We start from the raw sequence: 57,671 nt of genomic DNA on the forward strand, positions 1-57,671 counted from the left end.
TATTATAATCATGAAAGACCACATCAGGGAATTGATGGAAAAAAGCCAATTGAAATGATAAATCCGTTACCGAAATAAGTAACTTTTACAATTTCGACGCGAGGAGAAATAAAAATAGAAACTCGACAAAGATTAGCGACAATATAGAACGCGGATGACGCGGATTCGCTTTGCGAAAACACAGATTAAAACGGATTTCATCAACTCTATCTTGCCATTTCTGTAAATAACAAGATAGAGATTAAACCCTGGAATTTGGGTTTTATTCGTTAAAACTTCACTCAAAAACTATTTCTCAAAAGCATATACCAAAGTAAAATCCTGCCCTGAAGTATCTGATTTAATTTCTTTATAGTATACGTCAAAATCTACTACCAAATCATTAAAATGAAGACTGGCTTCGGTCTGATTTTTATCTACCGAAAAGGCATTTACGCTGATATGATCTTTAAAACTGATTCCTTTTTCGTTTCTTATTTTAAAAATTGCTTCTTTAGCTCCCCAGATTACTGTCAGTTCCCTGATATAATCTGGAGTATTTTGGGTATTTAAATAGCTGTTTTCGGTCTCTACAAATTTGTCGGCGATTCGAAGAATTTTTTCGCGTTGCAATTCCATGTCGATTCCGACTGTTACATCGCTGATGATAATCGCTGCAAAATCGTGAGAATGTGTGATTGAAATATGATTGTGACAATTAAAGTATGGTTTTCCAAATTCGTCGTAATGCAAATCATGATCCGTAAAACCCATTTCCTGAATCAACATGCGAACGCTCAAAAAGGCACGTTGGTGCATTTGAGATTTCATTCCATTCAACCTTAACTGTGTTTTTTCTTTTAAAACTACTTTGCTCACTAACTCCTCAAATGATTCGGTTATGTGCCAAACTAAGATTTTGGTCGTTTCGTTGAATTGTATGGTTTGAAATAAAGGCATTCTTTTTTAATTATGAGTTATGAGTTTTTAGTTATGAGTTGTTTTCGACTTGAAAACGAAATTTCTTATTTAACGTCTCGTCTTTTAGCCCTGATGGAAACGGCATCCTTTTGTGGCGGGATTCGCCACAAAAGATATAGTGGACAGCAGGATTAGCTTCTTATTTTGACTATGCTCAATAGGACAGCAACAGTAATCCACTAATATTCTAAAGATTAAGAAATTAAACATTTCACAAATCTGACAGAAAGTAGTCAAAATTAAAAACCTATTCCGTAAATTTGCAAAAATTTTACAATTACAAATATACTATAAATGAGTACTACAACTACGCCTTTTGTGGCTTTCAAAGTAAAAGACATCTCTCTAGCGGCTTGGGGAAGAAAAGAAATTGAATTAGCTGAAGCTGAAATGCCAGGTTTAATGGCACTTCGTGCTGAATATAAAGACGAACAACCTCTTAAAGGTGCTCGTATCGCTGGATGTTTGCACATGACGATTCAAACTGCTGTTTTGATCGAAACTTTAATCGCTCTTGGTGCAGAGGTTACTTGGTCTTCTTGTAACATTTTCTCTACTCAGGATCAGGCTGCTGCCGCTATTGCTGCTGCTGGAATTCAGGTTTATGCCTGGAAAGGTCTTGATGAGCAATCATTTGACTGGTGTATTGAGCAAACTTTATTCTTTGGTGAAGACAGAAAACCATTGAACATGATTCTTGATGATGGTGGAGATTTAACTAATATGGTTATTGACCGTTTCCCTGAATTGGTTCCTGGAATTAAAGGATTATCTGAAGAAACTACAACGGGTGTTCACAGACTTTACGAAAGAGTAAAAGCCGGAACTTTACCAATGCCTGCAATCAACATTAACGACTCTGTTACTAAATCTAAATTTGACAATAAATATGGTTGTAAAGAATCTGCAGTTGATGCTGTTCGTCGCGCAACTGACTTAATGTTAGCTGGAAAAAGAGTTATCGTTTGTGGATACGGTGATGTTGGAAAAGGAACTGCTGCTTCTTTTAGAGGTGCAGGATCTATCGTAACTGTTACTGAAATTGACCCAATTTGTGCTTTACAAGCTGCAATGGACGGTTATGAAGTTAAAAAATTAAACACTGTAATTGCTAATGCTGATATCATCATTACTACTACAGGAAATAAAGATATCGTTCTTGGAGAGCACTTCGAGCAAATGAAAGATAAAACTGTTGTTTGTAACATCGGACACTTTGATAACGAAATTGATATGGCTTGGTTGAACAAAAACCACGGTGCTTCTAAAATCGAAATCAAACCACAAGTTGACAAATATACTATCGCCGGAAAAGATATCATCATTCTTGCTGAAGGTCGTTTAGTAAACCTTGGTTGTGCTACAGGTCACCCAAGTTTTGTAATGAGTAATTCATTCACCAACCAAACTTTGGCTCAAATCGAATTATGGAACAATAGTGCTGCTTACAACAATGACGTTTACATGTTACCAAAACATTTAGATGAAAAAGTTGCTGCTTTACACTTAGCTAAATTAGGAGTTGAACTGGAAGTTCTTCGCGAAGATCAGGCTGCTTATATTGGTGTTGAAGTTCAAGGTCCATTCAAACCAGAATACTACAGATACTAAATAATATTAGATCAAAGATCTCTGATTTTAGATTTCTTCGATTATATCTTTCAAATCCGACCGGTTTTTAAAAACGGGTCGGATTTTGTTTTTAATGGCTTTTCAGAAATAAATGATGCTACTATTTCTAAAGAAAAAAAGTTTTCTATCAAAAAAAAGCTTTTTTCAGAATAACTTTTTAATTTTAAGAATTCAAATAGACTTTAAATAAGTCACTACTTCTCAACTACATAAATGCCGTGCTCTTGAAAAAAAAATCTCATTTATTGGTCTTCTTGTTTTTATTATGTCTTCCGTACATACTATTTTCTCAGGAAAAAAAACCTAAAGTCGTTTTAGTATTGAGCGGTGGTGGTGCAAAAGGAATTGCACATATTCCGCTTTTGCAAAAACTGGACTCTCTGCACATCGTTCCAGACCTTATCGTTGGAAACAGTATGGGCAGTATCATTGGCGGTTTATACGCCATGGGATATTCCGGCGATAGTATCGAAAAAATCACCAAGAATATTTATTGGGATAAACTCCTTGGGGGAGGTCAATCGTTACGATCTGTAAGTGCCGAAGAAAAAAGAGAATTTCAAAGATATTTAGTCGGAATAGGGGTTAAAGATGGAAAGCTCAATAGCGTTGGTTCTCTTTTAAATGATCAAAATCTTAGAGAATCTCTTTCTGAATTAACCTTTCCTGTCTATAATGTTAAAGATTTTGACAGTCTCCCGATACCTTTTAGAGCTATGGCTACTGACTTAGTTGAAGGCAAAGAAGTTATTTTAAGCAAAGGCAGTTTAGCTTATGCCATGCGAGCCAGCATGTCTTTACCTGCTATTTTCAAACCAGTGCCTTACGAAAAAACCATATTAGTAGATGGAGGAGTATTAAATAATTTTCCAACTGATGTGGCCAAAAAAATGGGTGCCGATATTATTATTGGCAGTGATGTAGGTGGAGGAATGCAGCCAATGGGGAAACTGAACAATATTATGATGATATTAATGCAAACCAGTATGTTTCCGAGTAATGTTAAAAACCCGGCAAACCGTGATCTGTGTACCATATTAGTCGATCACATGCCCAACCTGCGTTTCTCGACAGCTGACTTTGCAGCTAGTAACGAAATCTACAAAGACGGCAAAATAGCGGCAAATAAAAATCTTCCGGCTTTAATTGCTTTATCGGAAAAGTTAAAGGGATTTCCGCAACGAACGCACAAATTGCCCTATATGCCCAAAGAATTTATTCTTGACACCATAATTTATAAAAAAATAAGTCCTGAAAATCTCCCTCTGGTAGTTGGAAGAGCAAATCTTAAACCCCATGTAAAATATACCTCCAAAGATTTAATTTCAGGTATCAACAGGGCTATGGGCACCAATCTTTTTGATGAGATTGCATATAGCCACTTCATCAAAAACGGTGATAAATCAGGAATTACATTATTTGGATTTGAGCGTGCTAAAAATCAACTAAATACCTCTGTACACTATGATACTTATAGAGGTGTTGGTGTTATTTTTAACTACACCGCCAGAAACGTTCTTGCAGATGCCTCCCGTCTTTTGGTAACTGTCGATATTGCAGAACAGCCAAAAGCCAGAATCAATTTTCAGAAAAATTTTGGAGGACGCAGGGAATGGTGGTGGGGAACGGAGCTTTACGGAGCTTTCTTAAAACAGGAAATTTACCTCAATGGCAAAGCCTCAGATAATATCCTTTATAATACATTTGAATTTAACAATGAGGTAAACAGAAATTTAAATTCGCTGAAAAGCTATTTTGGTTTTGGTTTAAACTATCACTACACCTACTTCAAACCAAAATATGATCGGGAATACAATCCGAACGCAGTTTCACTAAACAACTACAGCTCTAATAATATCGAATTCAACATGCATTATTCCTATAATGATATGGATAAAGTTTTCTTTGCTACAAACGGAACCATTATAAAATCAAATATATCGCGATCACTCCTTAGCGATATCAACGCCTCAATTTCCGCCCCAGATGTCCTGCGTCTTTCCGGCTCAACAAATAATTACACGAAATTTGGTTTAAGCTTTGAAAAGAGGTTGCCTCTAAAAAAGAAAATTACAGGAATCGTAGGATTTGATGCTTGTTTTATTTTTCAAGATCAGCTCAAAAACAATCAAATTTCGTTTTTCGATTTTGGTTATGCAACGAGATATTTTCTTGGTGGTATTATCCCAAGTTCTGGCAGTAATCGCTTTTCATTCCCGGGTTTGCATGAAGACGAACTCAATGTTACACAATATATGGGGTTTAAACTCGCCTCGCAAATAAATATTACCGGAAAAATCTATCTGACCCCTCATGTTAATATTGCCTCTGTAGGTTTTGACAGTTTTGGCGATTTCATCGACCATGCATTTAAACCAAAAGGAAATTGGGATCATAATTTTGAAACCAGTCTTGTACTATCCGGAGGAGCTGCTATTTCTTATCAATCCATTTTAGGTCCAATTCATTTTGACACTTCATGGATCAATAATATCGATAAAGTCAGATTATTTTTTAGCGTCGGATTATCACTTAATCCATAAGGTACTAATAATCTCAAATAGCTTTCAAATCCGACAGTTTTTTAGAAACCTGCCGGATTTTGTTTTTAGTACTAAATCTTATTCATAGACAAAAATTCGCTCAACAAAATTCGCGTCTTGTTTCTCTGAACTCAAACCTCCTTCGAAAAACATTTCTGTCCAATTTTTTTGATTATCAATTTTAAGATACTGCCATCTTGTATCCAGCTCAATTTTACCATTCCTGCCCAATTGCGAATCTTTACTTGATTGTTCAATTTTTCTGTTATTAACATCATATTTACTAAAAATTACCAATTCATCTAAATAGCCTGAATCTTCTTTGTTCAATTTCGAATGTTCTTCTATAAGATTTCCTCTTTCATCATATACAAACACATCCTCAGACTCTGTAATTTGCGTTTCTCCTCCCTGATAGTCATAAGAAAAGTTCGTTTTTATAACTTGATTTTTATTATACTGATACTTCACCAAACTTCTTAAAGTATCATTATCCGAAAAATAATTTTTCTCTTCTGCTATTTTTTTATCTGGTCCGTAACTATAAATCGTTCTTCCAGTCACCTTTTCATCATCGTCATAACTTATAGATTCTGTCTTTTGCTTCAAATTATTATACTTGTTCTCCGGATAATCGGATTTTTTAGGAAACATATCATCTTTTACAAATTCTCCGTTTGCATTCTTTTTATAAGTGGTATAATTTTGCATTTTACCTTTTACATACTTGCCGTTCTTTTTTGTTGCATAGTAAAAGTTCTCTGTATATTCTTTAATATTTCCAAACAATTTCTCGTCCCAATTTGCAGATAATTGTGGGGCATTGTAATCTTCTGTCCTCATTTTTTTAGGCTCTGGCTCTTTCAGATTCGGAATCATCTCAAAAGTCCTGTCTATACCATAAACAGGTTCATAAAGAACAAAATCATTTTTAATAGGAGCAATAGTCTGAATAAAGATGTACGTCTTTTTTTCATTTATTATATCCTCTATTGTAAATGTTTTTTTAAATTCTTCAAAACTCATCGTGGGATTAGCTTTAAAAGCATCAAAAACACGTTTGCTTATATTACCTCTTATATCACCAAAACCAGCCCTTTCATCATTGATTTTTTTATTTTTCTTCTTTAGTTCTGCCATCTCCTTGTCACTGTATGTAACCAATAAATTCCCCAACTCATCGTAATTCACCAAGCGCATCTTGTTTTCCCGATCACTATTCTGATCAGCGGCCTCTATCAAAACTACATTGTTTATAACCTCTACCAAGTTGTACACGATGTTATTCAGCTTAAAAGTGCTTCCTATATCCTTTTGGGAAAGCTTTACCTGCGAATAATCTGTAATGAATTTAATATTATAAATTACACTTCCTTTGATTTCAGCAAGTTCATTGTTGTTTTTAAAATTTACAGCATTGTTGATCTGATCCTGCTTACGCAGCGTAGTAAAATTTAAATTAATCTCTTTTCCGTTCTTGTATTTATACAAAAGCTCGCTTCCAAAAGAAGTTCCACCAACATGCTGAATTTCGATCAACTCTTTTTTCAGATTAAACAGTTTGCTCGTTACAGGGTGAAAATCTACAATAGTAGGTTCATCATTTTCTTTAAAATAGGAAGGAAAGCGTGAATTGAACAACAGGTCGTATCCATAATTAGATTTCTCCAATTTCAAAACTCCTCTTGAAATAATCGTATCTATTGAAGAATTGATCACTTCAGCAGATTGAATTGTTTTCTTTTGAATTTCATCCATTTTTCTATTTACTTTTTTAAACGGGAAATTAGGAGCTTTAAAAATTTCTTTATTTACATTATACGTAACTTCATAAATCATGTCTTTCTCCTCTTTACTTGGTTGTTTTTTCTGGGAAAACACAGAAAGACTAAAGCTCATCAAAATCAATACAATTCTATTCATTATTTATTTTTGTTGAAAATTACATTTTTTTGTTCCAAAAAACCAATATCTTTTTTCAAAAACGTTATGCTTATATTTACTGGAAATTTCTTTTCATGAAACAATTCCTTTTTCTTTACTTGTTTTTCTTTACAAGCTCCACTATATCAGCACAAAGCAAAGACATCTGGGTTTCATTTTGGGATAAAGACACTACGCACATCGGATTTAAAGATGCAAACGGAGCTATCAAAATAACTCCAAAGTTTATGGGATTCACAACTGCTCGTCAATTCGATAAAATTATTGCCGTAACCGAAGATACTGGCGAAAGCTGGAAGAGTTATTATCTCACTAAATCCGGTAAAATCGTAGGACGCGACAGCCTCTATATTTTTGACAATGGACCGGATTGTGAAAATGAAGGTTACATCAGATTTACAGACCCAAAAACAGATAAAACCGGAATGTTTAATAGTGAAGGTAAAATTACAATTCCTGCCGATTATAGCGCCCTTACCAAAGTCAGGAACGGGATGATTATCGCCTTAAAAGGGGCCACTAAAGAGAAACTTGGTGACGAACATTTTAGCTGGTCCGGAGGAAAGGAATATCTTATTGACACCAATAATAAAATCCTAATTGAAAATTTCGGATATAATGACGCACTAAATTTTTATTCTTTACAAAAATCAAGATCCCCAGATAAAGATGAAACAAGAGAAAATTTCCTAGGTGTTGATGGTCAATATTATTCGTTCATCAATTATGAGAAAGAATTCAAGTTGTGGTTAAAAAACAATTTGCTTTCTGATCTATCAAAAAAGAATTTAATAAAACTCTCCTTTGATAAAATCACCTACTGGAAAGAGCCAACAGGATGGACAAGTGAGGCCAAAGCTGCTTTTATCGACCAGAATTATACTTACATAAAATTAAAACTTGAAGAGTTAAAAAATCCAAAAACGGACTATTTCGTATCAAATGACGGGCTCAACCCATTTATTTTTGAAACAGATGAATACGAGGTTTACTTCAACAATTGCAATGAACCTAAGGAATGGATATATCCCATTAAAAATATCGTCATTAACTCAAAAAACAAAGCCGACTTTAAGCAAGATCATTTTGAATTTTTAAGAACTGAAGATGGGTATAAATTGATCAGTGTTACAACAGCAAAAAATGATCTTAAATAATTTTTTTTCAAATCATTATTTTTATAAGATTAACTCCGTTACTTTCAAAAAAGTATTTAAAATATAAATCAAGGTAATACGACGGCTATACTTTTTATGGTAACGGACAGGGTTTGGAAAACAAGCTTATATAAAATTTAAATGGAAAAAAGATTTCCAGACTCTCTTATTACAATTAATTATGAAGAAAGAAGATTTCAAAATAAATTTAAAAAGAGCTCTAAATGGTCTTATTGATTTTACACAGGAAATGGTGATAAACCAGTTACCTCATGATTACAAATTCATAATCAAAACCAATTGTTCTTACGATGGAAATAAATTAGAAGATGATGAAGAAATTTATCCAGATGATAAAATCGATGAATCAAGTTCAATTAATCCTGCCACTGAAGCTACTGTAATTGAGTATCTATGGCGAAATAACAAAGTTCCGGAGTGGATTAATGTACAAGTTTACAGCTGTGACGATAGTTTTACTTATATACTTTTAGAATGTTGTGGAAGGTTTTCGGCTTCCTTATATCACAAAAATGGTCCTTTTCGTGGTTTAGGGCCTAGTATCCCATATCGTTATATTGATCCAATAACTGACAAACTTATTAAAAAAATTGATTTGAATGAGATCAAGAAATCTTAAGCTATTCTTCTACCCTGCTTTTCATAAAGTTACAATGTAAGCAGAATAAATTCTTCTACATCAACGCAAAAGTTAACTTTGCAAAAACTAATAATCATGAAAAACTTTCTCTTTTTAGGAATTGCCATTATATTCGAGATCATTGCCACTTCCGCTTTAAAAAAATCGGAAGAATTTACAAAACTGATCCCAAGCATTATAACCATTATTGGATACTGCGGTGCATTTTACTTTTTAAGTTTTGCCATCAGAACCATTCCGGTTGGAATTGCTTACGCTATTTGGTCTGGAGTAGGAATTGTACTGATCACCATTATCGGCGCTGTTTTCTTCAAACAAATCCCCGATTTACCAGCGATAATTGGATTAACATTGATTATGGCAGGTGTTATTGTCATTAATGTTTTTTCTAAAACTACAGCGCATTAAGGTATTTTAAATCAATCATTGATACTATCAAATGACATTATAAAAACACTCCTTACACTATAAATCAAAAATTTAATGAATTTCAGAAAAGCAACAATTTCAGACTTAGCGGAAATGCAGCAATTGTACACCGAAACTATACAATCAGTCTGTAAAAACGATTACGATCCAAAGCAAATTGAAGTATGGATTTCGGGTGTGCAAAATACCGAGCGTTGGTTAGACGTTATTCAAACACAATTTGTTTTGCTGGCCATCATTGAAACTAAAATAGTTGGTTTTGGCACTTTGAAGAACGGCAATTATATTGATTTCTTTTATATCCACAAAGACTATCAAAAACAGGGAATTGCCCATAAGCTTTTAAATGAATTGCTACTTGAAGCCCAAAAGCAACATCCAGAAACCATTACCTCCGACATTAGTATTACGGCCAGACCTTTTTTTGAAAAAAACGGTTTTGTTGTAAAAGCCGAGCAGGTAAACATTCGATCCGGTGTTGAGCTGATTAATTACAAAATGGAGAAAGAAATTAAATAATTGGTTTCAAGTTTCAGATTTGAGCAGAACGTGAAACTTGAAACTTGAAACAAAATCAACAAAAAGTTACTTCCGCAAGTTTCGGATTTTGTACCCGCAAAAACGTGTCGATATTTGTCTTATAAAATGAAACGAAAATGAACACACAGGAAAACATCAATTATAATCGAATTGCTGAAGCGATTGATTATATCAAAGCCAATTTTAAAGCGCAGCCTAATCTTGATGAAGTTGCCGAAAAAGTGCATTTAAGTCCTTTTCACTTTCAACGTTTGTTTACTGAATGGGCAGGCACAAGTCCAAAGAAGTTTTTGCAATACATAAGTGTTGAACATGCCAAGAAGATACTTCAGGAAGACCGCCAGGCTACTTTATTTGATGCCGCTTTTGATACCGGTCTTTCGGGAACCAGCCGTTTGCATGATTTGTTTGTCAATATCGAAGGCATGTCTCCAGCCGAATATAAAAACGGGGGAAAGAACTTAGAGATAAATTTCAGTTTTGCCGAGAGTCCATTTGGAAATATCATTGTGGCTTCAACTCTCAAAGGCATTTGTTTTATGGCTTTTGCAGAAAATGAAGGAATGGGTTTCGAGGATTTAAAACATAAATTCCCTAACGCAAACTTCTCCCGAAAACTCGATTTAATACAGCAAAATGCGCTATTCATTTTTCAAAATGACTGGAGTAAATTAGCCGAAATTAAACTGCATTTAAAAGGCACCGATTTTCAATTGAAAGTTTGGGAAACGCTCTTAAAAATTCCAATGGGACAGCTTTCTACTTACGGTTCTATTGCACAGCAAATTGAAAAACCAAATGCTTCGCGCGCTGTAGGAACCGCTATTGGAAGCAACCCCGTAGCTTTTCTAATCCCTTGCCATCGCGTGATTCAATCCTCAGGAACCTTTGGTGGATATATGTGGGGAAACACCCGTAAAACGGCCATTATTGGATGGGAAGGCGCACAGATAAATCCATAATTTTCTGCCACCAATTCACGATTATTCTTTAAAATCTTTGCCGACAAAATTGCTATAATCCGGGAATCACTTCGTCCGCTCGCTATCGCTCGGGTCGTGGCCGAAAAACCTCAACTTAAAATCATTATGCAAAATATACAATCAAAAATTGCTTCCCTTCATTGGGACAGCATCACCGAATCTATGCACGAAAACGGATTTGCCATTATTCCAAATCTGTTAGATAACGAACAATGTGAAGCTCTAAAAGCCGATTATTCAAAGCCTGAATTATATCGAAAAACGGTTGTTATGGAACGATACCGCTTTGGTCTGGGGGAGTACAAATATTTCACTTACCCACTACCTGATTTAATTCATAACCTTCGTACTTCCATTTATTCTAAACTCGCTCCTATCGCAAACGCCTGGATGAAAGCACTTAATATCCAAACCGTTTTCCCTGATACGCACGAAAAATTACTGGAACAATGCCATACCAATCATCAATTAAAGGCAACTGTTCTGATTTTAAAATATGGTAAAAGCGGTTTCAATACGCTGCATCAGGATTTGTACGGAGATGTTTATTTTCCAATTCAGATTGTTCTTTTCCTGAATGAACCCGATGAAGATTTTACAGGTGGAGAATTTGTACTGACACAGCAAACGCCTCGGGCGCAATCCAAAGCTATTGTACTGAAACCTAAAAAAGGAGACGTTTTAGTTTTTACCACCAATTTCAGACCTGTGAAAGGTACAAAAGGATATTATCGGGTCAATATGAAACATGGTGTTAGTGAGATACATTCCGGTGAACGACATACTTTAGGAATTATTTTTCATGATGCTTTGTCTTGAGGGGCAAAGGCTCAAAGGGACAGAGGTTTCTTTGAACTTCTAAACCTCAGCAACTTAAAAACAAATACCTCAACACTAAACATTTTCCGATTCAGATTTACGAAATACAAAAAACACAAACCATAAACCTTTGAACCTTTGAACCTCTGCACCTTTGCACCTCAAAACCTCAGAACCTTAGTACCTCAGAACCTCAGCACCTCAAAAAAAATGCTCCAACACTCTAAAATTTCCGATTCGGATTTACGGAATAAAATTAAAAATATGGAAATTTGCTTCGGTGGAAACCGAAAACTAAAAATCTACGGAAGGCTAAAATGCAAATCCGGTAAAAGAATGAAACGCGAGAATCGGGTTTTCTTTTCTACGCAGGAGGAAGCCCAAAAAAACGATTTCCGACCTTGTGGCCATTGCATGAAAACCGAATATCAAAACTGGAAAAATGGACTTATTTAATCTGCATACAGACGAGACAACAAATCTGCTTCCTAAAGACGGGACTGTTAATTATTACGGGAAGCTGTTTTCAAGAGAAGATTCGAATCGTTATTTAGACATCCTATTAAATACAATTGAATGGAAAAATGACGAAGCCATTATCTTTGGTAAATTAATTTTAACCAAGCGAAAAGTGGCCTGGTACGGTGATTCGGGCTTTGAATATACCTATTCCAATACCACCAAAAAAGCACTTTCATGGACAACAGAATTACTGAAACTAAAGGCAATTATAGAAGAAAAAACGGGAGAAACATTTAATTCCTGCTTGCTTAATTTATATCATTCGGGTGAGGAAGGAATGGCATGGCACAGTGATGCCGAAAAAGATTTAAAAAAGGACGGTGCAATTGCCTCAGTGAGTTTTGGTGCTGAGCGAAAGTTTGCCTTCAAACACAAAGAAACCAAAGAAACGGTGTCTTTAATTTTAGAACACGGAAGCTTACTGGTTATGAAAGATGCTACTCAAACGAATTGGTTGCATCGTTTGCCTCCCACAAAAACGACTTCAAAACCAAGAGTAAATCTGACGTTCAGAACTATTGTAACTTAACAGTACATTCTTACTTTTTCTTAAAAGCCACATTTTGATACGAAAGGATCAAAGCGTCCTCAAACATTTCCGGTCTTACTTTTGAAAGTTCTACAATTGTCCAGCCCTGTTTACCCCATTTATTAGGCACCGGATAAAAAATCAAGTCACTCGAAGCACAAAAAACCGATTGATCGATTTCGTTTAATTTCAAGACTGCTCTGTTGTTTTTTTCATCAAAAGTGGCGAATATTTTTTTGCTGATCCGAAAAGATGTTTTCTCAAAATGAGGTTCTTCTGTTGCATCCGGAAACGACAATGCAAGGGTTCTGAATGTTTCAATTGTGACCATATCTGATTTTTTTTAAGATCCTATTACTTAAAAACCTATTAGGTTCCGTCTTTTACCACCCCTGATTCAGTCCATTTTTAAGGACTTCATTGTATTTTTCTGTATCAAAAGTATATAAATTGGGCGCTTTGTGTGCAACGTTGCTTTTCTTCTCGTCGAGTTTATTCAGAATACCGATGTTGGTAATTTTACGCAGAAAGTTTCGTCGGTCTAATTTTCGATCCAAAATCGTTTCATACAACTTTTGAAGCTGAGGGATTGTGAATTTTTCAGGTAAAAGATTATAACCAACCGGCATTAAATTCAGCTCAATTCTGAGGGTTGTCAAAGCTTTATCCAGAATTTCTCTGTGATCTAAAATGAGTTCGGGAACTTCCTTGTGATCGATCCATTCTATGATTTCCTGACTGTTTTCTTTTTGGGGAACCGCTTTTAAAAAATCAATCAAAGCATAATATCCGATGGTCACAAAACGCTGAAGGAGCCATTTACCATCCTCTCTCGGGATATTAAAATGATCCAGTACCGTATTCCCAAAATGCTGATCGTACCGTTTTACGCGGCCAAAAGTAGCAAACTGCCTTAAAAAAATCCCCTGCATTCCGGTACGTTCTTTTAAAACGGTAACTGCTGCAGTATCAATATCCTCCTCAATAGGTATAAATCCTCCAGGCAAAGCCCATTTATCATCAAAGGAAGTTTTAATGAGTAAAACTTTAAGCTGATTGTCATGAAACCCAAAAATGACACAGTCAATTGAAAGTCCGGGTTGGTAATTTTCGCTATTTTCTATTATTTTTTTTGGCATTCAATGGTTCTTAAATCAGCATGGTATTCTTTAATAGATCTGCAATTTAATGCATTTTTATAAATCCGAAGCCTTTTTACACAAATGAGTTTTCCTTGCGATGAGGATTTCCGTAAAAAGCAGCACGTGTAATTATCACAATTTTTACTTAAAATAAGAACTGAATTAAAAAAAACTTTTACATTGCGTCATAACAACACATTTAAAAAGTAATTTGTTATTTTTGAGCAAAAAACCGAAAAAACCCTGTAAATCAACACCCAATTTACAGCTTTTAATCCAACATGAAACGTAGAGAGATATGATTAATAATTCGTTAAAAAACATGAATGAGAAAATCAGAAATAAAATCTGGACGTCTTTCGGATTTGTTTCTAAAACTTATCTCCTTGAAGCTTCTTTAAAATATAGTGAAGAACAGGAAAGGATTTTCAACGAAATGATTGTTGAAACTGAATCAAAAGATAAAAAAGCGAAACGTGAGGCTTTTGATAAAGCACTATATGCATCTTACAAAGGGATTGGTGCGATGGACTTTATCAATACCGTTTTAAAATAATTTTTAGTCGGCATTCAATAAAAATTTTCTAGTTTATTGCTTTTCCCTCTTTGTAATTTAAAAAAGGGCATTTTAAATTCTTTCACCACTTCTAAAATTGATCTGCTGTTACCTGCCGTAATTTTCTCAATTCTTTCAGATGTTCATTAAATTATTAAAGATGAAATTTCTTCAAAATCAAATAATAAATTATTTATTGTAAGAAAACTGAACTTATCTTAATAATACATTCGACCTCATTGGATATTGACAAAAATCTATATTTTTGCTAGAAACGGAAGATTTTACTTACTTCAACTAAAAGCCTAATTATGGAACAAGCCATTCAGTCAGAAATTTACAAAATTCAAAATCCGGAGCACTGGGCCAGTGTTATTACCGACAATCAACTTATTGATTGTATAAAAGAATCTGAGTTCTCTCAAAAACAAGCAGACGAGGGACGTGATTATTGTTATTTTTTAGATAAAATTTATTACACCAGTGATAACGAAAACAGTGAATATGCCTGCCTGGCTTATACACTAAATGAGCCTTCTAATTTAGAGAGAGCTTCTGTTGTAGATGTAGTACTGGAAGAAAACGAAACTTACGTAATCCACCGCATCAGTGTATTGAGAGATGGTGTTTTAGTAGACAAAATCCCCGATACTAAAGTTAAAATACTGGATAGCGAAAACCAAAGCGGCGGCGGTGTTCTAAGCAGTAATAAAAAAATCAATATTACCATAAAAGACCTTCGTTTGTATGATATTTTGATTATGGAAGATTCCAGAATTAAAATTTTTACAGAACGTGATTTCCTGCGTAAAGAATTCTCCAGATATGTTTGGGTAGGACCGGACAGTTACTGGGCTTACGGAAAATACAAATTCACTTTTAAAAATGATCGTGAGAAGACAGTTGCCTACAAAAAAACATTCTTTAGAGATGAAGATGGAAATGTTCTGGAGCCGCAAATAGGTTATTTAAAAAAAGGAGAGCAATATGTTCGGGAAGAAGAAAATTATATCAATTTTGTAGATTCCAACAGGGAGGTTTCTTCTTATGTCGATTTTGCCACAGCGGCCGACTGGAAAGAATTGTCCAACTACATTTCTCCTATTTATGACGCTATTTTCGACAAGTCTTCCCTGATTGAATTTGCTCCCGATCTGGTTGAAAAACTGGACAAAATTGGTTCTAAAGACGAGCAACTCCAATTTGCCATAGAATATGTTCAAAACCATATCAATTATATTTACAATGCCGATGAGATGAACGGCCACAAGCCACAGGAACCTGCCGTGACGTTTGCCAATAAACAGGGAGACTGCAAGGCAAAATCGGTTTTATTAAAAGTTATTTTAGATTATATTGGGGTTGATTCTTCGATTATTCTGGTCAATTTTGGTACGGATTTCTATATTAAATACTATTTACCGTCGTTACTGACTTTTAATCACGTAATTGTTAAAATCAATTACAAAGAGGAAAGTTACTTTGTTGATGCGACACTACGCGATGAATTTGGGCTAATCGAAAACCGTGGTTTTATTTTCTTCCTGCATTATCTGGAAGTAAAACCAAATCTGGAATTACAGCTAAAACCACCTCATCGTTTTTCTTATTATGCCGTAGACGAAAAATCAGAACTGGTGGCACAGCAAAATGTAGGCAAGCTAAAATTAACGACAGTGTACAAAGGAAATCGTGCCAACAGCATGCGTAAATATTTTAAAAACACCAATAAAAGAGAAATCATAGACAGCTGGAATAATTTCTTCTTTTATACCTTAAATTATACCAACGACAGAAACGGAACGGATCTGAGAAAGATTTTTAAAGATGCCGTAATTGAAATTGTAAGCGATGATAAAAAACTTAACGAATTTAAAGTGGAGTATCAGACTACTATTGAAAATCCCTATTATTCCGACGATAAAAACAACCGTTTCTTAATGTATTTTGATGCTAATATTGTTAAAAACAGAGTAAGAGATTTTATACACAAAGACATCTCTTTCTGGCACAATTTTGACAATGAGAGATATGAAATCACATTAGTAACGGATCAAAAAATTGATATTAGTGAGAAATTTACGGTGCAGGAAAGTACTATCAGCAATCCGTATTTTGATTATGTAAGCCGTAAAAAAATCCACAAAAACGGAGGGACAGTTTATATCGATTCGAAGCCCCTAATTAACTTAGAAATTCCAGAAAAAGACTTTGAAGCTTTCAGGGAGGCCCATAACAAGGTTGCGGACAGTAATTATGGAATTGGGGTTGATATTATAGAAGATGGTTTGTTGAACAAGCTGAAATTCAATTTCAAAAAATTAGTAAAATAATCATACAAGAAGGAAGTTAATTGTAGGCTACAGTTTAAACACGAATTACACCAATTTGCACTAATATTAATAGTTTAACCTTGTTGGTGTTTGAATACAAGTTCTAATGATTGAAACGTTCAAATTTTTAACACATAGAAACATAGATTTGTATTGCCAAAAGAGGATACAAAAAGAAATTAATTTCTTTCAAATAGCAGGATATGTGCTTTATTTGAAGTGAAACGCCTTTTTTATAGATGCAGCACCTATGTTACTATGTGTTAAAATAAATGACATCAAAAAAAGGAGGAACTGTAGCCTATAATCTAAACACAAATTGCACCAATTTTAATCCGTTAACCTTGTTTGTGAAATTAATTCCACAAACAAATTAGTGACAATTCGTGCAATTCGTGTTACTTTTTATAGCAGTAATCTATATTTCTACGTGTTTAAAAATCTAAAGCAATTCAAAATCTGCTTTTAATTTGATATCTGCTGATGAAGCCCCAATCATGACTTCAAAATCACCCGGTTCTGCTGTCCATTCTAATTTGTTATTATAGAAAGACAGTTTCTCTTTGTCAATTGTAAATTCAATTGTTTTAGATTCTCCGGCATTTAGTTTTACTTTTTGAAAATCTCTCAATTCTAAAACCGGACGAACTACAGATCCAAATTTATCTTTTAAGTACAATTGTACGACTTCTTCTCCGGCTACTTTTCCAACATTGGATAATTGAAAAGAAATTTTTATGGTTTCCTTGTTTTTCATTTTAGTCGAAGACAATTTCAAATCAGCATAATTGAATTTTGTATAACTCAGCCCATATCCAAAAGGAAATTTGGGAGAGTTTTTCAGATCAATATAGGCTGACACATAGTTTTTTGCGTCTTCATCTTTAGGAGGTCTTCCTGTACTGAAATGATTGTAGTAAATTGGGACCTGCCCTACTTCTCTCGGAAAAGTCATAGGCAATTTTCCGGAGGGATTGTAATCTCCAAATAATACATTCGCGATTGCGGTTCCGGCTTCGGTCCCTAACCACCAAGTATAAACAATGGCCGGAACGTTATCAGCCGTCCAGTTAAAAACAAGAGGACGTCCCGCATTTATCAAAACGACCACCGGTTTTCCTGTCGCCTGAATTGCTTTTACTAGATCTTCCTGAACAACCGGCAAACGAAGATCACTGCGGCTTTTTGCTTCACCACTCATATCGCGTCGTTCTCCAATGCTCAAAATAACAACATCGGCCTGTTTAGCCGCTGCAACTGCTTCTGCAAAACCGTCTTTATTATCTCCATCTACTTCACAACCTTTGGCATACAATAATTTTGTGTTTTTACCCACTTTATTCTGCAATCCGTCCCATTGCGAAATGACCCATTTATCATAATCAACCTCCGGCAATTCTACTGACCAAAATCCCATATTGGCTTTATACTCCTTGACCATTGGACCTATGAATGCAATTGTTTTTACATTTTTTGAAATGGGTAATGTTTCGTTATCGTTCTTTAATAACACTATACTTTTTTGTGCTACCTCCAGCGCTGCTTTTCTGTTTTCAGGATTACTTAAAGCTTTATCGGCTCTTTTTTGATCAGAATAGCGGTATGGATCCTCAAATAAACCCAATTCAAATTTTTTGCGAAGAATGCGTTTCACAGCATCATCAATCAAATCAACAGCTACTTTGCCTTCTTTAACCAATTCGGCTAAATGATATCGGTAGGCATTGCTTTCCATATCCATATCACTTCCGGCAGTAATCGCGGCAAGTGCGGCAGCTTTCAGATCTTTGGAATAGCCGTGTGCTACCATTTCGCCTATCGATCCCCAGTCTGAAACTACGAATCCCTGAAAGTTCCATTTCGCTTTTAAGATGTCACGCTGTAAATGTACATTTGCTGTAGCCGGAATTCCGTTTAAGTCATTAAAGGAGTTCATAAAAGTGGCTGCCCCGGCATCAAGAGCGGCTTTGAAAGGAGGCAAATAAGTTTCCAGAAGCATTCGTTCGCTCATGTCTACCGAGTTGTAATCTCTTCCGCCCACCGCTGCACCGTAAGCTGCAAAGTGTTTTACACAAGCCATAACCGAGTTCAGATCTCCAAGTTTATTTCCCTGAAAACCTTTTACTCTGGCATAGGCTATTTTAGATCCCAGATAGGTATCTTCTCCGGCGCCTTCCATTACGCGTCCCCAACGCGGGTCACGGGCAATGTCGACCATTGGTGCAAAGGTCCAGTGAATACCACTTGCTGACGCCTCTGTAGCTGCAACTCTGGCCGCCAGTTCAATTGCTGCTAAATCCCAGCTGGCCGCTTCGGCTAAAGGAATTGGAAAGGTGGTTTTGTAACCGTGAATGACGTCCTGACCAAATAACAATGGGATTTTCAAACGAGATTGCATCGCCAATTCCTGATATTGTCTGGTATATCTTGTTCCCACAACGTTTAACATCGAACCTATAAGTCCAGCCTTTATTTCGGCCTGTTTGTTTTCGTTTATGGTAATGGGACCCGTTGCTGCGTTGTCGCCTGTATACTGATTTAGCTGACCAATTTTTTCCTCAAGGGTCATTTTTTTTAATAGCGCATTTACTTTTTGATCTACTTTTTCTTGTTGAGCTGCCGCAAAAAACGACACCATTAGTAAAGTGAATGTGGTTATTTTTTTCATACTTAATTTAGATTTACCATACGTAAGTTGCTACCGAACCTGCGTCCAATGATGTTGAAACTTGTTTTTGATTCTCTTTTATATTGAAGTTCTCTTTGTTTGCACCATCGTTTTCGACAATTAAAACGATATTTCCGGCTGGTGTTTTAAAGGCTACATTATACAGATTCCCACTAATGTTACTTGCTATTCTCACAGAACCTTCGGGAACAAATTTTGAGGCGTGACCAATAATATAGTAACCTACTTCTCTTTTAATGTTCTGATTTTTATCAATCATCAAAGCTCCTTTACATGTCGAACATCCACCCGGTGTAAAGGGTTCATAATTTTCATTATTAGCCAATCCCCACGAAAGTGCATTCACACTCCAGTTACGCATAGAACCAATGACAACATTTTTCACACTCCATTTTAAATCAGATTCAAAACTACTGCCCGAACCGGTATATTGTTCTGTAAAATACAACTCTTTTTTGGGATAGGCATTATGAACGGTGGTTAAAGCACTAATATCTCCTTCATACAAATGAAAGGCCGAACCTGCTACAAAAGGCAATGCTTTTGGATCATTCAAAATCGTTAAAGGATATTCGGGTTTGTTGCAATTGTGGTCGTAAACTACAATTTTGGTTTTAATTTTAGCTTTTGCAAAAGCAGGGCCCAAATTTGTTTTGATGAACTCGGCCTGCTGCAATGCCGTCATATGCATACTTGGGTTGTTACCCGGATGCAAGGGCTCGTTTTGTGGCGTTATGGCATCAATTACAATTCCGTGCGATTTCATTGCCTGTATGTATTTTACAAAATAATCAGCATAAACCTGATAGTACTTGGGCTGTAAACTTCCACCTTTCGAACTTCCGTTGTCTTTCATCCAAACGGGCGGTGACCATGGCGAACCCATAATTTTCAACTGTGGATTTATGGCTAAAATCTCTTTTAAAAGCGGCACTACATCCTTTAAATCGGGTCCCAGATCAAAGTGCTCTAATTTTAAATCAGTTTGCCCTTCGGGCCTATCATCATACGAAAAAACTTTTTCATTCAAATCAGAAGCGCCAATACTAATTCGCAGATAACTCAAACCAATAGCATCATTTTTTCTAGAAAACAATTCCTGAAGCAATGCCTCTTTTTTGGTTTTATCGAGTTTTAATATGGTTTGGGCACTTCCTCCTGTCAAGGAAAAACCAAAACCTTCAATAGTCTGAAATTTTTGAGAAGCGTCTACCAAAATCGTCGGATTCGAATTGGTTTCATTATTAAAAACCAAATCACTTTGCTTTTGAAGTTTTGAAGATTCATTAGTAGTGGTGATCCAGGCTTCGGCTTTTCCGGATTGGACAACTGAGTTTTTTGAAGTTCCACATTTTATCTGAACTGCGATGAGCGGCAGTAAGAGTAAAATCTGAAGTTTTTTGTTGATGTTTTTCATTTTAATCTATTTCTATTAAGACAGGCAAATGATCTGACGGATATCTTAAATCCTTGGAATCACTTAAGACTGCGTGTTTTTGAATTTTTAATCCGCTGTTTTTGGAGATAAAAATATAATCCAGTAATAAGGTAACTGGTTCATTGTGTTTGAAATCATTAAAAGTGCCGGAAGGACCAAAAGGTTTTTCTTTCGAAACCTCTTGTGTATCCTCCATCACTTTTTTGATCTCTTTAATTTGTTTTGTGTTGGGTTCTGAATTAAAATCTCCCATTAAAAACACAGGATAATTTTTAGTATTTATTTCTTTTATTTTGGAGAGAACCAGCTCTACTCCTTTTACACGGGCCACTTCACCCATATGATCAAGATGCAGGTTGAAAACCCAAAACTCTTTTTTTGTTTTTAAATCTTTAAACAATCCATAGGTACAAACTCTGTTACAGGCAGCATCCCAGCCTCTTGAAACCACAGTTGGTGTTTCCGACAACCAGAAAGTGTTGCTGTGCTGTACCTGAAAACGATCTTTTTTATAGTAAATCGTGCAGGCTTCTCCCGTTCCTTTCTCTTCCCTTCCTATTCCAAATTGGTTGTAATCTTTAAAAGCGGAAGCAATATCGACCACCTGATTGGGCAGTGCTTCCTGAATTCCAAAAATATCCGGACTGTAAAATCTGATTTGAGAATTAAAATAATCTTTCCGGTTCGGCCAGGCGTTTTGTCCGTCAGAAGCAACATCCAAACGAATATTATAGGTCATCAATTTTACATTCTGGCCATAAAATGAGCCACTAACTAAAAGCAGAAGCAGTACGAGAGCAATTGTGTTTGTCTTTTTCATCTTAAAAAATTTGATTCGTAAAGCTAGCATTTCATTGGTCTCGAAGAAAAATATAAACTTCAAAATAATGTTAATTTAACCCGTTGGATGTATTTAAACACATAGAAAGTTTGCAGTCACGATTTTCAGTCGCAGTTTACAGTCACGGTTTACAGTCGCATTTCACATCTAACATCCAACATTTTACATTTTACATTTTACGCATCTATTTTTTCTGTTCTGAAAAATCTAAATAATTCAGGTTGAAGTCTCCTTTTTCGAAAACAACTTTAATTTTTTGTGTTCCGGTATTTAATGCTATTCCCGATAAAACAACTGTTTTCCATTTATCATTTCCTCCCGTGGCTGGCAGCGTAAGGACTTCAGATCTCTTTCCATTTTGTGTTTCGAGATATAGTTTTCCCTCTGCATTTTCGCCCGAATAACGAATCGCTACTTTGTATGTTTTTTGTTTTGCCACCTGGGCAGTAAACTGTAACCACTCTCCGTCTTCGATAAAGGAAACCTGATACCCGTTTGATCCGGCATCTTTGCAGGGCAGAATATCTACACCATCATTTCGCATCGAATTTCCTTTGTTCCACTCGTCAAATTTTCCGGTTTCGACTCTGTAGTTTATAAAATCTGTATCAGAATATGCATATCCATTGCTTCCTAAATCGTATTGCGTTGCTGCAATTTTCCCCGGAATCAAATGTTTTTTATAGGGTTTTGTATCGTTGGTTTGTACCTGTCTAAACATGGCATCAATCACGTCCGGTTTAACAGTTACATTCTCCATTTTATAATTATCGGCCATTTTCATTAGCGTTTTTTTCGCAAAATCAGCAGCTGGTTTTTGACCGCCCTCTTTCCAATATTTTAATAAAACATCGTATTCCGGAATCTTGGTTACAGAAGTAACTCCTGCTATGTTTTCGATCTTTTTCATGGGCCAGAACGCCCACCCGATATTGTTGCTTTCTACCAATGTCAATACATCCTTGAACCAGACATTCGAGTTTTCGCCGCTTTCTCCAAGCCAGATCGGCACATTGTATTGCGTTCGGTAATCGAGCATTTTCTGAATCGACGCTTTGGTATTGTAGTTCCAGTATTTATGAAAACTCAAAGCCATATTCTCATCCCATAAAGGAAAAATTCCGTTGTAATTATTCCCCCAACAATTTCCTTCAATAAAAATTAAATGGTTGGTATCGACTTCCCGAATGGCTTTTGTAACCCGAACCATCAGCTCTCTTAAAGGGCCGTTGGAGTTTTCGTCACAGCCGTTTTTGTTTGTTCCGGTAAAATTCCAATTGGGTTCATTGATAATGTCGTAAGCCCCAATCCACGGGTTGTCTCTGTAACGCGACGCCAGTTTTTTCCATAACGCAATCATTTTTTTCTGATTGGCTTCACTCTCCCATAAGGAAGGTTTGGTAGTATCATAATCTGAAATTGCCGCATCATTCCCCTGTCCTCCGGGAGCAGCGTGCAGGTCGAGAATAAGGTATATTTTATTTTCGGCACACCATTTTAATAAATTGTCGGTCATAGTAAATCCCTCTTCGATCCAGGTAATTTCTCCATTTTTTTCTTCCTGAATGGATGGTGTGTACAAATTATAGTGCATCGGCAAACGAATGGAATTGAAACCCCAGGCTGCTAAAGAATCTATATCGCGTTTTGTAATTCCGTTTGCTTTATAGGCTGCATAAAACTCTTTTGTTCCCTGTTCTCCAATGACATCCTGAATTTTTTGTTTGATAACATATTGAGGGCTTGCGAAAGGTTGCGTTTGTAACATATACCCTTCCTGCACCATCCAGCCGCCTAAACCTAATCCTCTTAATACGATATTTTTTCCGTTTCCGTCCACAATTTTCTGCCCGTCTCTGTGCAAAAAACCCTGTCCAAAAATAGTAGCCGAAAGCAAAAGTTGTAATGCTATAATTATTTTTTTCATCTGAAAACTATTTATTTTCTTTAATCAATTATTTCCATATATAAGTCCCGACAGCTCCTCCGTCTAAGGAGGTCGTAATCCACTTACCGTCAAACTTAATATTGAAGTTTACACTTCCCGCTCCGTCATTTTCCACAAGGAGAACCTTTGAGCCTGAGGGCGTGAGGAAGGCTACATTTTGCAGGCTCCCGTTTATATTGCTGCCAATTCTGACCGAACCTGCCGGAACAAATTTAGACGCATGCGCAATAATGTAATAAGCTACATTACGCTGAAAACTTTCACCCGAATTAATGGTTAGCGCGCCTTTACAAGTAGTACAGCCGCCTGCCGTATGAGGTTCAAAAGCCGCATTGTTGACTAAATTCCATTCCAATGCATTTTTGCTCCAGTTGCGCATCGAACCGATGATTACATTTTTAAGATGCCATTTTAAATCTCCTCCAAAATCCCCTGTTGAAGCGGTAAACTGTTCTGTGAAATAAATATTCTTGGTGGGATAAGCGTTATAAACTTCTGAAAGAGCCGTAATGTCACCGGCATACAAGTGAAAAGCCGAACCATCTACAAAAGGATATGCCACGGCATCCGCTAAAATCGCTTTGGGATAATTGGGATTGTCACAATTGTGATCGTATGCAATAATTTTGGTCGTAATATTGGCTGTTTTAAAGGCAGGTCCTAAATGATTTTTAATGAAATCCATTTGTTCTAAAGCCGACATTTCCATACTTGGATTATTACCACCATGCAAGGGTTCATTCTGAGGAGTTATGGCGTCAATAGCAATTCCTTCCGCTTTCATTTGCTGAATGTATTTTACAAAATACTTCGCATAAACTTCGTAATATTTGGTTTGTAACTTCCCTCCAACAAAGCTGTTTTTATCTTTCATCCAAAGAGGCGCAGACCAGGGCGTTGCCAAAATTAAAATCTTGGGATTGATTGCCAGAATCTGTTTCAAAAGCGCAAGGACTCCGTTTCGGTCTTTGTCTAAACTGAACTTTGTCAGATCTAAATCAGTAGCTCCAATAGGGATATCATTATAGGTAAAGGGTTCCGAATTTAAATCTGATGCTCCAATACTAATTCTAATGTAACTCACTCCAATTGCTGTTTCTGAGGTACCAAACAGTTCCTGTAAAAGCGCTGCTTTTTTTGTTGCATTTAATTGATTGATGACGCTCGCACTTCCACCCGTCAGAGTATAGCCAAAACCATCAATGGTCTGGTATTTTTGAGCTGCATTTACTTCAATGTTTGGATAACTATTAACGATCGTGTTAAATCCTAAGTTTCCGGATTGCTTTGCCAATAAAACACTCTGATCTCCTTTTGTGAGCCAAAAATCGATATCATTCACTACTACAACTGGCGGTACGACCGGAGGAACAACGGCATCATTGGATGATGAACAACTTAATTCTAAAACTAATATAAGCGCAATTAAAATTTTATTTAGGTTTCTCATTGTTACTTTAAAAGAGATTTGATTTAAGTTTGAAATCAATTGAGGATTAATCCTGAAGATCAGATTAGCCCCTCAATTGGAAAAGAACACTAATAAACAAGTGTTTGTATCGCATGTGCCGGAATTTTTACTACAGCCTGTTCAGCAGCTATGATTAAATTGTAGGTCACATCTTTGTCTGTCTGATTCATTACAACAGTTGCCATTGTACCATCTGCATTTAAAAATGACGTACTTAACAAAGCGCTTCTGCTTACAGCAGAACTTACTCTCACGGCATTTAAGTGAATAAATTTTGAAAAATGTCCGATGTAATAATAAGATGGAGTGTAGATTAATTCTCCGGTTGTAGTATCGGCGTGAATGGGTGAAAAGCAAAAATTACCCACATGATTAGGTCCTCCATTTTGATCTAAAAGAATGTTCCAGTCGGTCCATCCTGCCGTTCCATTGTTAAAATCATTAATAATAGAGATTCCATATCGTTCTCCATTGCCCCAAAATTGGTATTTCTTGGCATCAAATTTTTCTACACAGCCTTCTGTAAACAACAAACCTTTGTTAGGATAGGCTTCATTTACTTTGGCTACGTTGTCAAACATTGAGGCTCCTCCAGACCAGTTTTCGTACCAGTGAAACCCCATTCCCCACACATATTTTGATGCTTCGGGATCTGTATAAATCACATTTGCTCTGTAATTCATTAAATCGCGATTGTGGTCCCATGCAATAATTTTTACCTTACTCAATTGCTCCTTTTTTAAAGTTGGTCCAAGGAAATTTTTAATAAAGTCTCTTTCTTCCTCAGCAGTATAAATACACGATTCCCATTTTTGAACCGCCATAGGCTCATTTTGAGTAGAAGTTCCCCAAATTGGGATTCCTTCTTTTTCATAGGCTTTTATAAATTTGACATAAAAGTTGGCCCACGTCTGATAGTATTCCGGCAGTAAGGTTCCGCCTTTTAAAACGTCTTTATTGCTTTTCATAAAAGCATTTGGCGACCATGGTGCTGCATAAGTAGTTAATTTTCCACCCGCCGTTTTTATGGCCTGTTTGATCAACGGAATACGATATTGCTTGTCGTGATCAATCGAAAACGTTTTTAAATCTTTATCTTCTTCTTTGATATAAGAATAGCTTCCACTGCTAAAATCAGAACTTTGGATTGTGGTTCTTAGCAATGAATAGCCTATCCCTTTTTCTTTATCGTAGTAGGCATTTAAGAATTCAGTTTGTTTTTCTTTTGAAAGTTTAGCAAAAACTTCGGCACTTGCATCGGTAATGGCTCCTCCGATTCCCATGAAAGTCTGAAATTTTTTAGACGGTTCTACAAAAATAGAAGCCTCTATTTCAAGCGGCTGTTTTGCCGATGAAAAACTTAGATTAGCCGTAGAAGCCAATCTCAAATTTGAGTTTTCAGCAGTGGTGTAAACCGTTATCTTTTTTCCGTTGGTTGTAAATTCTTTTTTTGTTTTAGACTGCTGTGCGAAAGCCGACAACGAAAATAAAAAACATAGTATTTTAAAACTATTTTTTCTCATTCTTACAGTATTATTTTTAATTCTAAAATTGATTTTTTACTGAGCTCTTTTCAATAAAAATGGTTCGAGACCGCTCAAGAGATTTAAAAAATAGCCCATACTCATACTGATTATGGGCTATTGCCAACCAAACTTAAACTTAACTCAAAACTTCCTTTTCAGCGTCCTTCAACGCTTGTTATCGTAGTGTTGCAATCAGCGAAGAAATTGCTGTTGCTTTAGTATCGCAACTATCCAGTATTCCTAATATTAAAGACAACATTAGGAATACTTTATAGCTGGATTTTATTTGTGTTTTTGAACTTGTTAACCCTCTATTGGTAATTCGGATTTTGTTTCAACTTTGTACCATTAAGTTCTGTATAAGGTATCGGGAAAATTTCGTCTGTACCGGCATTAAACCCTCTGTCGGCCAGTGCAGAGGCTGCATCTCCCCAACGTACCAAATCAAAAAATCGATGCCCCTCACCGGCTAACTCCATTCTTCTCTCGTTTTTAATTGCTGCTAAGGTTACAGGAACTGAAGGCAAATGCGCTCTTTTTCTAACTTCGTCAAGTAATGCCTGCGCTCTGGCTCCTGATCCTAAAGCCTCGGCTTCCATTAAATAGGTGTCAGCAAGTCGGATGATATACGAATTTTGTTTGTAGTTCAACTCCGCATTACCTCCACCGGTACGAACATCTGACTGTCTTGGAAGGTATTTGTTAAGGAAGTAACCAGTATCCTGATAAGCCGGAATGTAGTTTGCCTTACCTGCTGCTTTTAAAGCTTTTAAATCTAATATAGTAGCTCCAAATCTTGGATCATCTTTCATTACGTCATACAGCTTTTGAGTAGCCACATTAAAAGCCCATCCTGAAGGAAGATCAGGCGCAGTAGAACCTGTTGGTCTTGAATATCCTCTTGGTCCAACCATAATGTTTAGTGTATTTCCTTCATCTCTACCTGTTCCCCAAAATGTCCAGTCAGAATTCCCTGCGCTGGTATGAGATACTTCTAATAATGACTCTGCATTAAATTTATTTGTAGTCACCCACAGGTCACTAAATTCAGGCAGTAATTTATTTCCGTATTGATTTACCTGACCCGGTGTACCATTCACTTGTGCTAAAACAGCCGCTGCTTGAGGATTTTTACCTTCAAACAAATATACTTTTCCTAATATCGCCTGTGCTGCCCCTTTGTTCAGTCTTCCGGCTTCAGTCTCGGCAACAACGGTATTAGGCAAAGCAGCAATTGCTTCTAATAAATCTTTTTCGATTTGCGCATAAATTACACTTGGTGCAACCTGCTCCGGATCGTAAATCGTCTGCGTATTTAAAGGCACCAAAACCAACGGAATGTTTTTAAACAATCTCACTAAATTGAAATAGTAAAGTGCACGTAAGGTTTTAGCTTCTGCAGCAAATCTGGCTCTTACTGTTTCGCTCATAGTAGCACCCGGAAGTTTATCTAATAAAATATTTGCTCTGGAAACTCCCTGGTAATGATCGTTCCAGTAACTTCCTGGAATACTGATAGAAGTAAGAGAGTGCGTAGAGAAATTCTGGATTCCGTTTCCGTCTGTCGCGCTTCCGCCTCCGGCATAAAAATCGTCCGATCCGGCATTTAGCATTGCAACAAGGTTTTCGAAACCGCCTGTATTTTTTCTTATTGGATCGTAAACTCCCATTAATGCGGCGTAACATTGTTGTTCGTTAGAGAAATAAGTACTGGTATCAAATTTTCCCTGCGGATCAATCGTTACAAAATCTTCAGAACAAGATCCAAGAACAGCCATTGCAGCAGCAATGTATAGGTATTTAAATTTTATAGTTTTCATGATGCTTTTAATTTTTAGAATTGAACGTTAGCGCCTAACAAAATAGATCTGGCTTGTGGATAAACTCCTTTATCTACACCATAAACCTGTCCTCCAATTTCCGGATCAAATCCACTGTATTTCGTAAAAGTGAGCAAGTTTTCTCCAGTTAAGTAAAAACGAACTTTGTCTGAACCGATCTTAGAAGATAAGTTAGTCGGAAGAGTGTATCCAAGCTGAACGATTTTTAAACGCAGGTAATTGCCGTTTTCAAGATAAAAATCAGACATATTACTGAAGTTTTTATTTGGATCATTATTTGTTAATCTAGGATAATCGTTTGAAGTTCCTTCTCCTGACCAGTGTCCTAACGCGCTTGTCTGATAGTTTGCATTCAGGATATCCAGTCTTCGTAATCCCTGGAAAATTTTACTTCCCGCAGCTCCCTGAGCAAATGCCATGAAATCAAAGTTTTTATAATCCAGATTTACAGTAAATCCAAAACTATATTTTGGGATATTAGTTCCTAAGAATTGTTTGTCGTCATCTGTAATAGCTCCGTCACCATTGGTATCTGTCCAACGGAAATCTCCCGGTTTGGCATTTGGCTGAATTAGACCTCCTGCAGCATTTTTGTAGGCAGCAACTTCGGCATCATTCTGAAAAATACCTGCTGTTTTAAAACCATAAAACTCGTTGAAGGAATGACCAACCTGCGTTCTTGTTACCGGTCCCATAGACTGGAAAGTAGCGTCTCCAACAATGTAATTGGTAGACGATCCAACGTAAGTGATCTCATTTTTTAAATAGGCAAAATTGGCATTAACCCCCAAATTGAAATCCCCAAGTTTTTTTCTGTAGCCCAATTCAACTTCAAAACCACTGTTATCCATATCTGCAATATTAGCCGAAGGAGCATCAACAACTCCAACATATCCCGGAATAACAACATTTCTTAAAATTCCTTTCGTGCTCTTTTTGAAGTAATCCAGAGTTAGGGAAAAATCACTAAAAATCTTTGCATCAAGACCTACCGTAGTCTGTGAGGTTTCTTCCCATCCTAAATCTGCGTTAGGTAAAGTAGAGTTTCCATAACCGGTTGTGATTGAACCTGTATTTCCAACAGAATAATTGTATCCTCCAACAACCAAACCTCTGTATTTAAAATCCTCTATATTATCATTACCAACAACTCCATATCCGCCTCGCAATTTTAAACTATTCACTGCATTATTCTCTTTCCAGAAACCTTCTTTCGAAATCACCCATCCTAAAGAGAAGGAAGGGAAAACTCCCCATTTTTTATTCTCACCAAAACGAGTTGATCCATCACGACGAATGATCCCTGTAAAAAGATATTTTTCTAAATAATCATAATTGGCACGCAAAAACAAGGATGCCAATTTGTGTTCTACAAGATCAGTTGCTCTGTTTACACGATCCGTTTGAGGAATATCAAAATTGAAAGACGCATCTTTATAGCTTGTAATTGGCAAACCAAACATAGTTACCCCAATCGTACCTCCAATGTTTTCTACATAAGCACCTTGCCCTGCCAAAACATTTACACTATGATTACCAAATTTATTAGAGTAAGCCAATGTATTTTCCAGCGTCCAAGAGAATGATTTGTTATTGTCCTGACTGTAATTGTTTCGGTCCTCTTTCATGTTTGGATTTAAGAAGAAGATCGGAGTAAAACCTTGTTTCCCCCAATAAGCGATCTTACCCCCAAGTGTAGTTCTAAATTTTAAATGACTTGTAATATTTGCCTCTAAATAAGCGTTTCCAACAAAATCATCTGACCAGTCAAAACCGCCCAGTCTTGTCTGAGTATAAGCCAAAGGATTGGTCATCTCTTGTTGTACCAAGGACGAAATTCCATAAAGATTTCCGTTTGCATCTCTAACTGCATTTGGATTGGTATAAAAACCAGTACCTGCAACTGCCGGATCTGTCACGGTTAACGGAGTAAGCGGATCTAAGTTAATTGCCGAACTTAAAGGTCCACCAAACTCACTGTTTGTGTTTCCGATACCTTTGGTTTTTTGGTGTGTGTAACCAAAAGTTTGTCCAAACGTAAAATAGTCTGAAATTTTATGGGTAGAGTTTAAACGGAAGTTTTTCTTTGTATAGTTCGAAATGTCTGTTGCAACAATTCCTTCCTGATCCTGTATCCCGAAAGAAACATAAAAAGTAGATTTTTCACTACCTCCGCTAATGCTTAATTCATGTGTATATCTAAAAGCAGAATTATTAAAGATCGCATCCTGCCAGTCTGTACCTTTTCCTAAAGATGCCGGATTAGGATACTTGATAGCACCACCGTCTGCTACAGACTTATCATTCATTATTCTTCCATATTGCTCTGCATTTAACAAATCCAATCTTTTAGCCGGAGCTGAAGTCCCTGCAAAACCATTATAATTCACAGAAATTTTTCCTGATTTTCCTTTTTTAGTGGTTACCAGAATAACCCCGGTTGCAGCACGAGTACCATAGATTGCGGCAGAAGCAGCATCTTTAAGGACTTCGATAGACTCGATATCACTCTGATTGATAAAACCAATTGCGTTTGCATCTACAGCAATACCATCAACCACCCATAAAGGATCATTACCACCTTCTCTAAAAGTAGTTACACCTCTAACACGAACTTTTGAAGCAGAGCCTGGTTGTCCTGATGTAGCAGCTACTGATACACCGGCGACTCTACCTTGTAAAGATTGTTCCACTCTACCATTCGGCACTTTTTCCAAATCGGCAGATTTTACGCTGGAGATTGCTCCTGTGACCACTGATTTCTTTTGAGTACCATATCCTACTACCACAACCTCATTTAACGACTGTGATTCCGGTATTAACTTAATTGAAATTTTTGTTCTTCCATTTACAGCTTCATTAACTGGAGCATATCCAATAAAAGTGATTGTTAACGTCCCATTTGAAGGAACTTGTATTTGGAATTTTCCATCAAAATCAGATGCTGTTGCTTTGGTTGTGCCTTTTAATAAAATAGACGCACCCGGAACTGGCATTCCACTTTCATCATTTATGGTTCCGCTTACCGTAATATCCTGTGCCATTGCGATAACTGAAAACAATAGAGACGAAATACAAAAAGTAAGTAATTTTGTTAATTTCATTTTTCTAAAAATTTTGGTTAATTAATTAGTAATTTGATGCAATAATAATCCTAAATTTCTACTATCGGCAATTAACATTCACTACAAAAACACATCAAACTAAATTTATATGCCATACAAAAACACATCATTTTTTTTATAAACAACTAATTTACAACTAATTAATGTTTAATTTTAAGATGTTATCAAAATGTTAATTTTAAAAACAAACACTACACTTACCCTTTAATGCTTATTTTTATAATAAAAACAGACTTCTACATCGTAATAGTAGCCAAAAACAGCACCTAAACCATTAAAAACAAACAACTTAAACACCAAAAACCATAACAACCCAAAAAATACATGAAATTGATAAAATCACATTTTATTATAACTTTTTTCACTTTATTCTCAATTACGTTTTTCGGTCAGGTTAAAAGCATAGGATTACCGGATGTACGAAATTACAAGCGTAACGAATACAAAGGAGGAACGCAAAACTGGAATATTGGTCAGGATAAAAATGGAAATCTTTACTTCGCAAACAATAATGGCCTTTTACAATTTGATGGAGCTTCATGGAGAAAATACCCTCTTCCTAATCGAACCTCAGTTCGCTGTTTAAAAATTGACGATTCAGGCAAAATTTTTGTTGGAGGCTATAATGAGTTTGGATACTTTCAACCAGACGCAAAAGGCAGACTTAAATACACCTCATTGGCTCAAAAAGTGGACAAAAACAAAATCAAGATCATTGATTTTATATGGAAAATTCATGCTGTAAACAATGAGATCGTCTTTCAGTCCTTTGCACGAGCTTATCTTTTCAAAAATGGAAAGCTTTCGATCCTGAAAGCGCCAAGACGTTTTCAATTTTCATTTTTGGTAAACGGAAAACTTTATTTTCAGGATGTCGAAAACGGTATTTTAGAGTACCGAAACAATCGACTCTATACTTTACCCAACACTAAGTCCCTAAACAATACTGAGATTTGGGCCATGTATCCGTTAGAGAAAAACAAAACACTAATAATTACCCTTGAAAAAGGATTATTTCTCTACGAAAACAACACTATAAAACCATGGAATACGGAAGCCAATGATTTTGTAAAAAAGAACAATTCTCTTGGCGGATCTATTATAAAGAACAACTTTATTGTTTTAAATTCAGTCTTAGACGGTGTGATTATTTGCGACTTTAACGGTAAAATCATTCAACATGTTAACCGTAAAAAAGGACTACAAAACAATACCATCCTGACTTCTTTTATAGACAACAAGAACAATCTCTGGCTTGGCCTGGACAACGGTATTGCCTACATTAACGAAAACTCTCCCTTTACCTATTTTGGATTCAGCTACGACATCAGTACCGTCTATGCTTCTGTAATTGATCAGGGTAATTTATATGTGGCAACCAATCAGGGTCTTTTTTATCATGCCTGGAACAATACTTCTAAAGAAGGGGTTTTTAAACTTGTAGAAGGAACAACCGCACAAACCTGGAATGTACAAGTGATAGAAAATGAACTTATATGTTCAAACAACAGAGGGGCATTAGTTATAAAGGAAGGAAAAGTAACCCGAATGATCGATTCAAAAGGTTACTATGGTTTTAAGAGGATCCCAAATCGCCCCACCTATTTTATCGGCTCAAATTATGATGGATTTGCCATTTTTGAAAAAACAGCAGGCGGTTTAGTATTTAAAAATCAGATTAGCGGCTTTGATAAATCATCTAACAGCTTTGAGGTTGACGACTCTTATTTATGGCTTAAAAGAGATGAGTCAATTTACAGAATGTCTTTAAACGATGAACTAACCCGTTTTTCATACATAAAAAAGATAAACCAATTAACTCCTGCTTACAAAAACATTGGAAGCATTCAGAAAATTGACAACAAAATATACTTTCAATCCAACAATCATTTTTATCAGTACGTCAAACAGCAAGACTTATTTTTTGAAGACAAGGCGCTATCCAGGCTGTTCAAAAACATACCTCTTATAAATGCCTTAAGTGAAGATTCCCAATCTAATTTATGGTATGCTTTTGATGAATCTCTAGGAGTTTTAATGAAAGAAAAAAACACCTATAAAAATGTTGTTGTACCATTCTCAAATTTAACGGGCAATCTGGTAAGCAACTACTTATCTATAAACACCATAGATCCTCAAAACATCTTTATAGGACTAACAGATGGACTGGCGCATTATAACTCTAAATTATTAACCAATTTTGTAACCAAACCAAAGGCTTTCATCCGAAGCTTTTCATTTCCTGGTGACACTATTGTTCTAGGAAACAATCAAAATAAAATAAAAAAAATTCGCATTCCTTATTCCTCAAATCACGTACGATTTACGTTCTCCTCTCCTACTTACGAAAATCTGGAAAACGTACAATTCTCCTATCAGCTTGAGCCTTTTGATGATAAATGGAGTAATTGGTCTACCATTTCTATTAAAGAATACACCAACCTTCGGGAAGGAGAATATACGATGAAAGTTAAGGTTAGAAATAGTTACGGAATACAGTCTGAACCGTCTACGCTTTCGTTTACGGTCGCGCCGCCCTGGTACAGGCACTTTTTAGCCTTCATGCTCTATTTTTTGTTACTTATAATCCTAATTTACATCGTTTCCAATCGAATAAAAGTAAAAATTCGAAAAAATAAACTCTATGAAATCCTTCTACAAAGAAAGCTGTATCTCGAAAAAGAATCAAAAATAAAACAAGAACAATATGAGCTGGCAAAGGAAATTGAAAAACTAAAAAATGACAAACTACAAATCAAAATTCTGGCAAAAGACAAAGAACTCGTAAACAACTCTTTACAAGTAGTAAAGAAAAATAAAATCCTGAACGGAATCATACACAAACTCAAAGAAATTGATGTTGAAGCCCTTGACGAATCAACAAAATTTCAAGTGAGTAAATTAAACAAAAGCATTGTCAAAGAGGTCAACACTGACAAAAGCTGGAAAGACCTTGAAAAACACATTAAGAATGTACATTTTGAGTTCTTAAAACGCTTAAAAGAAAAATATCCGACGATATCCCCACGTGAACTGGATTTATCGACCTATTTACTTATGAATATGTCAACGAAAGAAATAGCCGAAATTATGAATATTTCGACAGGAGGCGTTGAACTAGCCCGCTATCGACTGAGAAAAAAGCTGGGACTGAATAAAAAAGAAAACCTGATTGGTTTTCTCATGAGCATTTAAAAGCAAAAAGAGGCTGTCCTTACTTTTCGGACAGCCTTGTTTTTATAAATAATTTTAGATTGAATTATAATCTAAAAGCAGTTTATTGGTCGGCAAAAATTATACGTCCTAATTCAACGCTGATTTGGCGGATTCGCTATCGCGAAGACGCTGATAAAAACGGATTCTAAAAATTAAAAAAACTTTTAAATGAGGAAAAAAAATCTGTTTTTATTCGCGTTTTTACGAAGTAAATCTGTTTTATCCGCGTCGAACTAAAGTAGATACTTAAACCAATAACATAATAAGAGAAAGTTCATACTTTTCGGACAATCCCCTTTTGTTAGTTGATAAATTCTAAAGTTCGTTCCAAAGCCATTCCCCTGGAGCCTTTTATCAGAATTGTATTTTCTGCAAAATGCATCGTCTTTAAAAACTCCGAAAAAGTATCGAAGGTTTCAAAAAAATGAAGATTATCTCTGCTTACTTTCGTTTCGTAAAAAGATTTTCCTATCAGATAACAAGTCGATTTATCCTGATCTGATAAAGAATCCACAATTAATTGGTGCTCCTGCCTGCTTTCATCACCAAGCTCAAACATATCTCCTAAAATCATAACCTTATTCCCGTTTTCCAATTGCAGGAAATTGGCAATCGCCACCGCCATACTACTCGGATTTGCATTGTAGGCGTCCAGAATAATTTCGTTTGATCCTTTCTTCAAGAGCTGAGATCTATTATTCTCCGGAATATAATTCTCGATAGCGTGTTTTACAGCAGTATCTTCAACTTTAAAATAAGACCCTATTGCTACAGCCGCATTAATGTTATTTGCATTGTAAAGCCCTATTAAATGTGATTCAACATTAAAGTTATCGTATTCGATCACAACAAAAGGATTAGCCTTAATATTCTTGATATTTAAGTTTGCCTGAGCATTGTTTACACCAAAAGTAAAAGACTTAATTCCCACCGATTTTTCAATCTGAATTGGATCTTCCAGATTAACAAAAGCAATTTTATCCTTTTTTGCTAAATACTGGTACATCTCGCTTTTCCCAATAATCACCCCTTCAACACCGCCAAAACCTTCGAGGTGTGCCTTTCCAAAATTGGTAATATAACCAAAATCTGGCTGTGCAATATCACATAAGAATGCTATTTCTTTCTTATGATTAGCGCCCATTTCAACGATTCCAATTTCTGTATCTTTTGTAAAAGACAACAAAGTTAAGGGAACACCAATATGGTTATTTAAATTTCCAACGGTTGCTTTGGTTTTATATTTTTGCGACAAAACTACATTGATAAGTTCTTTGGTAGTTGTTTTCCCGTTACTTCCCGTCAAGGCAATAATTGGAAGTTTTAAATAAGCTCTGTGATACCTAGCTAATTCCTGCAACGTTTCTAAGCTGTTTTCAACCAGAATTGTTCTGTCGTCAATAGCATAAGCCGCATTATCAATAACAACAAATAAAGCACCTAATTCTATTGCTTTAGCAGCAAACGTATTAGCATCAAAATTTTCACCTTTAATGGCAAAAAACATAGAATCCTTCTCAATTTTTCTGGTATCAATTGAAACTGATTTACATTTTAAAAACAAGCTATGAATGTCCTGGATATTCATTTATAAAAATATTTACATATTAAAAATAAGCAATAAAAAAATTCCAAATTCCAAAAGCTGAGTAAATCAGTTGGAATTTGGAATTTTTTTATTGAATTTGCCAGAATTTAGTTTCTAGGCGATTTTCTTTTTTCAGATTTAGCTCCTACTCTGGACATCGCACATCTAAATCCGATATAATCAGTTGCCATATCCTGAGGGAAATATCTTCTTTGACCCGGATCCAACCAATAAGCTCTGTCTCTCCATGAACCTCCTTTGTAAACTCTTACATTATCATCAATTAATGTTGTACGTTTACTTGAGTTGTCATATTTTTTAACCATCTGACCTAAACTATCTGTAGTGATATTGTGCTTAGGAGAGTTGTACATTGTCTGATCTGCTTTAGATCCTGATTCAGAATCTCCAAAATCAAAATACTTAGAAGATTGTTTGTCACCATCTCTGTAATTGATGTTGTTACTAGTATCGAAGTTTGTTCTTAGATAAGTTTCATTTTCATCAACCGGAACCTGAGCAATTTCTCCAGGTAAATTTGTTGCAATTTTTTTACCGTTACTTAATGTTTTGTATTGAATATTATCTTTAGTGATAATTTCAATTTTACCATCTTTCCCGATTTTGTTTTTAGCATATTGATTTCCTCTAAAGTAGTTAAAATCATTTGCTTCGTTATCAATAATAGGTCTGTAAACATCGGCAACCCATTCGGCTACGTTTCCAGCCATATCGTACAATCCAAAATCATTAGGAGCGTAGCTTTTTACAGAATTTGTGATATCTGCTCCATCATCAGACCAACCTGCAATTCCACCGTAGTCACCGTTTCCTTGTTTAAAGTTAGCCAATTGATCTCCTTTGTTTTTACGTTTTGAAGAACGCGTATAATCTCCGGACCAAGGATATTTCTTTTGTCCTTTATAGATATTGTATTCTCTTTGTCCAACGTCAGCAGCTGCAGCATACTCCCACTCTGCTTCGGTAGGAAGTCTGTATTCTGGTAAGATAATACCTGAAGAACGCTGTGCGTACACATTTTTCTCTTCCGGAACTACTCCGTCTTTACCTGCTTTAGGTCTTCTTCCGTTAGGATTTTTCTTTAATACAAGTTCTTCGTTACCGCCGTAAGTAGTACTTGGAGAAGCAACGTAACCTTCTGTATTAAATAAACTTTCAGCGCTAACATCCTGAGTTTTTGCCCCTTTTTTAAGGTAACCGTTTTTTTCTAAAACTGCTTCGTTCACACGGTCAGTTCTCCATTTAGCAAATTCAACAGCCTGAATCCAGTTTACACCCACTACCGGGTAGTTTGCGTAAGATGGGTGTCTCAAGTAATTGTTTGTCATCGTTTCGTTATATCCTAAACGATTTCTCCACACAAGAGTATCAGGAGATGCTCCTTCATAAATGTTCTTGTAATTTTCTTCTGTTGGTGGGAAAACTTTCTTTAACCACTCCAGGTATTCTAAGTACATACCGTTGGTAACTTCAGTTTCATCCATATAGAATGACTGAACGTGTTGTTGAGTTGGTGTGTTATTCCAATCATGCATAACATCATCCTGTACTTTACCCATTGTAAATGTACCTCCTTCAACAAAAACTAAACCAGGACCAGCCTGTTGTTTTTTTCCTGCATTTCTGGCAGCAGTTCCATTCTGACTGTCTACGTCCCAACCAGTTGCCCTGGAAGCATGACTGGAACTCGATTTTTTGCTACAACTAGCCGTGCCTAACATCAATACCATTGACATCATTAATTGCAAGACTACAATTTTGTTTACTTTCATACTCATTCTGTAGGTGATAAATTTAGGTGCTGCAATATAATAATTAACATTTAATTAGCAACATCCGGTCTAATAATTTTATTTAGCTGTTTTTTACCAGAAAATAACCTATTGTTACGAACGCAAAAATATACTTTTTATTATTTACTATAACATGAAATACTATATTTTTACCTACTAAAATATTTTTAATTAAAAACCGTTTTATCCACTAATGAAACAAGCCCTGATTTTATACCTTTTTCTTATTCCCTTTATCTCATTTTCCCAGATAAATGGAGGCTTTACGTTAGATTGGCAAAACAAAAAAGAGATGAGCTTTGGCGACTCAAAATTAAAAATACCGTACTTTTCAGGAAACGGTTTTCGGTATGATACTACTAAAAAAAGCATAATATTATTACTGAATCTGACTGAATCAGGTTACACAAACTACAATTCGATTCAAATTTCCAATATTATTTACGAGTCTGTTTCAATTACTGATCTTGGCGACCTTTCGCTCGAAAATATCCCCGAAAAACCAAATGAAACCTTAAAAACGACCACTTCAAGAGACCAAAAACAGGTGTTCTTATCCTTGTCACCTATTATAAAAGAAGGAAACAGCTTCAAAAGGATACGCTCTTTTTCCTACAGCACAACCACAAATACAGCAGCAAAAAACAGCAACTCGTCTTCTTTTCAAAAAACAAATACGATCTACAATTCTGTATTATCTTCCGGGGACTGGTATCGCTTTTACATCGAAAAATCGGGCGTTTATAAAATCTCCAGATCCTTTTTACAAAGCCTGGGATTTGACCCGGGAAAAACAGACCCGAGAAGAATCAAAATCTATGGAAATGGGGGGAAAATGCTTCCTCTGGCCAACAATGTTTATTATCCGGAGGATCTGGCAGAAAATGCAATCCAGATTATCGGTGAAGCGGATGGCGTTTTCAACAACGAAGACTACATTCTTTTTTATGGTGAAGGAGTTGAAAACTGGAGCATAGAAAACCAGACCAACTTAAACCTCTATGACACCAAGTCCTACTATTACATCACCATTACTGGTGGTGACGGAAAACGAATCTCAGCGCTAAATCAACCAACAGGAAGCAGCACTTTAGAACTAAATACTTTTGACGATTACCAGTTTCATGAAATCGACAAAACAAACATCGCTCACTTAGGCCGCGAGTGGTATGGCGAATCTTTCGACATTACTCAAGAACAGGAGTTCAGCTTCAACTTTCCAAATATTGACACATCGACTCCTGTTAAAATAGACGTCAAAGCGGCTTCGGCAGCATATACTCCTACTTCGTTTACCATTTCCGCCAACGGACAAAATATTGGCAATCTCAATTTTCAGCCATTAGCCTTTAATTCCGATATAAAATTTTACGCTCAGGAACTACCCGCTAATACATCCTTTACCGGAGCCGAAAATGTAAAAATAAAACTCACCTATACGAACAATGGTGTTCCGGGATCAAAAGGATACCTTAATTTCATTAATCTAATTGCGAAAAGAAAACTCCTGGGCACCGGCAAACAATTTAAATTTCAATACGATTTAGCAGGTTCAACCCCCGGAATAGTCAATTACACTATAGGAAACGCCGCCAGTATTTCTCAAATTTGGGATATCACAGATCCAACCAATACCTTAAAAATAGAAAACTCCGGCCAAACCAACTTTAGCTTTAAAGCATCTTTAGGAGAAATCAGAAAGTATATAGCGATTGACCCCGCAGATTATTTCGCTCCTTTAAAAGAGAACCAATCTAAAATCGTCAATCAAAATTTAAAAGGAACACTTTTCAGGAATGCCCAAAACAGCTTTCAGGATGTCGACTACGTTATTATAACTCCCAAATTTCTAACTTCCCAAGCGGAAAAACTAGCCAATTTTCACCGACTGAACTCCAATTTAAATGTAAAAGTAATTACATTAGAAAATATCTATCAGGAATTCTCTTCAGGAAAACAAGATGTAGCAGCCATCCGAAATTGCATTCGATACCTTTATAATAATGCTTCATCTCCCGACAAAAAACTTAAATATGTAAACTTATTCGGAGACGCCTCATTTGACTATAAAGATCGAATTACAAACAACACCAACATTGTACCTATATATCAATCCGCAATTAGCAACTCTACAGGAGAAGCATCATTTGCATCTGATGATTTTTACGGACTAATGGATCCCAACGAAGGAGTTGTCGTTTTTCCCTTTGGAGGAATTGACATTGCAGTAGGCAGAATGTTAGTTTCAGACAACGCACAGGCTGGCGAAATGGTCAATAAAGTTTTAGAGTACCACGATCAAAAATCATTTGGAAACTGGCGCAACAACATTGTCATGATAAGCGACGACTCCGACGGGCCTTCAGATGCGAGTCTGCAATCCCGCCAAAACAGCCTTGCCGATGCAATCTCTACCCAAAAACCATTCTTTAATATCGACAAAATCCTTCTCGACTCTTACACTCAGGAAGCTTCTGCAGGAGGCGCAAGATATCCTAAAGCCAGAACCGATATGTTTAATGCTTTTGAAAAAGGCGCTTTAGTCTTCAACTATCTTGGACATGGTGGAGAAGACGGCCTCGCAGGCGAACGAATCTGGGAAAAATCAGATGGCCAAAACCTAAGCAATCAATACAAATATCCTTTATTTATTACCATAACCTGCGAGTTTTCAAGATTTGACGACCCTACAAGACCAACCGCAGGGGAATACACTTTTTGGAATCCGAAAGGTGGCGCCATTTCAATGCTAACTACCATTCGGGCCATTGGACAATACAATGCCGAAAACTTTAACGACAGTCTTAACAAAAACCTGCTTTCTTACGGATCAAGTCAATACACTACCATCGCAGAAGCACTCCGAATTTCTAAAAACGAAAACCCAAGCTCTGCCAGTAATGTTATTTTTTACATTGGAGACCCTGCTTTGATGCTGGCCATTCCGAAACCAAAAATCAATTTAACAAAAATCAATGATATTGCAATTTCTCAGGCAGTTCCCGATTTTAAATCATTATCAAAAATCAAGATCACAGGAGAAATAACCGACGAGAACAACAACCTTTTAAGCAATTACAATGGCGAATTAGCAACAGCTATTTTCGACAAATTAATCACGACCACAACCCTGAATAACGATGGATATAGCCCTGCAATGTCATTCAAAATATTAGGCGAAACCATTTTCAGAGGAAATGCATCAGTAACCAACGGTCAGTTTGAATTTAGCTTTGTCGTACCAAGAGACATTCGCGTTCCTGTTGATTACGGCCGAATTAGCTTTTACTCAAAGAAGAACCAAACACTTGAAAACCAAACAGGTTACAACACCAATATAAAAATTGGAGGAATAAATGAAAATGCTCCACAGGACAATATAAGTCCAAAAGTGAAGTTATATATGAACGATGAAACTTTTGTATCGGGAGGAATTACAAACGAATCGCCATTTTTATTAGCGTTTCTTGAAGATGAAAACGGAATCAATACAGCAAGCGGAATCGGGCATGATATTATAGCAGTGCTGGATGGCGATGTAAGCAATCCTTTTGTTCTAAATGATTATTATCAGACAAAATTAGACGATTACACCAATGGAAATTTACGCTTTCCATTGCGAAATCTAACTGCCGGAATGCATACTATAACTTTTACGGCATGGGATGTTTACAACAATCCTGTAACAAGTGAAATACAGTTTATAGTCGTTGGAGATGAATCACTAACCTTAACTCACGTTCTTAATTACCCTAACCCTTTTTCAACTTATACCCAATTTTGGTTTTCACACAACAGACCTTACGAACCTTTAGACGTTCAGGTTCAGGTAATGACCATAACTGGAAAAGTAGTCTGGACAAAAAACCAGATAGTCACCACGGAAGGCTTCTTGTCAAGAGAAATAACCTGGGATGGAAAGGATGATTTTGGTGATCGAATCGGGAAAGGCGTATACATTTACAAACTCACCGTCAAATCAAATTTGACAAATAAAAAGGCAGAAAAATACGAAAAGCTTGTCATCTTATAATAATCTATATATTTGTATCACCAACTCCATTAATTACGTAAATGAAAAAAATATCACTTTTATTAATTTGTTTTTTAATTATTCCGTACGCAAAAGCCCAAAACATTGAGCGCCCCATCACTACCGGAGTACCTTTTTTACTAGTCGCAGCAGACGCAAGAGCCGCTGGTTTAGCCGATCAGGGTGTCGCTACATCAGCCGATGCCTATTCACAACAATGGAATCCTGCAAAATATGCTTTCTCTGTAGACAAGCAAGGATTTTCTATCAGCTACACTCCTTATTTAACAGACTTAGCCAATGACATTTCATTAGGTCAGGTAACCTACTACAACAAAATCAATGAGCGAAGCGCCTTTGCGGGAAGTTTCCGTTATTTCGGCTTTGGAGATATTGAGTTAAGAACAACTGGAGACCCAAATGAAGCTGCAAGAATCGTTTCTCCGAATGAATTTGCTTTCGACGGATCTTACTCCCTGAAATTAAGTGAAAAATTCTCAATGGCAGTAGCGGCAAGATACATTCGTTCTAACCTGAAAATTGCTTCGGAAGATGTCGATGCGTCAGCCTCAGGTTCTTTTGCCGTAGACGTTGCCGGATTCTACCAATCGGAAGAAATTGCCTATTCTGATTTTAACGGAAGATGGAGAGGTGGTTTCAACCTGCAAAACCTTGGACAAAAGATAAGCTATGATAACGACGATATCAGCTCTAACTTTTTACCAGCCAATCTTAGATTAGGAGGAGGTTTCGACTTTATCTTAGACGACTACAACAAAGTAGGTCTTAGTGTCGAATTCACCAAACTTTTAGTTCCAACTCCACCGGGACCTGGAACTCCTGTAGACGCAAATGGCGATGGCGATTTTACAGATCCGGGAGATATCTCTCAGGAACAAGCTAATGCATCAAACTACAAAAACTATAAAGACATTGGCTGGGTATCCGGAATTTTTAAATCTTTTGGAGATGCACCAGGAGGTTTCAGCGAAGAACTAAAAGAAATCACTTATAGCGTAGGTGCAGAATACATGTATCAGGATGCCTTTGCAATACGTGCAGGATATTTTCACGAAAGCCCGGTAAAAGGAGCCAGACAATTCTTCTCTTTAGGAGCCAGATTCAAATATAATGTTGTAAAAGTTGACGTTTCGTATTTATTTTCAACATCAAAAGTTAAAAATCCGTTAGAAAATACACTTCGTTTTTCTTTAACCTTTAACTTTGGCGACAAATACGAAGTTTATTAAAACCAGAAAATAAAAAAATAATAACAATCCAAATTTCTATTAAGTTAGAGATTTGGATTTTTTTTCCCTTAAAAACAAATGAAAGAAATAAGCATTACATCATCCTTTAACATTTATAATAACCTTGAAGAGCTTCCCATCGACATTCAGGACTTAATGCGTCAGGCAATCGAAGTTCGTAAAAATGCCTACGCACCTTATTCACAATTTCGGGTTGGAGCCGCTTTACTTTTAGACAATGGAAAAATAGTGATCGGATCTAATCAGGAAAACGCAGCCTATCCTTCAGGATTATGCGCAGAGCGTGTTGCCATTTATCATGCCGGGAGTGTATATCCGGAAGCAAAAATTCTAAAAATAGCCATTACAGCTGCTTCAGACACCAACCAGACAACGGCACCCATTCCGCCATGTGGTTCTTGCCGACAATCTATTGCAGAATACGAGATCAAGCAGGATACCCCTATCGAAATCTATTTTATGGGTGAAATTGGCGAAGTTTACAAATCGGCATCCCTAAAAAATTTACTCCCTTTTATGTTTGATAAAAAGTTCTTGTAAAAAAAAGCCAAAAAGTAGCCTTTAAATTTTACTTCTTAATAGGAATGTCTTATTTTTGCATCCCGACCTTTCGGGCGCAAATTTGTGGGAGGAAACTATTTTGCGTTATAGGCAACAATTGATAACACAAACAAACTTTAGCAAAAGAAAGAATTCAGATGAAAGAAGTTACAAAAGAAGTATATTTAAAGTGGTACGAAGACATGCTACTTTGGAGAAAGTTTGAAGACAAACTTGCAGCATTATACATTCAACAAAAAGTTAGAGGTTTTTTACACCTATATAATGGTCAGGAAGCTGTATTAGCGGGTGCATTGCACGCTATGGACCTGACTAAAGACAAAATGATTACTGCTTACAGAAACCACGTTCAACCAATTGGTATGGGAGTTGATCCCAGAAACGTAATGGCAGAACTTTTAGGAAAAGCAACAGGAACTTCCAAAGGTATGGGAGGTTCTATGCACATTTTCTCTAAAGAACACCGTTTTTACGGAGGTCACGGAATTGTTGGTGGACAAATTCCTGTTGGAGCCGGTTTAGCTTTTGCAGATAAATATTTCAACACCGGCGGAGTTACTATGACTTACTTTGGTGATGGTGCTGCGAGACAAGGTTCCTTACACGAAGCTTTCAACATGGCTATGTTATGGAAATTACCTGTTGTATTTATCGTTGAAAACAACGGTTATGCTATGGGAACTTCTGTTGAAAGAACTGCAAACCACACCGACATCTGGAAACTTGGTTTAGGCTACGAAATGCCTTGCGGACCTGTTGACGGAATGAACCCGGTAAAAGTTGCAGAAGCAATGACAGAAGCTATTGACAGAGCACGTCGTGGCGACGGACCAACTTTCCTTGAAATGAAAACGTACCGTTACAGAGGACACTCAATGTCTGATGCACAATTGTACCGTTCTAAAGAAGAAGTAGAAGAATACAAAAAAATTGACCCTATTACTCAGGTTTTAGATGTAATTATGGATCAAAAATATGCTACGGAAGAAGAAATTGAAGTAATCGACCAAAGAGTAAAAGATTTAGTAGAAGAATGTGTGAAATTTGCTGAAGAATCTCCATATCCTGAATTACAACAATTGTATGATGTAGTATACGCACAAGAAGACTATCCATTTACACCTCATAAACTATAAATCAATGGCAACAATTATTACAATGCCTCGTTTGAGCGATACTATGACGGAAGGAACGGTAGCGACTTGGCTTAAAAAAGTAGGCGATAAAATTAGCGAAGGAGATATCTTAGCTGAAATTGAAACAGACAAAGCAACAATGGAATTTGAGTCTTTCAACGAAGGAACTCTTTTACATATCGGAATACCAGCGGGAGAAACTGCTCCTGTTGACTCTCTATTAGCCATCATTGGTAATGAAGGAGAAGACATCTCTGCTCTTTTAGCCGGTGGTGCTGCCCCTGCTACAGAAGCTCCAAAAGAGGAAGCTGCCCCTGCTGCAGAAACAAAAACAGAAAGTGCCGCTCCTGCAAAAGCTGCAACTGAATTACCAAAAGGTGTTGTAGTAGTTACCATGCCACGTTTGAGCGACACCATGACCGAAGGAACTGTAGCTTCCTGGTTGAAAAAAGTAGGTGATACTATTGCTGAAGGAGACATCTTAGCCGAAATTGAAACAGACAAAGCGACTATGGAGTTTGAGTCTTTCAATGCCGGAACCTTATTACACATTGGAATTCAGGAAGGAAATACAGCTCCTGTTGACAGCTTATTAGCTATCATCGGACCTGCCGGAACTGATGTTTCGGGAATTTCTGCAAACTATACTGCCGGAGGTGCTGCAAGCACTCCTGCAACTGAAGAAGTAAAAGCTGCTCCTGCTGCTGAAAAAGCAACAGAAACTGTAGCCGAAACTTCAAACGGAGGAAGAATCTTAGCTTCACCATTAGCAAAGAAAATCGCTTCTGACAAAGGAATCCAATTGACTCAGGTTAAGGGTTCAGGAGAAAACGGACGTATTGTAAAAAGCGATATCGAAAACTTTACTCCAGCTGCCGCTCAGGCACCTGCTGCAACTGCAACAGCTGCTGCTAAACCGCAAGAAGCTGCTCCTGCTGCTGCACCAAAAGTATTTGTTCCTGCCGGAGAAGTTTTCACCGAAGAAATCAAAAACTCTCAAATGCGTAAAATTATCGCAAAACGTTTGGCAGAATCTTTATTTACAGCTCCTCACTACAACTTAGTGATCGAAGTAAGCATGGACGAAGCTATGGGCGCGAGAGCAACAATCAATACCGTTCCGGATACAAAGGTATCTTTTAACGATATGGTAATCAAAGCTTGTGCATTAGCCTTGAAAAAACATCCAAAAATCAACTCTCAGTGGAAAGCAGATGCTATCATCATCAACCACCACGTAAACATTGGTGTTGCTGTAGCTGTTGAAGACGGGTTAGTAGTTCCAGTATTGAAATTTACAGACGCCATGAGCTTATCTCAAATTGGCGCTTCAGTAAGAGATCTTGCCGGAAGAGCTAAAAACAAAAAACTAGGACCACAGGAAATGGAAGGAAGCACTTTTACAGTTTCTAACCTTGGAATGTTTGGCATCACCGAATTCAATTCGATCATCAACCAGCCAAACTCTGCTATCCTTTCTGTAGGTGCAATTGTTGAGAAACCGGTAGTGAAAAACGGTCAAATCGTAGTTGGAAACACCATGATGCTATCATTGGCTTGTGACCACAGAACGATTGACGGTGCAACCGGAGCTCAGTTTTTACAAACACTAAAACAATACATCGAAAGCCCGGTGACCATGTTAGCATAATTTTTATGCCATGTCCGTCTGAGCGAAGTCGAAGACCCCATAATAAAATCCCGTTTTGTTCATTCAAAACGGGATTTTTTGTTTAATTTTCATCCGCAAATCCAAAACACATAAAAATGAAGAAAATAATCCTTGTAACTTTATTCTTAACGGCTCTTGCCTGCCAGAAAAAAGAACAAACCGAAAAAAATACAGCCGTCATTGACGAACACAGCTATTCTAAACCGGAATTGGCTATTGTTAAACACCTCGATCTTGACATTAAAGTCGATTTCAATACCCAAACCATCACAGGAAAAGCTTCCTGGCAAATTGACAACATCAGTAAAGGAAATGAAATTATCTTCGACGAAAACACCCTTAACATTACCAAAGTAACCTTAGGAGACGAAGAGAAAGAAACCAAATTCGAGCTTGGTGCGGACACTGAATTTCACGGAAAACCGCTTCGCATTACTATTGAACCAAACACAACCAAAGTAAACATCTACTACAACACCACCAAAGATGCTGTAGCATTACAATGGCTGAAACCAGAACAAACTGCAGACAAAAAGAAACCATTCTTATTCTCTCAGGGCGAAAGCGTTTGGTCAAGAACCTGGATTCCGTGTCAGGATTCACCGGGAATTCGCTTTACTTACAATGCAAAAGTTACCGTTCCCAAAGATTTATTAGCCGTTATGAGCGCTGTGAATCCACAAAAGAAAAACGATACCGGAGTTTATACTTTTAAGCAGGATAAAGCAATCCCGTCCTACTTAATGGCAATTGCGGTTGGAGATATTGAATTCCAGGCAATCGATAACAGAACCGGAGTTTACGCAGAACCTTCCATGCTGAAAAAATCGGCTTGGGAATTTGCTGAACTTGGAAAAATGGTTGTTGCTGCCGAAAAACTATACGGCCCATACCGTTGGGGACGTTATGATGTATTGGTTTTACCTCCAAGCTTTCCTTATGGCGGAATGGAAAACCCTAACCTAACTTTCTTAACTCCGGGTGTAATTGCAGGAGATCGTTCTCTAACAAGTCTTTTAGCACATGAATTAGGACACAGCTGGAGCGGAAACTTAGTAACCAATGCAACTTGGGATGACATCTGGTTAAACGAAGGATTCACCACTTATGTAGAGCACAGAATTGGAGAAGCCATCTTCGGAAAGAAAGAATTTGAAATGCAAAACGTTATCACCAACAAAGAATTAGTGGATAATGTAGCAGAATATGGAGCAGACAGTCCGGATACCCGATTAAAAGTAAGCCTTACAGGAAGAAATCCTGACGATGGTATCAGCATGATTCCTTACGTAAAAGGCTATGCCTTTTTAAGAGTTATTGAAAATGCGGTTGGCCGTGAGAAATTCGATCCGTTTATTAAGAACTATTTCGATTCGCATGCGTTCCAATCAATCACAACAGAAGATTTTGTAAAATACATTAACGAAAACCTGATTAAAGGCGACAAAGCTTTAGCTGACAAAATCAAATTGGAAGACTGGATTTACAAACCGGGAATCCCGTCAAACATCCTTCCAGTTAGTTCTCCTGATTTTGATGCTATTGATAAAATCCAAAAAAGCTGGAGAGAGACAGGCGTAGCAGGTCTAAGCAAAAAAATCACCACAACTGCCGAAAAACAGCATTTTATAGATCATCTTCCGGCTGACATTACAGCAAAAGAAATGGAAGCGATTGACAAAGAGTTCAACTTTACAAAAGGCGGTAATTTCATCATCAAACGTCAATGGTTTGTTCAGGCCATTGAACACCAATACAAAACAGCCAATCCTGCAATTGAGCAATTCCTAATCGGAATAAGCCGAACAGGATCGGTAATGATGCTTTACAAAGAAATGGTTAAAACTCCGGAAGGAAAAGTTTGGGCAAAACAGATTTTCGAAAAAGCAAAATCAGGTTATCATGCTACTACTATTCAAGCTGTTGAAGGGATTTTGAAATAGACTTTTTTTAGTCGCAGTTTTCAGTCGCAGTAGGCAGTTGCAGTGAACAGTCTCAGTTTTCAGTCTCAGTACACGGTGCTGCTTGAAAACTGAGACTGAGACTGAAAACCGCGACTGAAAACTAAAAAAAACCAGATTACATTTCGTGTAATCTGGTTTTTTTTAGTTCTTATTCTTCGCTTCAATCCATTTTGACATGTACATCGTGCTTCTATACGCGTGATGCTGTAATAAATTACCCATAAAATTATGCAAACGATGGCTTTTAGAATCCATCAGCAATGAGTTGACTACAGCTACTAATCCAGCTGAAAATTTATCCTTCAAATAACATTCGTTAATAATAGCGACACCTTTTTTCTGAGCTTCTTTCCAAAGACTTTCATCCTGATAAAGTGCAATTGCATTTTTAACAAACTCAGATACATCATCGGCTATAAATCCATTCCATGGTAAGTTGCCATGCATGGCTTCAGCACCAATTGTTGTAGTTACACTAGGCGTTCCGCATTGCATTGCCTCAAGCAATTTGCCTTTTAAACCGGCTCCAAACCGAATAGGCGCCAGAACAACCCTCGCATTTTTCACAACTTCATTAGCATCTTCTGCCCTGCCCATTATATAAAACCCATTTTTGGGCTGATCCAGCTGTACTACTTTTTGCGACGGATAAGCACCGTAAACTTCTAAAACAGCTTCCGGAAAATCCGTTTTTATCAAAGGCCAGATGGTTTCTTTTAAATACTGAACCGTATTCCAATTGGGCTCGTGAAAGAAATTCCCAATAAAAACAAACTTTTCCCTTTCTTCAAAGGAAGGCAATCTCAAAAGAGCATCATCCGACATTCCCTCCACTAAAAAAGGGAGATACAAAAGCAGCTCTTCATTGATCCTGAACATCTCTTTTAAAATACTCATCTCAAATTCTGAAATAATCAAAGACAAATCACACCTTAAAATACTGGCAATTTCTCGTTTCGTGACTTCTTCTGAAAACAAATCTGTCAATTCAAATTTTCGGCCTTTCTTAAAAGCGTTTTGTCTTGCTGCGCGCAAACAATGTAAATCTTCTGTATCAAGAATCCGAATTGCTTCCGGACAATTTTCGGTCACACGCCATCCAAATTGTTCCTCCATCATAAAACGATCAAACAACACAACATTTGGATTTAATTCCATCACAAAGGCATCGAAACTGGCAGAATTGAGTTCGATACTTTTTTTATCAACTCCAAGCGCAGACAAGTCCACCATAAAATCGCTGTCCAGGGCCGCACTGACGAATGTAATCTCAAATCCATTATCCTTAAAAATGGAAATTAACTGCATCATTCTACCTCCGGCAGCAGACGAATTTGGCTCGGGCCAGACAGAACCGATAATTAAAAGTTTACGCACTGGATTCATTTATATTCATTTCAACCTGCAAAATAATGCTTTTTCGAGCGTATTCGCACGATATTTCCTGTTTTTGGTCGAAAAAAGACTAATTTTGCCAAATACAAATTTCGGAAGCAATTATGTTAGGATTAAAATTAGCCACGGACCCCCGCTGGGTCAATATCGTAGAATCAAATATCGAAGAAATTTTGACGGATCATGCCTGGTGCGAACAAAAAGCCGCTTCAAATGCCATCAGCTTAGTTACTTATAATTCTGAATTGGAAGAATTGGTAACTGAAATGCTTGTGATCGCAAGAGAAGAGCTGGAGCATTTGCAAATGGTGCACGATATCATCAAAAAAAGAGGTTTGACTTTGGGGCGTGAAAGAAAAGATCATTATGTAAATGAACTTTTTAAATTCATGAAAAAAGACGGCAGCCGCAGAGATGCTCTTTGCGATCGTCTGTTGTTTTCGGCTATGATTGAAGCCAGAAGCTGCGAGCGTTTTAAAGTACTTTCAGAAAACATAAAAGACGAAGAACTGGCTAAATTCTACCGTGATTTAATGATTTCTGAAGCCGGACATTACACTACATTTTTAGGTTTTGCAAGAAAATATACCGACAATATAGATATCGATAAACGCTGGAAAGAATGGATTGAATACGAAGGTTCAATTATTACCAACTACGGAAAAAGTGAGACCGTACACGGATAATAATTCTTAAAAATCGATTTTCATTTTTACCTATAAATACCACAATTTGTTATGTCTGCAAATAAAATAAAGACCATTTTACTAAAAACGGCCAAATACCTTGGGATTACTTTTGTTGTCATTATAGGATTACTGTTCCTTACGCCCATTATTTTTGAAGATACCATCAAGGAACAGATTAAAAAAACCGCCAACGAAAAACTAAGCGCAGAACTCAACTATTCTGATGTTTCGGTTTCGTTTTTTCAGCATTTCCCTTCTCTGACACTAACCTTAAGCGACTTACATCTTAACGGCTCAGCTCCTTATAAGAGCGAAAAATTCATTACCGCAAAGGAAGTATCATTTGGTATCAATGTAGCCAGTCTGGTTTTTAGCAAAGAGGTAAAAATCGATCAGATTTATTTGTCTGATTCTTTTATCAATGTAAAAGTAAACGAAGAAGGAGAAGCCAATTACAACATTTACAAAGGATCTTCAAAGGATTCAAATCCTAAAGACAGCACCGAAACTGCCTTAAAACTGGAACGAATTGAGATTTTAAACAGTAAGATCGTTTACGATGACAAATCGACGAAAATACATTTTGATGCTTTTGGATTTGACTATTTAGGAAAAGGAGATTTAAACAAAGCCGTTTTCGATTTGTATTCGAAAGCAAAAATTGAAAAGTTAAATATCGTTTATGAAAATGAACCTTATTTGATGAACAAAAAGGTAAATGCTGATCTGATCACAAAAGTCAACGTCAACTCCCTGTCTTTTTATTTTCAACAAAATAACCTTAAAATAAATGACCTTATTGTTGACTTTATTGGAAAATTCAACTTCCTGAAAGACGGATACAATATGGATTTTGTGATAAAATCAGACAACAGTGATTTACACGATGTTTTTACCGCCTTCCCTCCAAAATACATTACCTGGCTGTCGAAAACAGAATTAAAAGGAAACACCAACCTGCTTTTAACTTTAAAAGGAGACTATATTGCCGCACAAAATATTGCACCGGATCTTAATATGGATGTGAAAATAGACAGCGGATTTGTTAATTACAACAAAAGTGCTTTCCCGGTTTCGAATCTGAATTTAGAAATCAAAACAAAAGTTCCGTCTTTAAATCCGGACCTGCTTATGGTTGATGCCAAAAACCTGTCTTTAAACATCAAACAGGATTATTTAAAAACGAAATTCAACGTCAAAGGTGTAAAAACACCGGATATCAACGCCGATTTTAAAGCTAAAATTGATCTTGGGAAATTAATGCAGGCACTTGGAATCCCAACCATCGTCTTGAAAGGAAACCTGGCAGGAGATGTAAAAGCAAATGGTAAATTTGATTTAAAAAACAAACTTCTTCCGGTTACCAATGGCGTCATTGATTTGGAAAACGGTTATTTAAAAACACCTTACTATCCAAATCCGATTACAGACATCACCATCAAATCTAAGGTTGAGAATCAAAAAGGGACTTTTAGTGACTTAAAAATAAGTCTAAAACCTACTCAGTTTACTTTTGAAGGAAAACCTGTTTTTGTAGAAGCTGATCTTAGCAATTTTAATGATTTGACTTATAACATTAAAGCGAAAGGAGAACTGGATGTCAACAAAATCTATAAAGTTTTCTCTCAAAAAGGACTAGATTTAGACGGTTTCGTAAAAGCCGATTTGGTTTTAAAAGGCAAACAAAGCGATGCCGAAAAAGGAAACTACCGCAAGCTGTACAACAAAGGAACCCTTGAACTTAGAAATATCGGAATTGCTTCTGAATATCTTCCGAAGAAATTCATCATCAAAGAAGGTATTTTTAAGATCAATCAGGACAAGATGTCCTTCAACAACTTTTTAGCAGCCTACGGCCAATCTGACTTTAGGTTAAATGGTTATTTACAGAACGTTTTTAATTATGCAACTACCAATACCGGTGTTCTAAAAGGTTCTTTCAAATCGACATCACGTTATATTAATGTGGATGAATTTATGTCGGCTACTCCGACAACTACTTCGACTACCGAAACCAAAACGGAAACTCAGCCTCAAAAGCAAACGACACAAACAGGAGTTATTATTATTCCTTCCAATTTAAATCTGCAATTTACAGCGAATGCTCAAAAAGTAAATTTCGACAAATTGAATCTTTTAAATGCAGTTGGAAATTTAAGCATGAACAAAGGCAAACTGAACATGCAGAATACCGGTTTTAATTTAATTGGATGCGATGTAAGCATGAATGCCAATTATCAGGCGGTAACACCTAAAAAAGCCAATTTTGATTACGCGATTAAAGCCACTGATTTTGACATCAAAAAAGCCTACAACGAAATCGAAGTTTTTAGAAAAATGGCAAGTGCAGCTGAAAAAGCACAAGGAATTGTTTCTCTGGACTATCAATTAAAGGGCCGTTTAAACAATAAAATGGAACCGGTTTATCCGTCGCTTATTGGCGGAGGAACACTTTCGATAAAAGAGGTAAAAGTTAGAGGATTGAAAATGTTTAGTGCGGTAAGCAAACAAACCAATACGGAATCAATAAAAAATCCGGATCTTTCAAAAGTAGATATTAAAACTACGATTAAAAACAATATCATGACCGTAGAACGCTTTAAGTTTAAATTTGCAGGCTTCCGACCAAGAATCGAAGGCACAACAAGTTTAGACGGAAAACTGAACTTAAAAATGCGTTTAGGCCTTCCTCCTTTAGGAATCTTTGGAATTCCGCTGACCATTACCGGAACTCAAGACAATCCAAAAATAAAAGTGGGAAGAAAATCTCAAAATTTAGAAGAAACAAAAGATACTGAAGAATAAAAGTTGAAAACCTGTTCATTATGAGCAGGTTTTTTGTTTTAAATCAAATTATATTTATAGTTTTGAATAGCAATGCAACGCACTCATGAAACAATCTAAAAAAGGAGAGTTTTACGGCCAGACTAACAAAACGATTTCTCTTGAAGGAATAACGTTAACTGATACCGTATATACACACCCTACAGTAGACTGGCATTATCACGAGCATGCTTACTTTACCTTTATTCTGCAGGGAAATGTAATTGAAGGAAATAAAAAAGAAGTCTATAATTGCGCCCCCGGAAGCCTCCTTTTTCACAACTGGCAAGAACCACACTATAACATTAAACCGGAAGGTTTTACGAGAGGTTTTCATCTTGAAATCGAAAGAAAATGGTTTGATTCACTTACAATGAATAGCGACAACCTGCAAGGAAGCACAACTGTCCTAAACCCTGACATAAAACTTTTGATGTATAAAATTTTCAGAGCGACCAAAATTGAAGATTTTCATTTTGACCTTTCGACACAAACTCTGTTAATTGAAATCTTATCAAAACTAAATGGCGACTTTGAATCCATAAAACATAAAAATCCTAAATGGGTTACAATGATTGATGAAATCCTTCACGATCAGCTTACCGAAACCATAACACTCGATTATTTGTCGAAAGCATTAGGCATCCACCCTATTCATCTTTCAAGAGATTTTTCGAAGTATTTTCATTGCAATTTAGGAGAGTACATACGAAAATTAAAAGTAGAAAAAGCATTGTCGCTCATTGCAATGCAAAGCAAATCTCTAACGGAAATTGCTTACGAATGTGGTTTCTCCGACCAAAGTCATCTCACTCGGTCTTTCAGAGAAATAAACGGACTCAATCCTTCAGCACACAAAAAATTGCTTTTCAAAAAATAAGTCAAATGTTAATCCTGTACAATTTTTAAAGTTTATTGTACGGTAGATTTGCATTTCAATCCTTACAATCAATCAAATGAAACACATTCTTTTACTTGCCCTGCTATTTTGCAACAACATTATTTCAGCACAAAACAATGACCTGTTCAAAACCGATGGAATTACAACTGAACTGCATAAAAATAATGTAGGTAAAATTACTTTTATGAAAGGCAACATTCCGTTAGAGCAATATAAAGAAGCTGATTTTCTGAAATCTTTTGAACTAACCTATAAATCCGATTTGAACATCAGGGTTTTCATGAACAACTCCGTTACAAATTACCTGCATCAATTGAATCCGGAATTACCCGCTGATCAACTTTTAACAACAGGAAACCTTCAGTTTGCCTTTTACATCGACAATAAACTCCTCTACACCGAAAACCTTAACTACGGATGCAGTTTTGGATCGGGAGGCAGCAAAGATACTTCAACAACCTTCAGGGTTCCTCTAACCAGCTCCAAAAAAGAAGACTGGTGGTCCATTTACCTGTGGGAACGATTTAAACTTAATGGAGGAGAAAAAGCTTTAACCAATGGTAAACATAAACTAAAAATTGAAATTCGTCCTTATCAAACGAATCAAAACGGAGCAGTCAAAACAGGAGATTTAATTGCAAAAGGAGAAATTCAGCTGATCTTAAAAGCACCTAAACTGACAGCCAAACAAATCGAAATTCAACCTATTCAGCCCAACAGCGGCTGGGAAGTTTCAAATTTTGCTTTTGACAAAAAGAAAATTGAAAAACTCAACGCAGCTATTGCCAGTTACGATTTGAAGGAAATTACAAGTGTAGTTGTCATTTACGATAAAAAACTACTGCTTGAAGAATATTTTAATGAAGCCGACAGAAACACTTTGCATGACACCAGATCTGCAGGAAAATCTTTCGCTTCAACCCTAGCAGGAATTGCCATAAACGACGGTTATCTTAAGAATGAAAATCAAACATTGAACCAGTTCTACGATTTAAAGAACTTTGCCAATTATGAGTCTAAAAAAGACAGCATAAAAATAAAAGACCTACTCAACATGAGCTCCGCCTTTGAAGGCTCCGATCAAAATAGCGATTCCCCTGGAAACGAAGAAAACATGTATCCTACAGACAATTGGGTAAAATTTACTTTAGACTTACCCATGGATAAATCTAAAACCAATGGCGGTCAATCGGATTATTTTACAGCAGGCGTAGTTTTACTGGGTGACATCATCCATAAATCAGTTCCTGGCGGATTAGAAAAATATGCCGATGAAAAGCTTTTCAAACCACTAAACATAACACATTACCAATGGCAGTATACTCCACAGAAAGTAGCCAATACAGCAGGAAGTCTACAAATGACCTCATTGGATTATGCCAAATATGCTCAATTATACCAGAACAATGGCCTTTGGAATGGCAAACAAATCCTTACTACCGATTGGGTTCAAAAAACCCTAACCCACCAGTTTCAGATTCCGGAAAGAGAAAACGAATACTACGGTTATCTGTTTTGGAACAGAACTTTTAATTATAAAAACACTCCCTACGAAACTTATTACTGCGCAGGAAATGGAGGAAATGAATTTATGATTTTCAAAAACCTTCCACTTGTAGTGATCATTACTTCAAAAGCCTATAACAAACCTTATGGGCATGCACAAGCTGAAAAAATTGTACAGGATTATATACTTCCATCACTATTAAAATAAAAGTCAGGATCAGATTCAAAAAGGTATTCACTTTACTGTAAAGCGCGTTAGAGATGGCGATTGCTGTTCTTTTGCGATCTCTAATGGCTTTGCATTTTTAAAATCACCTGTCACAAAAGATTTAACGTACAGGATTTTTATAGCATTATATTAGTCCATTACTAAACAGACAATGTTCCGGAAACATATAAAATACCTTTTGCCAACAACCACAATAAGGCCGCCATGCCTAAAAATCCCCAAGTCCAGTTGCTGCTTCTTTTCCAACTAAAGAAAAATGTCGGGATTTCCCAATATTTAATCACGATAAAAGTACTTACTCCAATTAATGAAACCCAAATCATCTCGGCAGAATGAATGTGAAAACTATAAAACAAAACCAAGGCAAAAAAGAGAGTCGTCACAAATTGTAAATAATAATAATTCTTATAATTGCGTTTGTAATTATCCTTAAGCGACAACAGTAAAAACGATACAATTAGCAAGCTAGTCAAAGCGGTTATTACATACGAAAAAATTACATTATACTGCCAAATAAGAAAAGCATCTATAATTAGCGCCAAAACCACACAAGCCGCGAGCGAGTAAACACTTCTTTCAATATAAGCATCTTTCTCTTTATAAGGTATCAGAATCGGGTACATATATTTCTCTAAAATTCGCCAAAAAGGCAAAGCACAAATAGCCGCCATTGCAGCAATCACAATTTCATAATTATACACTTTGTCCGCCGGAACTTTATACAAGAGATAAAACAGCGCCACGGTAACGATGATAGCAGGCAGGCAGATTGTTTTTACAGTTTCCCACTTATCATTTCCCCAGAAATTATTCTTTATCTCAAAAATATATTTCTGTACCAAATATTTACGGGTAAAAATTGCCGTGGACTGGCTCCATAACAAAAACAAACCTGTATGAATTACTATAGTCCGCAATGTCATTTCTTCTATAAAACACCCCCAAACAACGCAGGCAGCCCCTGCTAACAACAATTCGTACGTTAATAAAATTGCCGAAAATAAAAGTCTGAATAAGGGCGCAAACTGATTGATCAGGATACCGATCAGTGAATTCCAATAATTGCGCAACAAACCTATTATCGAACATATTGCAATAAATGCCGAGAGATACAACATCCAATTGGTCAGCGATTGTGTTTGCATCCATAATTGAACTGCAGAATTTTTTACGGGCGTATAGACTATATGAGAGTTGGCGTAAATTTCGTTCGCTAATTGATTTCTTACCGTATCGTTTAGGCC

General features: G+C 36.6%; 39 protein-coding genes (1 of these 39 running past the window's edge). 23 read left to right on the top strand and 16 right to left on the bottom strand.

Going from position 1 to position 57,671, the window contains the following annotated elements; genetic code table 11:
* Nucleotides 1-288: 288 nt before the first annotated feature.
* Nucleotides 289-939 carry a 4'-phosphopantetheinyl transferase family protein gene (locus tag FLA105534_RS01610; RefSeq protein WP_173964305.1) on the bottom strand — a complete coding sequence of 217 codons (651 nt, stop codon included), beginning with the start codon at nt 937-939 and terminating at the stop codon, nt 289-291.
* A gap of 315 nt (nt 940-1,254) precedes the next feature.
* On the opposite strand from FLA105534_RS01610, the gene ahcY reads away from it, so the two are divergent.
* Both ahcY and FLA105534_RS01620 read left to right on the top strand, forming a co-directional pair.
* On the top strand, nt 1,255-2,571 hold the full coding sequence (gene ahcY, locus FLA105534_RS01615; protein ID WP_173964306.1) for an adenosylhomocysteinase: 1,317 nt from the start codon (nt 1,255-1,257) through the stop codon (nt 2,569-2,571).
* A gap of 239 nt (nt 2,572-2,810) precedes the next feature.
* Nucleotides 2,811-5,135, top strand: coding sequence for a patatin-like phospholipase family protein (locus FLA105534_RS01620; protein ID WP_246253153.1), 2,325 nt, complete (start codon nt 2,811-2,813; stop codon nt 5,133-5,135).
* Nucleotides 5,136-5,213: 78 nt separating this feature from the next.
* Here FLA105534_RS01620 and FLA105534_RS01625 read toward each other — a convergent pair whose 3' ends face one another.
* Entirely contained in the window at nt 5,214-7,058 is a 1,845-nt protein-coding gene (locus FLA105534_RS01625) for a hypothetical protein (RefSeq protein WP_173964307.1), read from the bottom strand.
* Between the two features lie 95 nt (nt 7,059-7,153).
* Here FLA105534_RS01625 and FLA105534_RS01630 point away from each other — a divergent pair, with 95 nt between their 5' ends.
* The 8 genes from FLA105534_RS01630 (at nt 7,154) to FLA105534_RS01665 (ending at nt 12,719) form a co-directional block, all read left to right on the top strand.
* Nucleotides 7,154-8,236 (top strand): hypothetical protein, encoded by a 1,083-nt coding sequence (locus tag FLA105534_RS01630; RefSeq protein WP_173964308.1) that lies wholly within the window; start codon nt 7,154-7,156, stop codon nt 8,234-8,236.
* 181 nt (nt 8,237-8,417) lie between these two features.
* On the top strand, nt 8,418-8,876 hold the full coding sequence (locus tag FLA105534_RS01635) for a hypothetical protein (protein WP_173964309.1): 459 nt from the start codon (nt 8,418-8,420) through the stop codon (nt 8,874-8,876).
* A 96-nt stretch (nt 8,877-8,972) separates the two neighbouring features.
* Complete coding sequence (locus FLA105534_RS01640; protein WP_173964310.1) at nt 8,973-9,305, top strand: DMT family transporter; 333 nt, start codon at nt 8,973-8,975, stop codon at nt 9,303-9,305.
* A gap of 75 nt (nt 9,306-9,380) precedes the next feature.
* The gene (locus FLA105534_RS01645; protein WP_089076909.1) at nt 9,381-9,845 is read left to right on the top strand and encodes a GNAT family N-acetyltransferase; all 465 of its coding nucleotides are present in this window, start codon (nt 9,381-9,383) and stop codon (nt 9,843-9,845) included.
* 137 nt (nt 9,846-9,982) lie between these two features.
* Nucleotides 9,983-10,828 (top strand): methylated-DNA--[protein]-cysteine S-methyltransferase, encoded by an 846-nt coding sequence (locus tag FLA105534_RS01650; protein ID WP_173964311.1) that lies wholly within the window; start codon nt 9,983-9,985, stop codon nt 10,826-10,828.
* A 126-nt stretch (nt 10,829-10,954) separates the two neighbouring features.
* Nucleotides 10,955-11,668 carry a 2OG-Fe(II) oxygenase gene (locus tag FLA105534_RS01655; protein ID WP_173964312.1) on the top strand — a complete coding sequence of 238 codons (714 nt, stop codon included), beginning with the start codon at nt 10,955-10,957 and terminating at the stop codon, nt 11,666-11,668.
* A gap of 210 nt (nt 11,669-11,878) precedes the next feature.
* Entirely contained in the window at nt 11,879-12,124 is a 246-nt protein-coding gene (locus tag FLA105534_RS01660; protein ID WP_173964313.1) for an Ada metal-binding domain-containing protein, read from the top strand.
* Nucleotides 12,111-12,719: an alpha-ketoglutarate-dependent dioxygenase AlkB family protein gene (locus FLA105534_RS01665; protein ID WP_173964314.1), complete on the top strand. Its 609-nt coding sequence runs from the start codon at nt 12,111-12,113 to the stop codon at nt 12,717-12,719. The genes FLA105534_RS01660 and FLA105534_RS01665 overlap by 14 nt, the downstream gene beginning before the upstream one ends.
* 10 nt (nt 12,720-12,729) lie before the next feature.
* Here the strand turns inward: FLA105534_RS01665 and FLA105534_RS01670 are convergent, their stop codons facing one another.
* Nucleotides 12,730-13,050 (bottom strand): MmcQ/YjbR family DNA-binding protein, encoded by a 321-nt coding sequence (locus tag FLA105534_RS01670; RefSeq protein ID WP_173964315.1) that lies wholly within the window; start codon nt 13,048-13,050, stop codon nt 12,730-12,732.
* A gap of 52 nt (nt 13,051-13,102) precedes the next feature.
* Nucleotides 13,103-13,858 carry an NUDIX hydrolase gene (locus tag FLA105534_RS01675; protein WP_173964316.1) on the bottom strand — a complete coding sequence of 252 codons (756 nt, stop codon included), beginning with the start codon at nt 13,856-13,858 and terminating at the stop codon, nt 13,103-13,105.
* 301 nt (nt 13,859-14,159) lie between these two features.
* Here FLA105534_RS01675 and FLA105534_RS01680 point away from each other — a divergent pair, with 301 nt between their 5' ends.
* Both FLA105534_RS01680 and FLA105534_RS01685 read left to right on the top strand, forming a co-directional pair.
* Entirely contained in the window at nt 14,160-14,417 is a 258-nt protein-coding gene (locus FLA105534_RS01680; protein ID WP_173964317.1) for a hypothetical protein, read from the top strand.
* 311 nt (nt 14,418-14,728) lie between these two features.
* On the top strand, nt 14,729-16,750 hold the full coding sequence (locus FLA105534_RS01685) for a DUF3857 domain-containing protein (protein ID WP_173964318.1): 2,022 nt from the start codon (nt 14,729-14,731) through the stop codon (nt 16,748-16,750).
* A 442-nt stretch (nt 16,751-17,192) separates the two neighbouring features.
* On the opposite strand, the gene FLA105534_RS01690 is transcribed toward FLA105534_RS01685, so the two are convergent.
* The 8 genes from FLA105534_RS01690 to FLA105534_RS01725 form a co-directional block, all read right to left on the bottom strand.
* Nucleotides 17,193-19,418: a glycoside hydrolase family 3 N-terminal domain-containing protein gene (locus FLA105534_RS01690; protein WP_173964319.1), complete on the bottom strand. Its 2,226-nt coding sequence runs from the start codon at nt 19,416-19,418 to the stop codon at nt 17,193-17,195.
* A gap of 13 nt (nt 19,419-19,431) precedes the next feature.
* On the bottom strand, nt 19,432-20,856 hold the full coding sequence (locus FLA105534_RS01695) for a glycoside hydrolase family 30 protein (RefSeq protein ID WP_173964320.1): 1,425 nt from the start codon (nt 20,854-20,856) through the stop codon (nt 19,432-19,434).
* A gap of 1 nt (nt 20,857) precedes the next feature.
* Nucleotides 20,858-21,697: an endonuclease/exonuclease/phosphatase family protein gene (locus FLA105534_RS01700; RefSeq protein WP_173964321.1), complete on the bottom strand. Its 840-nt coding sequence runs from the start codon at nt 21,695-21,697 to the stop codon at nt 20,858-20,860.
* 205 nt (nt 21,698-21,902) lie between these two features.
* Nucleotides 21,903-23,645: a cellulase family glycosylhydrolase gene (locus FLA105534_RS01705; protein ID WP_173964322.1), complete on the bottom strand. Its 1,743-nt coding sequence runs from the start codon at nt 23,643-23,645 to the stop codon at nt 21,903-21,905.
* A gap of 28 nt (nt 23,646-23,673) precedes the next feature.
* A complete protein-coding gene (locus tag FLA105534_RS01710) occupies nt 23,674-25,116 on the bottom strand; it encodes a glycoside hydrolase family 30 protein (RefSeq protein WP_173964323.1) in 1,443 nt (480 codons plus the stop codon).
* Nucleotides 25,117-25,205: 89 nt separating this feature from the next.
* Nucleotides 25,206-26,660, bottom strand: coding sequence for a glycoside hydrolase family 30 protein (locus tag FLA105534_RS01715; protein ID WP_173964324.1), 1,455 nt, complete (start codon nt 26,658-26,660; stop codon nt 25,206-25,208).
* Between the two features lie 314 nt (nt 26,661-26,974).
* Complete coding sequence (locus FLA105534_RS01720; protein ID WP_173964325.1) at nt 26,975-28,483, bottom strand: RagB/SusD family nutrient uptake outer membrane protein; 1,509 nt, start codon at nt 28,481-28,483, stop codon at nt 26,975-26,977.
* Nucleotides 28,484-28,497: 14 nt separating this feature from the next.
* Nucleotides 28,498-31,608, bottom strand: a complete 3,111-nt coding sequence (locus tag FLA105534_RS01725; protein WP_173964326.1) for a SusC/RagA family TonB-linked outer membrane protein — start codon at nt 31,606-31,608, stop codon at nt 28,498-28,500.
* A 345-nt stretch (nt 31,609-31,953) separates the two neighbouring features.
* On the opposite strand from FLA105534_RS01725, the gene FLA105534_RS01730 reads away from it, so the two are divergent.
* Entirely contained in the window at nt 31,954-34,824 is a 2,871-nt protein-coding gene (locus FLA105534_RS01730) for a triple tyrosine motif-containing protein (RefSeq protein ID WP_173964327.1), read from the top strand.
* A 322-nt stretch (nt 34,825-35,146) separates the two neighbouring features.
* Here FLA105534_RS01730 and FLA105534_RS01735 read toward each other — a convergent pair whose 3' ends face one another.
* Nucleotides 35,147-36,433 carry a UDP-N-acetylmuramoyl-tripeptide--D-alanyl-D-alanine ligase gene (locus FLA105534_RS01735; protein WP_173964328.1) on the bottom strand — a complete coding sequence of 429 codons (1,287 nt, stop codon included), beginning with the start codon at nt 36,431-36,433 and terminating at the stop codon, nt 35,147-35,149.
* A gap of 107 nt (nt 36,434-36,540) precedes the next feature.
* The gene (gene gldJ / locus FLA105534_RS01740; RefSeq protein WP_173964329.1) at nt 36,541-38,226 is read right to left on the bottom strand and encodes a gliding motility lipoprotein GldJ; all 1,686 of its coding nucleotides are present in this window, start codon (nt 38,224-38,226) and stop codon (nt 36,541-36,543) included.
* Nucleotides 38,227-38,440: 214 nt separating this feature from the next.
* On the opposite strand from gldJ, the gene porU reads away from it, so the two are divergent.
* The 6 genes from porU to FLA105534_RS01770 all read left to right on the top strand — a co-directional run bounded on the left by porU (nt 38,441) and on the right by FLA105534_RS01770 (nt 48,863).
* Complete coding sequence (gene porU / locus FLA105534_RS01745) at nt 38,441-42,280, top strand: type IX secretion system sortase PorU (RefSeq protein WP_173964330.1); 3,840 nt, start codon at nt 38,441-38,443, stop codon at nt 42,278-42,280.
* Between the two features lie 41 nt (nt 42,281-42,321).
* Nucleotides 42,322-43,530: a type IX secretion system outer membrane channel protein PorV gene (gene porV, locus FLA105534_RS01750; protein WP_173964331.1), complete on the top strand. Its 1,209-nt coding sequence runs from the start codon at nt 42,322-42,324 to the stop codon at nt 43,528-43,530.
* A 78-nt stretch (nt 43,531-43,608) separates the two neighbouring features.
* Nucleotides 43,609-44,091 (top strand): cytidine deaminase, encoded by a 483-nt coding sequence (gene cdd / locus FLA105534_RS01755; RefSeq protein WP_173964332.1) that lies wholly within the window; start codon nt 43,609-43,611, stop codon nt 44,089-44,091.
* A 158-nt stretch (nt 44,092-44,249) separates the two neighbouring features.
* A complete protein-coding gene (gene pdhA / locus FLA105534_RS01760; RefSeq protein ID WP_017497233.1) occupies nt 44,250-45,248 on the top strand; it encodes a pyruvate dehydrogenase (acetyl-transferring) E1 component subunit alpha in 999 nt (332 codons plus the stop codon).
* Nucleotides 45,249-45,252: 4 nt separating this feature from the next.
* Entirely contained in the window at nt 45,253-46,899 is a 1,647-nt protein-coding gene (locus FLA105534_RS01765; RefSeq protein WP_173964333.1) for a pyruvate dehydrogenase complex dihydrolipoamide acetyltransferase, read from the top strand.
* Nucleotides 46,900-47,015: 116 nt separating this feature from the next.
* The gene (locus FLA105534_RS01770) at nt 47,016-48,863 is read left to right on the top strand and encodes a hydrolase/aminopeptidase (protein WP_173964334.1); all 1,848 of its coding nucleotides are present in this window, start codon (nt 47,016-47,018) and stop codon (nt 48,861-48,863) included.
* Nucleotides 48,864-49,025: 162 nt separating this feature from the next.
* On the opposite strand, the gene FLA105534_RS01775 is transcribed toward FLA105534_RS01770, so the two are convergent.
* Complete coding sequence (locus tag FLA105534_RS01775) at nt 49,026-50,270, bottom strand: glycosyltransferase (protein WP_173964335.1); 1,245 nt, start codon at nt 50,268-50,270, stop codon at nt 49,026-49,028.
* 113 nt (nt 50,271-50,383) lie between these two features.
* Here FLA105534_RS01775 and miaE point away from each other — a divergent pair, with 113 nt between their 5' ends.
* The 4 genes from miaE to FLA105534_RS01795 all read left to right on the top strand — a co-directional run bounded on the left by miaE (nt 50,384) and on the right by FLA105534_RS01795 (nt 56,406).
* The gene (miaE, locus tag FLA105534_RS01780) at nt 50,384-50,965 is read left to right on the top strand and encodes a tRNA-(ms[2]io[6]A)-hydroxylase (protein ID WP_173964336.1); all 582 of its coding nucleotides are present in this window, start codon (nt 50,384-50,386) and stop codon (nt 50,963-50,965) included.
* A gap of 51 nt (nt 50,966-51,016) precedes the next feature.
* Nucleotides 51,017-53,773 (top strand): AsmA-like C-terminal region-containing protein, encoded by a 2,757-nt coding sequence (locus FLA105534_RS01785; RefSeq protein ID WP_173964337.1) that lies wholly within the window; start codon nt 51,017-51,019, stop codon nt 53,771-53,773.
* A gap of 85 nt (nt 53,774-53,858) precedes the next feature.
* Nucleotides 53,859-54,671: a helix-turn-helix domain-containing protein gene (locus FLA105534_RS01790; RefSeq protein ID WP_173964338.1), complete on the top strand. Its 813-nt coding sequence runs from the start codon at nt 53,859-53,861 to the stop codon at nt 54,669-54,671.
* Nucleotides 54,672-54,747: 76 nt separating this feature from the next.
* On the top strand, nt 54,748-56,406 hold the full coding sequence (locus FLA105534_RS01795) for a serine hydrolase domain-containing protein (protein WP_173964339.1): 1,659 nt from the start codon (nt 54,748-54,750) through the stop codon (nt 56,404-56,406).
* Nucleotides 56,407-56,567: 161 nt separating this feature from the next.
* On the opposite strand, the gene FLA105534_RS01800 is transcribed toward FLA105534_RS01795, so the two are convergent.
* A protein-coding gene (locus FLA105534_RS01800) for a hypothetical protein (protein WP_246253155.1) crosses the window boundary here: on the bottom strand, nt 56,568-57,671 show its 3' portion. 186 nt of this gene lie beyond the right edge of the window; only the last 1,104 of its 1,290 coding nucleotides appear in the window; its start codon lies beyond the right edge, outside the window; the stop codon is at nt 56,568-56,570.

Origin of the sequence: Flavobacterium collinsii, assembly GCF_902804485.1 — a bacterium.
Taxonomy (GTDB): domain Bacteria; phylum Bacteroidota; class Bacteroidia; order Flavobacteriales; family Flavobacteriaceae; genus Flavobacterium; species Flavobacterium collinsii.

Coding starts and splice junctions, on each gene's coding strand:
- FLA105534_RS01610 (WP_173964305.1), bottom strand. CDS start 939: ATGCCTTTATTTCAAACCATACAATTCAACGAAACGACCAAAATCTTA.
- ahcY (WP_173964306.1), top strand. CDS start 1,255: ATGAGTACTACAACTACGCCTTTTGTGGCTTTCAAAGTAAAAGACATC.
- FLA105534_RS01625 (WP_173964307.1), bottom strand. CDS start 7,058: ATGAATAGAATTGTATTGATTTTGATGAGCTTTAGTCTTTCTGTGTTT.
- FLA105534_RS01630 (WP_173964308.1), top strand. CDS start 7,154: ATGAAACAATTCCTTTTTCTTTACTTGTTTTTCTTTACAAGCTCCACT.
- FLA105534_RS01635 (WP_173964309.1), top strand. CDS start 8,418: ATGAAGAAAGAAGATTTCAAAATAAATTTAAAAAGAGCTCTAAATGGT.
- FLA105534_RS01640 (WP_173964310.1), top strand. CDS start 8,973: ATGAAAAACTTTCTCTTTTTAGGAATTGCCATTATATTCGAGATCATT.
- FLA105534_RS01645 (WP_089076909.1), top strand. CDS start 9,381: ATGAATTTCAGAAAAGCAACAATTTCAGACTTAGCGGAAATGCAGCAA.
- FLA105534_RS01650 (WP_173964311.1), top strand. CDS start 9,983: ATGAACACACAGGAAAACATCAATTATAATCGAATTGCTGAAGCGATT.
- FLA105534_RS01655 (WP_173964312.1), top strand. CDS start 10,955: ATGCAAAATATACAATCAAAAATTGCTTCCCTTCATTGGGACAGCATC.
- FLA105534_RS01660 (WP_173964313.1), top strand. CDS start 11,879: ATGCTCCAACACTCTAAAATTTCCGATTCGGATTTACGGAATAAAATT.
- FLA105534_RS01665 (WP_173964314.1), top strand. CDS start 12,111: ATGGACTTATTTAATCTGCATACAGACGAGACAACAAATCTGCTTCCT.
- FLA105534_RS01670 (WP_173964315.1), bottom strand. CDS start 13,050: ATGGTCACAATTGAAACATTCAGAACCCTTGCATTGTCGTTTCCGGAT.
- FLA105534_RS01675 (WP_173964316.1), bottom strand. CDS start 13,858: ATGCCAAAAAAAATAATAGAAAATAGCGAAAATTACCAACCCGGACTT.
- FLA105534_RS01680 (WP_173964317.1), top strand. CDS start 14,160: ATGATTAATAATTCGTTAAAAAACATGAATGAGAAAATCAGAAATAAA.
- FLA105534_RS01685 (WP_173964318.1), top strand. CDS start 14,729: ATGGAACAAGCCATTCAGTCAGAAATTTACAAAATTCAAAATCCGGAG.
- FLA105534_RS01690 (WP_173964319.1), bottom strand. CDS start 19,418: ATGAAAAAAATAACCACATTCACTTTACTAATGGTGTCGTTTTTTGCG.
- FLA105534_RS01695 (WP_173964320.1), bottom strand. CDS start 20,856: ATGAAAAACATCAACAAAAAACTTCAGATTTTACTCTTACTGCCGCTC.
- FLA105534_RS01700 (WP_173964321.1), bottom strand. CDS start 21,697: ATGAAAAAGACAAACACAATTGCTCTCGTACTGCTTCTGCTTTTAGTT.
- FLA105534_RS01705 (WP_173964322.1), bottom strand. CDS start 23,645: ATGAAAAAAATAATTATAGCATTACAACTTTTGCTTTCGGCTACTATT.
- FLA105534_RS01710 (WP_173964323.1), bottom strand. CDS start 25,116: ATGAGAAACCTAAATAAAATTTTAATTGCGCTTATATTAGTTTTAGAA.
- FLA105534_RS01715 (WP_173964324.1), bottom strand. CDS start 26,660: ATGAGAAAAAATAGTTTTAAAATACTATGTTTTTTATTTTCGTTGTCG.
- FLA105534_RS01720 (WP_173964325.1), bottom strand. CDS start 28,483: ATGAAAACTATAAAATTTAAATACCTATACATTGCTGCTGCAATGGCT.
- FLA105534_RS01725 (WP_173964326.1), bottom strand. CDS start 31,608: ATGAAATTAACAAAATTACTTACTTTTTGTATTTCGTCTCTATTGTTT.
- FLA105534_RS01730 (WP_173964327.1), top strand. CDS start 31,954: ATGAAATTGATAAAATCACATTTTATTATAACTTTTTTCACTTTATTC.
- FLA105534_RS01735 (WP_173964328.1), bottom strand. CDS start 36,433: ATGAATATCCAGGACATTCATAGCTTGTTTTTAAAATGTAAATCAGTT.
- gldJ (WP_173964329.1), bottom strand. CDS start 38,226: ATGAAAGTAAACAAAATTGTAGTCTTGCAATTAATGATGTCAATGGTA.
- porU (WP_173964330.1), top strand. CDS start 38,441: ATGAAACAAGCCCTGATTTTATACCTTTTTCTTATTCCCTTTATCTCA.
- porV (WP_173964331.1), top strand. CDS start 42,322: ATGAAAAAAATATCACTTTTATTAATTTGTTTTTTAATTATTCCGTAC.
- cdd (WP_173964332.1), top strand. CDS start 43,609: ATGAAAGAAATAAGCATTACATCATCCTTTAACATTTATAATAACCTT.
- pdhA (WP_017497233.1), top strand. CDS start 44,250: ATGAAAGAAGTTACAAAAGAAGTATATTTAAAGTGGTACGAAGACATG.
- FLA105534_RS01765 (WP_173964333.1), top strand. CDS start 45,253: ATGGCAACAATTATTACAATGCCTCGTTTGAGCGATACTATGACGGAA.
- FLA105534_RS01770 (WP_173964334.1), top strand. CDS start 47,016: ATGAAGAAAATAATCCTTGTAACTTTATTCTTAACGGCTCTTGCCTGC.
- FLA105534_RS01775 (WP_173964335.1), bottom strand. CDS start 50,270: ATGAATCCAGTGCGTAAACTTTTAATTATCGGTTCTGTCTGGCCCGAG.
- miaE (WP_173964336.1), top strand. CDS start 50,384: ATGTTAGGATTAAAATTAGCCACGGACCCCCGCTGGGTCAATATCGTA.
- FLA105534_RS01785 (WP_173964337.1), top strand. CDS start 51,017: ATGTCTGCAAATAAAATAAAGACCATTTTACTAAAAACGGCCAAATAC.
- FLA105534_RS01790 (WP_173964338.1), top strand. CDS start 53,859: ATGAAACAATCTAAAAAAGGAGAGTTTTACGGCCAGACTAACAAAACG.
- FLA105534_RS01795 (WP_173964339.1), top strand. CDS start 54,748: ATGAAACACATTCTTTTACTTGCCCTGCTATTTTGCAACAACATTATT.